Raw genomic sequence first — 57,288 nt, 5'->3', positions numbered from 1 at the left:
ATATGCACCAAAAACCATAGCGGGTCAAGATTTCCAAGGATATCCTACGTGGGACTGGCTTCGTTTTAATCAGGTAAATTGGTATTATGAGACGTCTAAGAAGTTAGAGAGAAAATGGCGAAAAAAAATTCCTTCACTCGCTTTCATCCATATTCCTCTTTGGGAACACAGGTTTATGTGGTATGCGAGCGTAGACCAAAGAACAGACTCTAATCATGAGATTGCCGTTAAAAAGCATAATATAGTAGGAGAAAGAAATGAAGAAGAGTGTATGGGACCAATCAACGGGGGACTGTTCTCAGCGATGCTGGAGAGAGGCGATGTCAAGGGCGTTTTTTGCGGTCATGATCATATAAACACTTACGTAGGTAATTATTACGGAATCTTGCTTGGGTATGCGGGCAGTACCGGGTTCGGTGCTTATGGTCTGCCGGGAGCTGAAAGGAACAGACTACGGGGCGCCAGAGTATTTAATCTAGATGAAAATACAGCTGAGGTTCTAGTAGAAACGCATATGGTATTCGCGAAGGACTATGGCATTGACTTGACAGCTAATGATCAGAGTATTGACCCTGTGCCTCTAGAAAATAACAAGAAAATTAAAGGGTAAAGCGGTTTTAAAGAGTTAAGTACATTTACTTGATTTTGGACAGAATTGTCCCATTAAACAACTTCTTCCAATTGATTGTTCAATAAAGGAGTAATTCTATAATTTATATTTATCAAGCTGAAAATTACTAGACAATCGGGCGCTTATCTAGAATGACGAAATTATTAATTTATCTTTGTCAAATCGTAATCTTGTAATACTACAAAAAAGGATAGATAAAGCTGATTAAGTTCTGTTTTATCTATCCTTCATTTTACCTTTTAAAAAATGACATTATTTATTACTTCTTTGTTATCAAAACATTTCATCATAACCTTGACTTTTAATGGAAATATCAGGTTTTTTTCGTTTGCATGGTCCCCTTCATTACATTTCTTTATTCTTACCTCTTTTAAAGTAAGACAAGACTACGATGATCAAAATCAATAATATTAAAATATTCCTTACATCCTCCGATGCCTGCAACACTTGGGTCACTGAATAGGCCTCGATAAGGAGGGCGGGCAGTTTTCCAATAGATGTAGCGATGAAGAAGATTATTACACTCGTCTTACTTATTGCTGCTGTAAGATTAATTACGCCGGAAGGTATAAAAGGAAGGAGTCTAAGCATTAGGATCATCCAAAATGCACGCCATCCTTGTGAGTTTTGTAGTTGTTTTAACCATCGGTTCTTCAAGAATTTCGGTTTGAAAGATTGAAGGCCTTTTCGATATAACCAAAAGCTAATTACTGCTCCTGCAATTTCTCCAATGTAAGATAGAATTAATCCCTTTTCAAAACCAAACACAGTGATATTGGCGGCAGTGATAAACACACTTGGAATAAACCCAAGTACACTAATTAAAATGTTTAATAATACACTTACGGCAATAGAAAATGGGCCACTTGATAATAATGCTGCAGAAATGATCTCTATATCAATCAAACAGAACTCCATTTATAACCGATACCCCAAACTGTTTTCAAATGTTGGTCTACTGGAAAATCGACATGGCGCAATTTCTCTCGAATATTTCGGATATGAGAATCGATGGTCCGATCTTCTGTATCCGTTTTGAATCCCCATATGGTCGATAGCAGATGATCTCTAGAGTACACTTTGTTAGGGTATTTTAGAAGTAACCCTAACATAGAGAACTCTTTTGGTGTTAACGGGATGGCCTTAAATTGATAATGCGCTTCATAAGCAGATTCATTTAAAGTTATTCCGTTAAATTTTACATATCCCGCTGGATGATTGCGTACCCGTCGCGTCACAGCTTCGATTCTAGCAAGTAAAACTTCTTCATTAAAAGGTTTAGTCACATAATCGTCGGCTCCCTTTTTTAATCCTTTTACCATTTCTTCTGCCGCATCACGAGCGGTGAGCATGATAATGGGAACATCAGAAAACGCTCGGATTTTTTCACACGTTTCCCATCCATCCATTTCAGGCATCATCACATCTAGAATGACCAAGTCAGCCTGATTTTCCCTTAAGAACAAAAGCGCTTCATGTCCAGAGTTCTTCTTCATGCATGTATAGCCGTGAGGTGAAAGATATAATTCTATAAGATCAAGCATTCTCTTTTCATCATCAACTAGAACTACTGTCTTCATTTTTTTTCTCCTTAAATATAATAATGAAGCACGTACCTTGCTCTATACTACTTTTAACTGAAATGGTTCCTCCTTGAACTTCCACTAATTGCTTAACAATAGAGAGCCCCAAACCAAATCCGCCAGTAGCTCTCGCGCGTGATTTCTCAACACGGTATAAACGATCAAAAACATGGGGGATGTCTGCTTTCGGAATTCCTACTCCTTGATCTATTATAGAGATGGAAATACTGCCAATTGATTCAATGGCTTTGATAGTAGTGACCGTATATTCATTCGAGTATTTTAGCGCATTGTCCAGTAGGTTAAGAAGAACTTGTTCAAAACGGGAAGGATCAATATCCATAAATAAATTATCCTTACACTCCAGGTTTAATTGTATATTTTTATTCGTAAAAGCAGGTAACACTTTTTCATAAACGGATTGCAGGAATGAAGAGAGAGGGACGGTTTCTTTTGAAATCGTAAATGTATTAACATCCATTCTTGCTATATTGAATAGTTCATCTAATAAACTGTTTAGTCGTTTTGATTCTTCATGGATGATCTCTAAGTATTGTGTTCTTTCTGGTATATCTAAATCTTTTCGCCGTGCAATATCAGCATAGCCCTTAATATACGTTAGTGGTGTGCGGAGTTCATGAGAGATACTTGCCAAAAATTCATTACGTTCCTTTTTTAAATAGTTTAACTCATTAGCTAAGCTTTGAATGGACTGTGCAAGTTCCCCTAATTCATCTTTTGAACGTACAGGTACAGATACAGAAAAATTCCCTTTGCTTAATTTGGTCGTTGCTTCTTTCATCGTAATAAGAGGTCTAGTCAACGCTTTTGATAGAAAATAAATGGTTATAAGCATAAAGAAAAGGAGCAATAAAGTAGCAAAGAGAAAATGTTTGTTCAATTGAGAGATTAAATCTTCAACATCTCCGGTATTTTTGAACATATAGACATAGCCTTCATTTACTTTATCGCTGTTAAATGGTGTAACGGTGGCTATATATCTTTCTTCCTTCCAACTTGATTGGATGATTAGACCTTTTCTTGGTACTTGGGAGAGTTCCTTTTTTAAGATTTTCTTCATTCCGCTATTGACCTTTTCAGACGATAATAGGATATCGCCTTTTGTATTCGTAATCACAACATCTGTATCGGTATGTGATTCCATCAGGCCGATGTGATGAAGAGTTGAATTGTCATAAGAGATTTCTAACACGTCACGATGACTATTGCCACGTGACTTTAGTGATTCTAATTCTTGATTGATACGAGAATGAACTACTTTATTGTGTAAATAAATCATGGAAACAGTTTCTATTAAGAAAATGCATACAAACATCCATAAACCTAATTTAAAAGAGATTTTCACGTGTATTCACCTTCTTATTTATTGAGAACAGTGTATCGTAAAAGTATGAAGAAAGTATGCAGATTTTTATATACCTTATCCCGTTACAAAGTTTAATAAAGTAGAAATTAACATTCGCTGAGACATAGTTACTTAAATAACGATGATCTGAAGTGTAAATTGTTGCAAGGGGGACCATAAGCTTTCCATACAGGAAAGGGTTGGAAAATAAAACTCCGAGGAAATCGGGAAATAATATTTTAGTCTATACAAAATGTTTTGCATAAAGGAAACATTTTATTGTGATTGAATAGAATGTAAAAAAAGGAGCTGATTTAAAATGTGTTGTACAAACCGTACGCAAAGAAAAATAATGGTTTATTCCGCTTTATTTAAAAAAATGGGTATTCTCAATGAAGAGGAATACAAAAATATCGCGAAAACTTTTCAAACGAAGTATTGAGCATTGGGTATTCATAAGTTTTTATTCCACGTTGAGCAGGTTGTAAAACCCCCACCTTTAAATTTCGAATAAGGCGGGGGACTGTCTGTAAAAATCCACATTTGTTCACACATTGATGTTAATTACATACTTATTGAAAAGGGTCCGCCAAAATTGGGAGCCTTTTTGCTGTAGATTGATTGTATGAAAACTATTATTCTTAAGAAATAGTTTGAAGGAGTTGCTTGTGTTGCATCATTAAAGTTGGAATTATTCTAATCGTGCAAACGTTATTTATTACCCTTATGGGGATATTAGGCTATTAATCATTTATTAAGAAAACTGCCGAGGAATCGGCAGTTTTTTTGTGAATCGGAAATCGGTGTTTTAAATTGATGAGGAAAAGGCAAGTTTTGTTGTGATCCGGTGGTTTTCTCTGCGATAATAGAATAAATGAATCGAAAAGGAGTTACAAAGGATGGCAGAGGACTTTAAGATTCCCAGCTTAAAAGTTGATGAGATCGATAAAAAAATCATTTCGATTTTACATGAAGATGCACGAATTTCATATACGGACTTAGCAAAGAAAGTGGAACTTTCTAGAGTAGCGGTTCAAATGAGAATTAATCATCTTGTTGAAAACGGTGTGATTGAAAGGTTTACTGCGGTCATTAATCCAGCTAAGGTCGGTATTCAGGTTTCTGCGTTTTTTAATGTTGAGGTCGAGCCTAAATATTTGGAATCGGTGGCCAATCAACTAGAGAATGAACCAGCAGTGACGAGTTTGTATCATATGACTGGTCCAAGCAAGCTTCATATGCATGGGATCTTTACTGATAATCAAGAGATGGAACGCTTTCTTAATGAAAAGTTGTATGCGGTCAAGGGGGTTGTGAGCGTTGATTGCCAAATTCTCATTAAACGTTATAAGAGCCGGATGGGAATGAAACTTTAATAAAAAAAAAATCCACCATTTGGTGGATTTTATTATTTATGTGAGAGGGATGATAAAACCGCCGTATGCAAAGGCAAGAATGATCACGAATGCTGGGTGAATTTTGAACTTGCCTAAAGCTAAGAAGGCCAATCCTGCGATGATAAAGGAATGGATGTAACCGATGGACCCGACAGCATCAGCGGCCATATTCCATGTGAGCAATAACATCATGATCGCAATCACGGGCTGCACAAGTAGGGACATGCCTTTTACGATGGGTGATTGCTTGTATTTTCGCAGGATTTTTAATAAATAGATCAAAGCCACTGCTGAAGGGATGATGGTGCCTGCCAATGCAGCTAAAAATCCTGGCCAGCCATATACATCATATCCTACATAGGCGGCTATTTTGGTGGCGATCGGTCCTGGGAGTGAATTTCCTAATGCAAGCATTTGTGAGAACTCGGTATTATCAAGCCAGCCGTAACGGGTGACAATTTGATCATACATAAGCGGAATCGAGGCTGGACCTCCGCCGTAACCAAGAATATTGGCTATGAAAAACGCTAGAAAAACAGCGACACCAATAGGGATGATAATAAGACCCATTACGCGGATTCCTCCTTCCTATCAACCTTTTTATTTTTCAATCTATCTTTTAATTTAAAATGAAACGCCCCATATAAAAGGAAAATCATAATGACAATACCCGGATGCAAGGATATGATCTGCAGAAGGAAAAAGGAAATCGCAAAAAAGGTGATTCCGAGTACTTTTCCTAAACCTTTTACCGCCTTTTCGCCAAACTCATAAGCCATTTGACCAAGCATGACGGCAACAACTGGCATTACAGCAGCGATCATATTGCTGATTATGGCTGAATTACTTAAAACATTAATGAACGCAATCAAGAAAACCATCGCAAAGCAAGAAGGTAATATATGAGCTGCCACACTAACGAGGGCTCCCGGCCAGCCTTTTAATTTATAACCAAGATACGCTGCCATTTTAGTGGCAATCGGTCCTGGGAGTGTATTGGCGATCGCCAAGGTGTCCCCGAATTCATCATCGTCGAGCCAATGATAACGGGAAACTGCTTCGTGACGGATGAGAGGAATTACAGATGGTCCCCCGCCGAATCCTAAAATCCCCGTTCGCATCATCCCAACAGTTAATTCCGTATATGGATTTTTCACAAAGATTCCTCCTGTTTTTGTATTGAAATTAAGAATTAATTTCCATGATTATGTATTTATAATAACAAAACTAGTTTCAAAATGTACATATAATTTTAATAATAATTACGAAATGAATGATTTTTTTGTATTTATTAAGATAATAGACAATATAAACGAAAAAATATCATCTTTTTGTCTAGAAAAGGCGAATTTAAATTACGTATGAAGAAGAAACAATTTATATACAATTACGGTTTGTTTTTTGAAAATTCAAATAAATAAAAAGAGGGGACTTACATGACTAAATCCATAATTGGAACGAAAAGTTTGGTGGTAAGCCCTCATTATCTAGCATCGATGGCAGGGAATAAAATTCTCGGGAGGGAGTGCTTTTGATGCGGCAGTCGGTTCTTAATGTAATAAACGGTATGTTGAGAACAGCATGTAGCTTTGAAACAAAGATTGGTCAAATTAATACAAGGAACCTTGATAAATGAACAAATTGAAAGAGCATGTTTTGAAAAAAAGTTTGATCAAAACATGCTCTTAATATATTCAATTGAATGATTCCTCATAAATCGTTTTAATAACATAACCAGCTATTAATTTTCTCTTCAAAATCGTGCTCCTTCCAAGCAACAATTGCGCTCATTTCTCCTAACTGTGATATTTGATGTTGGAATAACATATCTCCTAAAAAGTATCCCAGTCGACTATGTCCAAATTTTTCCCCTCCATTTATAGAAAACCACTCACGATAAATATCTTGGGGAGTACAAGTAGCAAGATCTTTTGCAAACCCCAGTTTAACATCTTGTTTATTCGATTCTGCAAATGACAACCACTCATAACCCCCATCGTTAAAAGAAAAATAAATAGAAGGGTGCAATTCAGGTACTGTTCTCCTAGAAAAATGTGTAGCTGCTCCTTCCTGATAAAGCCAAGTAAGAGGGCTGTTCCACTGAATTTTTGTCCAGTCAATTCCTTTGTCATTTGAAATAATGTTATGTGTAACGTGACCAAACTCGTGTGCAACAATGGTTTTTAAATGATTAGGTTCTGGTGATAATTTTTCTAAAGCAAAAGTTATATTAGGTATGATTTGACGATATGTATAGGCATTAGAACCGAAGCCCCCAACTATTAAATTTACTTCAATTGGAAAGGATACTTGATATATACTAAAATATTCTTCCTCTATTTCATTTATGATAGGTACAATGTTCTCGTGAGTTTGCTTTATGGTTGAAAAAATTTGAGGATATTTTGATATTGATTGTTTATGCCTTTCTTCATTGTCTTTGCAATGATATAAAAAGTATTCTTTAAATACATCGGGATATTCATTGTAATAGTGCCTTAAAAATCTTAAAGAAGGTAGATAGTTATTTACAAAAAACGGTATGGTATCTATGATTTTCAAGTGAATTCCCCCAAAATTTAAATATCTATCACTAATAACAAGTCTATAGATTTTAATAAAGCTTTTCCCTGTCTTTTTCTTCAAAACAAAGTGGATATCCTCTTTTTCGCTAAACTGTCCCTTTAGCTCTATAAGAAAAAAGCAATCCTCGCTAAATGAAGTAAACCACCTGTTAGTTGAATTAGAAAATGTTATCCAATCAAGAGGTCTTTTTGGACTCAAATCTTATTTTCGTTCATAACAGGAATGCTTCCCTTTTTTCAAAATGCTAAAAAGTGATTAATCTATTTAAAATGCCGGAGAAGGATGTAATCTTCTACGGCATTTTTATTAACTCCCCCGATATACGTGATAACCCCATGGGGAAACGAGTAAGGGCACATGATAGTGAGAGGCGGGGGAGGAAAGTCCAAAACGGACGGGAACTTGGTCCAAAAAGGGTCTTAAATTATTGAAATTTGTTTTTTGATTTAGGTTCCACACATAATCACCTGTCAATGTAATGTGTTCCCAACCAAGTGGGGATATATGTTGTAAATATTCCTCTGGAATGTCCACGCCTTTTGCACGCAAAGCATCTACCGCACGTGATATATATACCGTATTCCATAATACAATAGCTAAAATAAGAAGTTGCAAACCGTCGACTTTTTGTTATGTTTGGATTTTAAAAGACTAGTTTCTTTTCTGCGTCACATACGGATAAATCGGATCTCTTAATTCGAAGTCATACGTTTCTCCATTCACAATTCCTACCACCCTCTCACTGTCATATAAATCTAGTAAGAAACCGGCCATTTGTTCAGCTGTATGGAACTTAGGAACAAAACCATCATATTCAAAATTATCAACATTATAGGAGCGTTTCGCAAATTCGGTCTCTGTTGCAGCAGGAGCCAAGACTTTTGCTTGCATGGCTGCTCCTTTTCCTTTCAATTCTTGTGCTAGACCTTCTGTAAAGGCACTTACATAGAACTTTGTCGCGCAGTAGGTCACAGCATCGGCAACAATCCGGTATCCTCCTCCTGAAGAAATATTAATGATTTGCGTTCCATCAACATCTCCATAGTCACGTACATAAAGAGAGGACAGAACGGTTAAGGCTTCAATATTCAAGTGAAGCATCGTCTCAATTTTATTTAAATTTTGTTCCCCAACGGAAGCAAAGTTTCCAAAACCAGCATTGTTGATCCAAGTCTCGATCTGATAATCCTGAAGACTTTCGTAGAATTCATAAACATTTGCAGTAACAGATAAGTCAACAATTCGAATGACAACATCCAGGTCTGCGTTAATGTCAGCCACTTTTGATTTTAGCTTTTCCAATTCCTCCGTTCTGCGAGCTGCTATGATTAAGTTTTTCCCACGAGCCGCAAAAGCAAGGGCCGTTTCATACCCAATTCCTGAACTGGCACCCGTAATAACTGTATATTTCATATAAATCCCTCCTGAATTTTATCCAATTGATTTTATTGTGAGCGAACTATGAGTTGATTATAATGATTAGAGTAAACTCTAAGTCAAGAAAAAATTAATGTGGAGGTTTCTTATGCACAGCATTGGTGAAGTGGCTAAAATTTTAGGGATAAGTACACATACATTGCGGTATTACGAAAAAGAAAAAATTATAATTCCTGTTCGTGATGCCAGCGGAGACAGGCGATATAACGATACACATATTAAATGGCTGCAATTTGTTATCAAGTTAAGAGAAACACAAATGCCTATCGCGAAAATAAAGAAGTATGCTTCATTAGTTTTAGAAGGAGAACATACCACACTAGAGCGATTAAGCCTTTTAGAAGAACATAAAGACTCTATTAAGAAACAAATCAGAACGTTAAAAGCTGTAGATGAGATGCTTGAATATAAAATTGTGGCTTACAAGGATTTCATCAGTAAACGAGATTAGATGCAGTCTCTATAGGGTGTTATACCAGCAAAACGCGGAAAACATATGCTAAGCAAATTTGTCTAAAAATCTATACCAAAAACGGTGGTTTCGGGAGCTGGATAGTTTTGTTTCGGAAGTAATCGCCAATATGAAAGACGATTTCGTAGTTTCCCATTTTTGTATTTTCTGCGGTTAGGAGCGGGGCATGATGCACAGGTATTTGGAACAATGTGCCCAACTTGCTTGCTGTTTGTTCCGAGTCAGGGGGGAATCAGCCACTCACCTAAGGAGTTTACTAGTGTTCCAGATTTGGAAAGGGGAATCGATGTTTTAAGCGAAATACTATATAGATTAGCCTATTAAAGGGAGCTGAGGAAAATGGCATTTTCAGAATTACATACGCCGATGAGGACAATCATGACTCCAGGTCCAGTCGAGGTGGATCCGCGTGTGCTAAGAGCGATGAGCACACCTATATTAGGGCAATTTGACCCCGCATTTACTACAATCATGAATGAAGTGATGGAAATGCTTCGGTTGGTTTTTCAAACGAAAAATAAGTGGGCTTTTCCAATTGATGGTACATCAAGATCCGGCAATGAAGCGATCCTTTGCAGCATCATTGAACCAGGAGATAAAGTTCTGGTTCCTATTTTCGGAAGATTTGGTCATTTGTTTGTTGAAATTTGTGAACGATATGGAGCGGAAGTCCATACGATCGAATGTTCATGGGGAGAAGTGTTTGATCCGCAAGTGGTCATTAAGGAAATCAAGAAAGTGTCCCCAAAAATAACCACGATTGTTCATGGAGAAACTTCTACGGGGTGTATGCAGCCGTTGAAGGAAATCGGGGTGGCCTGCCGTGAATTGGATGTCTTGCTTGTGGTCGATGCGGTTGCTTCCATCGGCGGAACAGACGTAAAGGTAGATGAATGGTGTATTGATGGATTAATAGGCGGGACGCAAAAATGCTTGTCTGTTCCTTCAGGGATGGCGCCGATTACATATAATGAAAGAATTGAAAAAATCATTCAGTCTCGTAAAAAAGTGGAATGTGGGATTGCGACAGAAGAGGACCGCCAAAAGGTCTTGAGCCACCGTCCCATCACCAGCAATTATTTCGATTTAAGTATGCTGCAGGATTATTGGGGCCCGCGCCGCTTGAATCACCATACAGAGGCAACTTCAATGATTTATGCGTTACGTGAAGGGTTGCGCCTTGTACTTGAAGAAGGATTGGAAAAACGCTTCGCTCGTCATAAACTCCATGAATCCGCCCTCGTTGCAGGGGTCAAGGCAATGGGATTAACGTTATTTGGGGATAAGAAAAACAAACTTCCATGTGTAACTTGTATCAGAATTCCAGAAGGTATCGACGGGGAAGCGGTACGAGGTATGCTGTTGAATGAATTCAGTATCGAGATCGCCTCCTCGTTTGGTCCGCTTCACGGAAAGATCTGGAGAATCGGCACCATGGGATTTAGCTGTCGGAAAGAAAATATTCTCTTTGTGCTAGCTTCCTTAGAAGCCGTTCTTTTACGCCAGGGTTTCGAAGTGAATCGAGGAGAAGCTTTACAGGCTGCACTTGATGTATATGTAGGGAAGACAGAGAAAGTGGGTGTAGGTAGGAGTTCTATTTGATTTTTTTATTATGAAGGAGTGATGTTAATGTCAACATACGACCTTATTATCCGCAATGGTTACGTAGTTTTACCTGATGAAGTTAAGAAAGCTGATATTGCGGTACATAATGGGGTGATTGTTAAGGTTGGGAATCAGTTAGATAGTAAAGCTAATGTAGAGTATGAGGCGAAAGGTTAGTACATTTCTCCCTGAATGAGACACACAAAGTTTTGGAAACGAATTTTTTCGCGAAGAATAAGCAAAGTGTATATATGGGGCATGGCTTTCCTTGTCAAATAACCGCCACCTTTAATAAGGGAAAGCGGGTTTATGAGACTGGTGAAATAAGTAAGAAAGAGCGGGGGAAATGGTTAAAAGTGATGGACTCCGGAATTGTAGTTAATAACTAGTCGGAAAACTTTTGAAATCCGTACAACTGTAGCGATAGTCATTTTAAGTATTATTTTTTGAATACAGTTATTCTATTACCCTCCTATATATGTCTTGTTAAAGGCCTATCTATCAAGGAGAAATAGCAAACCGGACAGGTCGACTGACTTGTCCGGTTTTAATAATGCTTTATTCATCTTGTTGAACAAAATAATGATTCTTCCGATATACCATCGCTTCCATGGTTGCGATTAGTTCCTTTTCATTTAGGACTTCGATTTTGTACCATGCGAGTTTGTGATTTTTCTTTATTTCTTTTGCATTTGCAGTTAAAGTCTCACCACGTTTGCCAGCGGATATAAAGTTAACATTGGTTGTGACGCCCACTGCTATTTTGCCGTATGAATTGCTCGCAGCTGCGAATACGTAATCCGCAAGTGAAAAGATAATTGCCCCGTGAACCGTTCCGTGTGAATTGAGCATGCGGTCGTCAGGGATTAATTCAGCTTCCGCTGTGCCAGGCCCAAGTTTTGTCAGTTTCATACCGAGAAAAGATGCAAATGGTTCGTCTTTAAGCACTTGCTTAATTTGATCATAATGTAATTCATGAATATCCTGATCATCTAATTGAATTGTCATGGAAATCCTCCTTTCTTCTAATGGTCTTTCGCTGAGCTTATCCCAAATCCGGTGTTAGATTTGAAAAGTACTTCCGGAAATTTATTTTCCTCTTCTTTTGCTTTAGACAACACTGTCCCTAAATATGCACCAATAAAACCAAGTGGCACGGTGAAAATGGTCGGGTTGCTCATTGTGAAGAGAGGATTCCCTGTGAAAATACCAATTCCAGGTTCCGGATTCCATACATTCGGGCTGAGCATAACTAATATAAGAGAACTGAGTAACCCGAATAACATGCCGGTGATCGCTCCAGTTGCATTAAATCGTTTCCAATAAATTGTACAAAGGATAATCGGCAAGTTGGCACTTGCAGCGATTCCTAATGCAAGTACAGAAAGGAAAGCGACGTTCAACGATTGTGCAAACAAGGCAAGCACGATTGATATAACAGCTACACTAACTGATGCAACACGGGCTACAAGAATTTGCTGCTTTTCAGTTATTTTTCCGTCTTTAATAATTTCACCATAAATGTCATGTGCGAAAGCGGACGCAGACGTTAAAACAAGACCGGATACAACCGCTAAAATAGTGGCAAATGCGACGGCTGAAACGAAAGCGAACAAAAATTCACCGCCCACGGTTAATGCGAGGAGTGGCGCTGCCATGTTTCCAGCAGAGTTTGCTTCAACGATGCGGTCAAATCCTACGAAAGAAGCAGCTCCGAATCCTAGGAAAATAGTCATGATAAAAAATAAGCCTATAAACCATGTGGAATATACTACCGATTTTCTTGCAGTAGCCGCGTCCTTTACTGTAAAGAAGCGGACGAGCAGATGGGGAAGGCCAGCTGCGCCCAGGACAAGTGACATATTAAATGAAATCATGTCAAGTCCATCAGTGTATTTATTGCCTGGATTTAAAAAATTGTTTCCAAGAGGTGTTGCTGTTTGAACATGGTGGAACATTTCAGAGATGTTAAAATTAAAGCGGGAAAAAACAATAAAGGTCAACACAGCGGAACCGCACAGTAAAAGAACCGCTTTGGTGATTTGCACCCAGCTTGTCGCTCTCATCCCGCCGAAAATTACGTAAATTGTCATCAATACACCGACGAGAAGAACGGATAGCCCGTAATCGATGCCGAGCAACAGTTTAATTAATCCACCAGCACCAACTAGTTGTGCAATCATGTAAAAGATTGAAATGACAAGTGTGTTCGCGGCAGCTATCCCACGTACTTTTTTTGATTTGAAACGCGCTGAAATCATGTCTGCCAGCGTATATTTTCCCAAGTTACGCAGTGGTTCTGAAACAAGATACAATAAGACGAGAAATGCAACAAGGTTCCCGATGCTCATATAAAAGCCATCGAAACCGATTAGTGCGATAGCTCCTGTAATTCCTAGGAAAGAAGCAGCTGACATAAAGTCACCGGCCACGGCTAATCCATTTTGCCAGGCAGTCAATCCGCCACCTGCTGTATAAAAATCACTTGCGTTTTTCGTCTTTTTAGAAGAATAATATGTTATTGTAAGCGTTAACAAAATGATGCCTAAAAAAAGCGTAAGAGATAAAGTGCTCATTCGCCAAGCTCCTCCCGATATTTAGTTAAAATATTCTTTGCCATCTTGTCGTACTTCGCTGATTTCTTAATATAGACAATTCCTCCGATCCATACGACAGCAAATTGGAGAAGTGCGTACACCCATGCCCATGTAATATTGAGAAAAGCTTCGCCCTTTAATACATCTGTATAGGCAGCTAAAACAGGCAGGACAAAATAAAATGTAAGAAAGAATAGAGTGACTGGTACAATGAATGCTTTTTTCTTTTGAAGTAAATCTTTGAAATCTTCTGTTTCAATTAATTTACGATACTGAATCTCTCTGTCATTGCCTTTGATTAAATGATCTGTTTTTACTGGCGATTCCATAATAATATCCCCCTTGAAATTATAATACGATTTTTAAACGAGTTTATCTAAATTTGATATATATCAATGTAAAAGTATCATAGTCAGAAAGTTATGTAAATTTAAAATTAAATTTTTTGTTAATTTTGCTAATTTTGTTAATTTCAAAGAAAACATTATTGACAACGTATAAATGGCGTATTAATCTTAAAAATGAAACATAACAATAATTAATATTCCGTTTTTATATCGTTATGAAAAAGGGGTCGGATGAAGAACGAGCAAATAAGGGGGACTGAAACAATGTACAATCCAGAAGTTGAAACAGCTACGCGTGCTGAAATGGAAAGATTACAAGTGACACGCCTTAAAAAAACGATAAGCCATGTATATGAAAATGTACCTTATTACAGAGAGAAATTTGAAGAACTGGGTCTTAACCCAGAAGATATTCAACAGTTAAGCGATATTACAAAGCTTCCATTTACAAAAAAACAGGTTCTGCGCGATCAATATCCTTTCGGTTTATTCGCGGTTCCTATGGAAGATGTAACACGTATACATGGATCATCCGGAACAAGCGGGAAGCCGACAATTGTCGGATATACGAAAAATGATTTGGAGAACTGGGCAACTATCGTCGCGCGAGGAATTGTCGCTGCGGGAGGGCGGAAATCGGATATTTTTCATAATGCATACGGATATGGTCTGTTTACAGGCGGACTGGGTCTTCACTATGGTGCAGAGCAGTTAGGCGTTGCAACGGTTCCTATTTCAGGTGGAAACACAGATCGTCAAATTACCATTATTAATGATTTTAAACCGCGAGGCATTTGTGGTACTCCCTCTTATATTTTGAATATTGCTGAAAAGATGGAAGAGATGGGGATCGACCCAGCTGATAATGGGCTTGAGTATGGAATTTTCGGAGCTGAGCCATGGTCAGAGGAAATGAGAGCTACTCTTGAAAAGAAACTGAACTTGAAAGCGGTCGATATTTACGGTCTAAGTGAGATCATGGGACCGGGTGTTGCTATTGAATGTCATGAAGCACAGGATGGACTTCATATCGCAGAAGATCATTTCCTTGTTGAAGTAATCAACCCGGATACGCTTGAACCCGTAGAGGACGGAGAAGATGGAGAACTTGTTTTTACTAGTTTAACAAAGGAAGCGCTACCAATTATTCGATATCGTACAGGTGATATTGCTTCCATTACTCATGAGCAGTGTAGATGCGGACGTACGACAACAAGAATGTCCCGTGTTAAAGGCAGGACGGACGATATGATCATAGTAAGAGGCGTGAATGTATTCCCATCTGAAATTGAGCGTGTGCTGTTCCAAATGGAGGGGATTGTTCCTCATTATCAGATTCATCTTATTAAGAAAGGTAACATGGATAGTGTTGAACTGCATATTGAAATTGAAAGCGGTTTCTATAAAGGTATAGATGGAGACTTAACACATGAAAATGTACAAAAATTAAAGAAGGCGATTCAGCACCATATGAAATCCACATGTCTTGTAACAATGGATATTGTTGTTAACATCCCAAAAAGCATTCCGCGTTCAGAGGGAAAAGCCATTCGTGTTGTTGACAAGCGGAAAGATGCTGTGATTAATGCATAACTTGATGGAAAGGAAGAAATCAGATGAACCAGCAAAGTAATGTAGTCGATGTCACGATTATTGGCGGCGGACCAGTTGGGCTTTTTACAGCATTTTATGGTGGCATGAGACAAATGTCTGTCAAGATCATAGAAAGTTTGCCACAGCTAGGAGGTCAGTTATCTGCATTATATCCAGAAAAGTATATTTATGATGTTGCAGGATTTCCAAAAGTGCGGGCACAGGAATTAGTTAATAATTTAAAAGAACAAATGAAAGCGTTTAAACAAGAGGTCTGCTTAGAGCAAGCGGTTGAAACAATTGAAAAGCAGGAAGATGGTATTTTTAAGTTAACAACAAATAAAGAAGTTCATTTTTCAAGAACAATCATTATTACAGCGGGTAATGGTGCATTTCAACCGAGGAAACTAAAAATTAGTACAGAAGAAAAATTTGAGGGGAAAAACCTTCACTATTTTGTGGATAACCTAAATTCGTTTACGGAAAAGGATGTTGTTGTGTTTGGTGGTGGTGATTCAGCAGTTGATTGGGCCTTAATGCTGGAGCCTATCGCTAATAACGTAACCATTGCGCACCGACGTGAAAAATTCCGTGCACATGAGCATAGCGTTGAAAATTTAACGAACTCTACCGTTAATGTTATGACTCCTTATGTCCCTGTTGAATTGCGTGGTTCTGAAGAGATTGAATATGTGGTACTTGAGAATGTGAATAACGGTCAAGAATCTATACAAAAGGTAGATGCAGTCGTGGTTAACTATGGATTTATCTCATCCCTTGGACCGATAAAAGACTGGGGGCTTGAAATTGAAAAAAATTCGATTGTCGTTAATTCAAGAATGGAAACGAATATCCCGGGCATTTATGCCGCGGGTGATATTTGTACATACGATGGAAAAGTAAAGCTAATAGCTAGTGGTTTTGGTGAAGCTCCTACTGCAATCAGCAATGCGAAAGTATACATTGATCCATCTTCAAAAGTTCAGCCACTTCATAGTACAAGTTTAATGGAAGAGAAGAAAGAACCAATTACGAAATAAGAATAAGGGGGAAGGCATCATGGCTAAATATACAATTGTGGATCAAGATACATGCATTGCATGCGGTGCATGTGGTGCAGCAGCACCAGAAATTTTTGATTACAATGATGAAGGAATTGCATTTGTTCTTCTGGATGAAAATGAAGGAACTGCAGAAGTTGCGGAAGATTTATATGATGATCTGGATGATGCAATGGAAGGCTGCCCAACAGATTCTATCAAAGTGGAGTCGTCGCCATGTAAGGTTTTGGTTGAATAAAAGAATGGTTCAATCCCACCAATTTCCTATTATTTAGAAAAAATGACGCATTAGTCTTGCTTTTAATATAACAATAAAATATAATAACGTTATATTAACGTTATATATTGGATAAGAGGTGTTTAGATGAACGTTCTTTTAAATGATATGGCAGAACATGAAAAGTTAGATCAATTTATTGCCAGAATCAAAGCAGGAGAAAAGATAGAAGCGGATGATTGGATGCCGGAAGATTACAGGGGCACACTCATTAAATTAATTTCAATGCATGGAATCAGTGAAATCATGGGGGCACTTCCAGAAAAAGAATGGGTACCTAAAGCCCCTACCTTGAATAGAAAACTTGGAATCATGGCAAAAGTGCAGGATGAAATGGGACATGGACAATTATTGCTTCGCGTAGCCGAGGATTTGTTAAAGCCGTACAACAAAAAAAGGGATGACTTGATGCAAGATTTGTTTACAGGAGATTTAAAGTTTCATAATGTCTTCCATATGGAATCTAAATCTTGGGGAGATGCAGGGTTGATCGGCTGGTTGGTGGATGGAGCAGCTATTATTTCCCAAACGAACATGCTTGGTGCTTCATACGGTCCTTATGCTCGTGCTTTGCACAGGATTTGCGCGGAAGAAGTTTTTCATGCCCAGCATGGTGAAGCAATAATCATGGCTTTAGCAGAAGGCACGGAAGAACAAAGAAAAATGGTTCAAGACTCCATCGATTATTGGTGGGAATCGCTGTTACTTTTCTTTGGACCTCCTAGTAAGAATGAAGTTGGCTCTTCCAAACAAGATGTAACGATTAAGTACAGAATCAGAACAAGCACGAATGAAGAGCTTCGCCAAGCCTTTTTTTCTAAATATGTGAAGCGGATCCTTTCACTTGGCTATACCATTCCTGATGAAACACTTCGATTTGATAAAGATACTGAAACGTGGATTTATCAACAACCCGATTGGGGGAAATTGAAGATAATAGCAAGGAATGAAGGTCCCCGTTCACAGCAGCGCTTAAATCTTAGAAGGATTTCTTATGAAAATAATAAATGGGTGCGCGAAGCGTTAGCCCCAAAGGTCATCTAAGGGAGGGGGAAGAACGATATGGAAACTAGACAAAAAACGTACTTTGAAGAATTTGAAGTATTTAGCCGTAAAACTCAGACTTCACCAGTCCAATATCATTTTAGCCTGCTGGCCCCTAATGAGGATATCGCGATCATGATGGCACAAGAAAATTTCATGAGACGTGAAGCGGTTGATGATATCTGGGTTGTAAAAAGACAGAATATACGGAAAATGACGGTTGAAGAAAAGAAAACACTTCAACGTATAGATAATAAAGATTACAGGACAACAAAAGGTTATGGGTACCTAAAGAAAAAATGGCGGAAGTACGAGCAGGAAATGCTCGATGAAAAAGAGATAATGTCTTGGGCAGGAGGCGTGAAAAATGGAGAATAATTCATCATTGGAAAACACCGCAATTAAGGAATTGTTGCTTCAATTGGCGGACGATGACTTTATCCATTCATATCGTGGATCAGAGTGGCTAGGACTCGCTCCACATATCGAGGAAGATGTAGCATCTTCCTCGATAGCCCAAGATACGATGGGTCATGCAGCTATATTCTACAAATTATTGGAAGAACTTGGTGAAGGGGATGCAGATCAGCTAGCCCACGATCGTCCCGCGAAAGAACGTCGTAATGCGATAATTTTGGAAGTGGTCAATGGTCCTGGAAACTATATGGAAGACCCGGATTATGATTGGGCTTTTGCGGTAGTACGAAATTATTTATATACCCAAGCTAAAGCGATTAAGATTCAATCCCTTCATTCAAGTTCATATGAGCCGCTGGCTGAAGTAGCCCAAAAGGTACAGATGGAACTTTATTATCATTTGATGCACTGGAAAACATGGTTCATCCAATTGCTGGGTTCAGGTCACGAAGAAGCAGTTTCACGAATGAAAGCAGCTATTGAGAAAACGTTACAGGATTTTCAAGGAGTATTTTCACTTGGTCATTATCGAGTTGAAATGGTGAAGCAGGGTTTGATAGAAGATGAAGCGGTTTTATTGAATAAGTGGATTCAGGAAGTCACACCTGTTTTTGAAAGTGTAGGGGTGGTGTGCTCTATTGAAGTCGGAATGGTCAAAGGCGATGGACGCACTGGTCAGCATACAGAAGATTTAGAAAAAGCGCTAGAAACGTTAAGCGAAGTATACGCAAGCGATAAAACAGCATCTTGGTGAAATATTAGAAAAAGGGGAGGGGTACTATGTCGACCGTATTGTTAAACACAGAAGAAATATATAAACTCCTGGAAGACGTTAAAGATCCCGAAATCGATACAGTCAGTATTCTGGATTTAGGGATGGTTGAGAATGTGACGGTTTCGGGACCGGACGTTTCAGTGAAAATGCTTCCAACTTTTCTAGGATGTCCCGCACTGTCCATCATTCAGAAAAATGTGGAGACAGCCATTAAACAGCTGACTGCCGTTGGAAATGTAAGTGTGGAATTTCTACGTTCCCCTTCCTGGACATCTGACCGGATTACGGAAAAGGGGAAAGCGGGATTAAAGGTTTTTGGGATCTCCCCTCCTCCTCGACAAATGAAAAAAGATGGATCATGGCATGTAGATTGCCCGTATTGTGAATCTACCTATGTCACGATGGAAAACATATTCGGCCCAACAGCTTGCCGTAGCATTTTATATTGCAAAGCATGTAAAAATCCGTTCGAAGCGATGAAACCTATGATAAAAACTATCTAAATATGGAGGTATTCAAATGGTAAAGTTAATAGCCCTATACAAACAGCCTGAAAATAAGGAAGCGTTTGATGAGCACTATTTCAATGTACACGGTCCAATCACGGAAAAAATCCCTGGTCTTCAAAAAATGGAAGTCACTAAAATAGTCGGAACTCCAATGGGCAAAGACTCTGAATATCACATTCTATGTGAAATGTATTATGAAGACCATGAAGCACTTCAACAAGGAATGCGTTCTCCTGAAGGAAAAGCATCAGGAAAAGACTTAATGGGCTTTGCAGGGAAACTTGTAACGATGATGATTGGTGAAGAAGTAAAATGAATGCGCTTCAATTTATTGAAACGTCAATTGAGGACGGAATTGGCTATATCTTTTTAAATCGCCCGAAGCAATTGAATGCATTGAATCGACAAATGGTCAGCGAAATTGTTTCTTCTATGGAAGCATTTGACCGCGATTCCCAAGTGAAGGTGATTTTGCTGACGGGCAATGGAAAAGCATTCTCTGCTGGAGCAGACATTGATGAGATGGTGAATGACAATCCAATCAGTATGGAGTTAACTAATCAATTTGCTGATTGGGACCGAATGGGTCTAGTTAAAAAGCCCGTGATTGGTGCGGTAAAAAGTTTTGTATTCGGCGGCGGTTTTGAACTTGCTTTATCCTGTGACTTTTTGATCGCCGCTAGTGACACACAGTTTTCCTTTCCTGAAGTTACTCTTGGAGTCATGCCTGGTGCAGGCGGAACACAAAGACTAACGAAATTGGTAGGCAAAACGAAGGCACTTGAATGGATATTGACTGCCGAAAGGATCAATGCAAAAACAGCATTACAATACGGCTTTATTAATAAAATTGTTGCACCAGAATTGTTGATGGAGGAAACGGTTGATTTTGCTAGAAAGATAGCCAAACAACCCCCGCTAGCAGTTAGGATGATTAAAGAATCCGTAAATAAAGCCGTTGATTATTCCTTATATGAGGGAATGCAATATGAACGGAAGAACTTCTATATTCTTTTTGCATCAGAGGACCAAAAAGAAGGAATGAAAGCATTTGTTGAAAAAAGAAAGCCTAATTTTACAGGCGAATAAGGAGTGCTCTATGTACGAAACAATCACATATAGGGTTGAAAACGGAGTGGCATGGCTTACTTTAAACCGTCCTGATAAACTAAATGCCTTTACGTCCCAAATGAATAGGGAGATACAAAAAGCGATCAAAACATCGGCGAGCTCTGATGAAGTACGTGCCATTATCATTACTGGTGAAGGCAGAGCCTTTTGTTCAGGACAAGATTTATCTGAAGTGGATGAAGGTGTAAATTTAGGGCAAATGCTCCGGGAAGATTACAGCCCGATGATGCAGCAACTAGCAAGCTGTGAAAAACCAATTATTGCAGCCGTAAATGGAGTGGCTGCAGGGGCTGGCTTCAGTCTGGCACTGGCATGTGATTTCCGTCTTGTTTCCGAGAAAGCCAGTTTTTTAAATGCTTTTGTCAACATTGGTTTGATTCCTGATTCAGGAAATCTATATTACCTTTCGCGAATTGTTGGTCATGCAAAAGCATTGGAATTATCCGTATTTGGAGAAAAGGTACCTGCAGCTGAGGCGAAAAACATGGGTCTAGCTACAAAAGTAATCAGTGTGGAAGAATGGAACGAGCAAGTGAAAGCCTTTGCAGAAAACATCGCAAGCAAACCTACGAAAGCAATTGGATTAATCAAAAGATACTTAGAGGCATCTTATCACCTTTCATTAGAAGAGTATTTAAAAGAAGAAGCAGAAGGTCAGCGAATTGCTGGCTTAACGATAGATTATTCTGAAGGTGTAACAGCCTTTGCAGAGAAAAGAAAAGCTCAATTTATTGGGAAATAATAAAAAGGGGAGTGGGATTACATGGTTAAAGTTCAAGAAACAGTATTTGAAAAAGCAGAAACGAAGCGTGATTATTACCACCTAATTATTAACGGCGAAAGAGTGGAAAGTTCTAACGGAGCTACTATTGATGCCATTAATCCTGCGACTGGTGAAATCATTGCCAAGGTTGCAAAGGCTACTAAGGAAGATGCAGAAAAGGCAGTACAAGCTGCACGTGAAGCATTTGATAATGGCAAATGGAAAAAAACACCGATCAATAAGCGGTCTCGTGTATTAAACAAAATTGCGGCTATTATGCGTTCACGCTTCAATGAATTAGTAGAATTAGAGGTTTTGAACAGTGGAAAATCCATTTCTGCAGCGCAAGGTCAAGTTATGCAGGCGATAGAAGACTTCGAGTTTTATGCGGGAGCGTTAGTTGGACATCGTGGATCAGTCAATAATGTTCCAGGACAATTCCATAACTATACGGAAAAAGAACCTGTGGGAGTATGTGCGCAAATCATTCCTTGGAACTATCCAATGATGATGGCAGCTTGGAAAATTGCACCGGCCATTGCAGTGGGCTGTTCTGTCATTGTTAAGCCAGCATCTTTAACTCCACTTACTGCCATTGTATTAGGTGAAATTTGTATGGAAGCAGGCGTTCCTTCTGGGGTAGTCAATATCATTCCTGGTCCTGGATCTGATGTAGGGAATTATCTTGTTGAACATCCGAAAGTGAATAAAGTAGCTTTCACAGGATCTACGCCAATCGGAAGAGACCTTATGGGCAAAGCCTCGCAGACATTAAAAAGGGTAACATTGGAGCTTGGCGGAAAATCTCCTAATATTGTCTTTGAAGACGCGGACATTGAAGCAGCTATTGATGGATCCCTATATGGTATTTTCTACAATACAGGTCAATCTTGTGAGGCGAGATCACGTTTATACGTACATGAAGATATTTACGATGAGTTTGTCACTAGATTCGTAGAAAAAACGAAAAAACTGAAATTAGGCAATCCATTAGATAAAGAAACGCATGTAGGTGCAGTCATTGATCAGGGACAATTGGATGTTATCGAAAAATATGTTCAATCTGCTATTGCTGATGGAGCAGAAATCCTAGCGGGTGGAAAACAAGCTGTTATTGAAGGCTTTGAAAGTGGTTATTGGTATGAGCCGACAGTCATTGCGAATGTTAATCATGACATGGATGTCGTTAAAGAAGAAATATTTGGTCCAGTTGTCGTTATCATGAAGTTCAAAGATGAAAAAGAAGCCATTAGACTAGCGAATGATACGGAATTTGGTTTGGGCTCTGCCCTTTGGACAAAGGATGGCGGCCGCGCAACTCGTGTGGCAAATCAAATCGAAGCAGGGATTGTCATGGTCAACTGTCCATTCTCAGCTTTTCCAGGAACACCTTTCGGCGGCTATAAACAATCAGGATTCGGCCGAGAACTTTGTATTGAGACATTGGATCTTTATACAGAAACAAAAAGTATCATTTCCTATCATGGAAGCCGTCCATTAAATCCTTTTGGTATTAAATAAAAACATTGAATAGGAAGCTGGCTGAATAATCTGTCAGAAAAGTAATTCAGGTATAGTTGAATGCTGATCTGATTCATTGCAGCCAGCTTTATCTATTTTAAAGGAGAATGATCGAATGATTAGAAATATAGTGGTTGTAGGTTCTGGAGTTATGGGCAGAGGTATAGCCTATGTAGGGGCAACGGGAGGCTTTGACGTAATATTGGTAGATGTGAATCCAAATGCATTGGAAAGTGCAAAGAAAGAGATTGAAACGATTTTCGAAAAAGGTGTGCGCTACAAGAAAATTACCCAAGAAGAAGCGGCTGCAGCAAAAAACAGATTTTTATATTCTTCCAATTTAGAAGAAGCGGCTGCAAAAGCTGATCTAATTATAGAGGCAGTTCCAGAACAGACAGAAATTAAGAAATCCGTTTTTGAAACAATCGAAGAACATGCACAAGAAAACTGCTATTTTGCTACTAATACTTCCACTATGAGCCCGACTGAAATTGGTTCTTATGGAAAGCGTCCTGAAAAAACGATAGCGATGCATTTTTTCAATCCTGTACAAAAAATGCCATTAGTAGAAATTGTTCGTGGACTTGAAACCAGTGATGAAACGGCAGCGGTAATAAAAGAGGTTGCTGAGAAAATGGGGAAAGAGACAGTAGTCATTAACGAATTCCCTGGTTTTGTAACAAGCAGAATTAGCTGCCTGGTTGGAAATGAAGCGTTCTATATGCTTCAAGAAGGATTAGGTACACCTGAAGAAATCGATAAGGCAATAAAACTTGGACTGAATTATCCAATGGGACCATTTGAACTTGGGGATTTAGTGGGACTGGATGCCCGTTTAAATAATTTAAGATATTTACATAGTAAACTTGGTGAGAAATATCGTCCGGCACCGCTCCTTGAACAGTATGTAAAAGCAGGCCGGCTCGGTCGCAAGTCTGGTAAAGGTGTATACGACTATACTAAAAATGAAGAGGCGGTGGAAAAATGAGAGAAGTTGTGATTATAGATGCTGTTAGAACGCCTATTGGTAGATATAAAGGGGCCTTAAAAAGCGTACGTCCGGATGATCTTGGTGCAATTGTAATAAAGGCGCTAACAGAGCGGAATCCTGGTCTGCCGCCGGAACAAATTGAAGATGTCATTTTCGGAAATGCAAATCAGGCAGGAGAGGACAACCGTGATGTGGCGAGAATGTCTGCACTTTTAGCAGGTCTTCCAGTGAACGTAGCAGGAACAACCATTAATCGTTTGTGTGGCTCCGGACTTGATGCTGTTATGTATGCTGCACGCTCGATAGCAGTCGGGGAAGGGGATATTTACGTCGCAGGTGGGACTGAGAGCATGACTAGGGCGCCGTATGTCATGGCCAAACCTGAGAGTGATTTCCCGCGTGGGTCGATGGAGCTTCAAGATACAACGATCGGCTGGCGTTTTACGAATAAAAAGCTTGAGGAAATGTATGGTGCAGATTCCATGCCGCAAACAGCAGAAAATGTAGCCCAACGCTTTAAGGTTTCAAGGAAGGAACAAGATCAATTCGCGTTTCAAAGTCAGCAAAGAGCGAAAAAGGCAGTGGAAAATGAGCGTTTTGTTAATGAAATTGTACCTGTTCGATATACGGATCGGAAAGGGAATGAGGTCATCATCGATAAAGATGAACATCCGCGTCCAGACACGACAATTGAAAAGCTAGAAAAACTCAATCCAATTTTTAAAGATGGTACTGTAACGGCTGGTAATGCTTCAGGTGTAAATGATGGAGCTTCAGCATTACTATTAATGAGTGCAGAAAAAGCTAGGGAACTTGGGTTAAAACCTCTGGCGAAATATGTTGTAGGTGCAGTAGCGGGCTTAGAGCCGTCGGTTATGGGCCTTGGTCCTATTTATGCAACAAAAAAAGCGTTGGATAGAGCAAATTTATCTATTGAAGACATCGGGCTAGTTGAATTAAACGAAGCCTTCGCTTCTCAATCTGTTGAATGTATTCGCCAATTAAAATTGGATCAGGAAAAAGTGAATGTAAACGGAGGAGCGATAGCGTTTGGTCATCCACTTGGAGCGAGCGGCGCACGTATATTAACAACACTGGTACACGAGATGAAAAAGCGAAAGGTCCGATTCGGGCTTGCTACGATGTGTGTCGGTGTAGGCCAGGGGATATCCGCTATTATAGAAAATATTGAGAATGATTAATAGAAAGCCCTTATTAGCTAGTCTACATAAGGGATAATTTTAAAATAAAGGGGAGAGAACGTATGTCTAATGTTATTTATAAAGTGGAAAATCATATCGGCTATATTACAGTGAATCGTCCAGACGTATTGAATTGTTTTGACTATGTGACCCTTATTGAGTTGCAGGAAGTCATAAATAAGGTATATGCAGACGGGGATATCCGCGTCGTTATTTTCACAGGTGCAGGAGAAAAAGCATTCAGTGCAGGAGCGGATCTAAAAGAAAGAAAGACTTTAAATGAAGCAGAAGTACGAAGAAACGTTAAAGCAATTCGCGATGTATTTAATAGTATCGCAGGTCTTCCTCAGCCAACTATAGCTGCCGTAAATGGATATGCATTGGGGGGAGGGTTTGAATGGTTGCTGTCGTGTGACTTTGCCATTGCATCCGAAGGTGTATCGTTGGGACTTACTGAAACAAGTTGGGCAATTATCCCTGGAGCAGGTGGTACACAGCGTTTGCCGAGATTAATTGGTGAAATGAAAGCGAAGGAATTAATTTTCACTGCTAAAAAATTGACAGCAGAAGAGGCTTATGAATTAGGGATTCTTTTGAAAGTGGTGCCGCGTAACCTCCTGATATCTGTTTGTGAAGAATTTGCAGCAGATATTATGAAGAACGGGCCGGTCGCAGTCAAACAAGCAAAGTATGCTATCACTCAAGGGATGAATACAGACTTACAAACAGGGATGGCCATCGAGGGAAAAGCATATGAATTAACGATTCCAACTGAAGACAGATTGGAAGCTCTCCAAGCATTTAGCGAACGGAGAAAAACACAATTTACAGGTAAATGATATTGCGGTTTCATTTTAAAAAGATATAATAATAATTATGTGTTCCGTGTGAAATCGGTAATAATGCTTAATGGATGAGGTGAGAAATATAGGTACAAATACACAATCCATGATTTTTACGATATACGGAGACTATATCCGTAATTATGGAAGTAAAATCTGGATAGGTAGTTTAATACGTTTATTAAAAGAATTCGGTCATAATGAGCAGGGTGTACGTGTAGCCGTTTCGCGAATGGTAAAGCAAGGTTGGATTCAGTCCGAAAAGCAAGGAAATAAAAGTTATTACTTTTTGACTGATCGCGGCGTGAAGCGAATGGAAGAAGCGGCAAATCGTATTTATAAGATGAAACCAAATGAATGGGACGGTAAATGGCGTATTTTAATGTATACGATACCTGAAGATAAACGGCAATTACGCGATGATCTTCGTAAGGAATTATTATGGAGCGGATTTGGCAGTTTTTCTAACGGTTGCTGGATTTCACCTAATAATTTGGAGAAAGAAATAAATCTTTTAATCGAGAAATATGACATCGGTGAATATGTGGATTTTTTCATTTCAGAATATAAGGGTCCACAGGAAAATCAGTCGCTTGTCGAGAAAAGCTGGCCATTAGCTGAGATTGAAAGTAAATATGAAGATTTCATTGAGAAATACAGTAAACAATTCATCGTTCATCAAAGCATCATTAGCAGAGGAGAAATGTCAGATGCGGATTGCTTTGTAGAACGAACAAATTTAGTTCATGAGTATCGTAAGTTTTTATTTATCGATCCGGGTCTTCCTAAAGAACTTTTGCCTTCAAAGTGGAACGGTAATCATGCAGCATTATTATTTAGTCAGTACTATCAAGTCTTGGCTGAACCAGCAAGCCGTTTCTTTGAAAGCGTATTTCAGGAAAACAATGATTTATGTAGGAAAGATGAAACCTATGATGCAAAGGATCATCCTCTTATTATTAAGTGAAAAAGAGCTGCAGAAAGTCACTAATGACAACTTACTGCAGCTCTTTTTTGTAATATAGTCTTTAAAGTAAATGGAGAAATCTCAGAGAATGTGGCAGCGCATACAATTAATCAAGAATTTCTTTAAAATCCTTTCCTTTTTGTACATATGTATCAATGGAAAGTTGAATTAATTCTAGATCTTTATCATTCAATTTGCGAACCACTTTCCCTGGAGAACCGATAACAAGCGAACGTGGAGGTATACTTTTACCAGCGGCAATCAATGTATTTGCCCCAATAATACATTCTTCGCCAATTTCGACATTATCCAAAATTGTAGATCCCATACCGATAATAGAACGTCTACCCACTTTACAGCCATGTAAAATAACGTTATGACCGACTGTTACTTCGTCTTCAATAACAACAGGACAACCTTCAAATAAATGAATGGTGGAGTTATCTTGAATACTGCACTTTTCTCCTATGGTAATTGAATCTTCATCGCCACGCAGTACAGAGTTAAACCAAATAGTAGATTCTTTCCCAATCGTAATATCACCAATTAAATGAGCACTAGGCGCTACAAAAACAGTTTCGTCAAATGAAGGCTTTTTATTGTTGTATGGAATAATCATATTATCGCTCCTTGTGAAAAGTCAGAATTGTTTTTCTATTAAATATAGTATAACATTAAATAGATAGGGAGGGTTAAAAGTGAAACATATTTGTGAGTTTTTTTCTATAAAATATCCAATAATACAAGGCGGTATGGGGAATATTAGCAACGCAAGTCTTGCGGCTGCTGTTTCTAATGCTGGGGGTCTAGGCACAATAGGGTGCGGTACAATGAATCCTGAACAGGTAGAAACTATTATTCTTGAAACAAAAGAAAAAACTAATAACACTTTTGCGTTGAACATCCCGATAAATGTTAGTCCATATACAGATGAGTTAATCAATCTTGTTTTTAAGCATGATATACCTATAGTATCTTTATCAGCAGGAAATCCTGCTCCTTTCATACCACTTTTACATAAAAAGAATATAAAAGTGATTGCTATTGTTGCGTCGGTCAAACATGCTCAAAAAGCGCAAGCCGCAGGGGCAGATGTATTAGTTGCGGAGGGGTTTGAAGCTGCCGGAATTAACTCTAATCTAGAATTAACAACATTTACACTTATCCCGCAAATTAGCAAGAATGTTACGGTACCGGTTTTTGCTGCAGGAGGAATTGGCAATGGACAGGGGTTAGCTGCTGCATTAATGCTTGGAGCTTCAGGCGTCCAGTTAGGAACCAGATTGATTGCTACAAAGGAAGCACCGTTTCATCCATCATATAAACAGAAACTACTCAAAGCAATTGATAATGACACGTGCATATTGGGACGATCCGTTGGTCAGGTTAGAAGAGTATTGAAGGACCCATACACAGTGAAAGTTTTAGATTTGGAGAAAAAAGGTCTGTCACCTGTGGATTATCGTGAAATGACATCAGAGGAACATCATATTAATGGTGCAATACACGGAGATGTTAAAAATGGTTTTATGAACAGCGGACAGGTGGCAGGATTGATTGATGATATTCCCACGGTTAAGGAATTACTTGATGGGATGATGAATGATGCGAAAAAACAAATGGAGGACAAGTTGAATAGTCTTTCCATGACCTTTACTCAAATGTAAAGCCATAGAAATCTAGCGGATGGATACCATCATTGCTAGTGGTTGATGTCTCGAGTAACTAGAAGTAAAGGGGAGAAGATTCCTATAAACGACGTATTGATATCACAGGGGAAAATCAAGGCGGAATTGCACTGATTGTCAACTGGTTCATTATGAAGACATGGAAACAAAAAGTAAATCAATAACAAAAAAGGCGCCGTAAGCAGGCGCCTTTTTATTATTATTTATTATCAGAATCCACCGAATCCCCAACTGCAGCCAATGATGATTAACAGGATAAATAACACAATCAGTAATGCAAATCCGTTATCGAAACCGCCACCATCGTCACAACATTCATTTCTGTGTCCACCCATTTAATTGTTCCTCCTCATACATATTATGAATTACATACCTAGTAAAACATCTTTACTGGGAATACTTCATACTATGTATTCTAGGCCGAAGTGTTTGCTTATTCATTGAAAATAGGCGTTGGCGTATGAAAGGAATAAGCCCGAATATTTTTTTGATGGCGTTTGAAATGTTATAATATACCATGTAGATTTTAAGAGAAGGGAGCTGAACTTAGTCATGAAAGTTGCCATTATAACGGATGTACATGGTAATGCTTCAGCGTTAAAAGCCGTTCTTAGGGTTATTGATGAAAGGGATGAGATTGATCATATCTATTGTTTAGGAGATATGGTTGGGATAGGTCCTGATACAAATGAAGTCCTGGATCTTTTATTTTCAAGAAATGATTTATCAATGATAACCGGAAATCATGATGAAGCAGTCCTGGCCATCATTAAAGGGGAACCGCATCCAGATGGTCACATTCATGTCAAAGAGCATCATGAATGGATAGCGGAAAGAATGAATCAAACTTTTATATCCAAACTGGAAAAATTGCCTCGCACCATACAACATATGATTAACAATTACTCCTTTTTCTTCACTCATTATCATATGGACCCGAAGAAACTAGATGAACACATAAGTCAAAATCCATTTAGTAAAATCGTTGAACCGAATCTAAATAACTTAGAAAGACTATTTAAGAATCAGTTTCACCATTTAATTGGATTTGGACATCATCATCCCATACATCATTTTAGAAATGACCAAACTATATACTTAAACCCAGGTTCACTCGGATGTAATAGTGAACCAGTTGCACCTTATGCCATTGTTTCGATTGAAGACAGCGGTATTCAGGTGAATCTTGAAAAAGTCACATATGATAACTCATTGTTTTTATTATCGTATAAGAACTTACAAGTTCCTGAACACGAATTCATTATACGTGCTTTCCATGGGAATCAGAGAGTTTAGGACGTTAATAAATTATAAAAAATGGGAGGATATTCAGCATAAAGGTACATGCATGGGGATACGATAATAGGCAAAACATGATTCTTTTGGAGGTAAGGCTATGAAAGAAAAAGTACGAGATATAAATCTTCAGGGACAAGAAGAGATAGAACAACACAGTCTTGTCTGTAATAATGAACTGTTTAATAAGGACCTTCTAGCCATTGTAGATGATACAATGCAAGAGGAAGGATGACGGGGCGGAACACGCTGAAGGAATTTAGTTTGCAACGTTTATTTAGCTTTAAAATGGCGAAGACCAACTGCATTTCGAAATCAAATAATCTCTCGGATTTTTTCATGCACTATCTCCATAATTGTACAGCAGAAAATGAGAAAGTGAATCATTTGAAACCATTCTGAATTTATCCCATACTATATATAAGCTTTAAATCCGAGAGGAGGGATAGCATGGGACATCAGCATGGTCACTCTCATGATCATGGACATCACCATCATCATTCTGAAAATAAAAAAGCTTTGTTGGCATCTTTTTTACTGATTTCCACATTTATGGTCGTCGAAGTAATAGGAGGATTTATGACAAATAGTCTGGCTTTATTGTCAGATGCAGGTCATATGCTAAGTGATGCGGCTGCACTAGGCCTAAGCTATACAGCGATAAGATTGGGTGAAAAAAAAGCAACACAGACTAAATCTTATGGATATAAGCGATTTGAAATCATTGCTGCATGTTTGAATGGTTTGACCTTGATTGTTATATCAGTATTTATTTTCATCGAGGCGATTAGAAGGTTTGTGAATCCTCCTGAGGTGCAAAGTCTAGGAATGTTAATGATTTCAATCATTGGCTTACTGGTGAATATCATTGCAGCATGGATTTTAATGAGCGGAGATAAAGACGATAACTTGAATGTACGGAGTGCCTTTTTACATGTAATTGGCGATATGCTTGGTTCAGTGGGTGCAATTGCGGCAGCACTCTTGATTTATTTCTTCGATTGGGGAATCGCAGACCCGATTGCAAGTGTTGTTGTAGCGATTTTAATTATTATCAGCGGCTTTAGAGTAGTGAGGGATTCTTTCCATATCTTGATGGAGGGGACACCCGATCAAGTAGATATGGAAGAAGTGAAAACTTCATTGAAAGAATTGCCGAATGTGTCCGATGTCCATGATCTCCATATCTGGACGATTACATCTGGGTTTTTGACGATGAGCTGTCATGCTGTTATTGATGAAAACGGCAATCACGATACAGTTTTAGCAGAAGCGCAAAAGCTTCTTCATGATCAATTTGGTATTGAACACAGTACAATTCAAGTGGAAAGACAGGAAGTGGGCTGTCCAAATCCCCACGAGACATGTAATTGAAAAGAGGTTGGCTCAAGTGTCAGAGCCAACCTCTTTAAGGTGTTAGTAAAAGGGAAATCCTCAGAAAGCACAAGCAACAATTTTATTTCTCAGTGTTAGACTAGAGAGAACGTTTAAAAAAAAGGAAGAGGAGCAGAGGTAATAGAAATACTATGTAGAAAAAGCATCCGCGAATTTTACTGCGAACATAATCCTGACACATTAAAAGGGTATGATGGAGAAAAAATGCCTTGCTGACTTGAATGGTTGGCGAATGCAAAATGATTCCACTATAATTCAGGAAGGAGGAATCCCTTAATGAAGAAAATTCTTGTCGTTGAAGATGAAATTGCCATTTCTATGGTATTGAAAGCATATTTAGAGCGTGAGGGTTTTGATGTAGTCCAAGTATATGATGGGCTAAAGGCTGTTCCTATTTTTGAAGAAACGAACCCAGACCTTGTGCTACTTGATGTAATGCTACCTGGTAAGGAAGGTTGGGACATCTTGAAGGAAATTCGGGAGAACGATATGTGCCCGGTTATTATGTTGACTGCGCTGAACGATGTTGATTACCGATTATCTGGATTTAAGTCAGGCGCAGATGATTATATCTCTAAACCTTTTGTTGCCGATGAAGTCGTGGCCAGGGTACATGCCGTTTTAAGAAGATCCTCGACGATTGTTGGTGAAGAAAATCATATACATCAGTTTGGTAGTTTATCCATTGATGATCAATCCTATATGGTGAAATTAAAAGGGGAAGAGATAAACTTGACGCCTCGTGATTTGTCGCTGCTCATTTTTTTCGCTAAGCATCCGAATCAGATTTTTACTAGAGAGCAGCTACTCGATCAAGTATGGGGCATGGATTATGATGGAAGTGACCGCGCCGTGGACCTGGCGATCAAACGAATAAGAAAGGCAATCGATTCATGGCCTTCTTGTGAAGGGGAAATTAAAACATTGCGTGGATTGGGGTATCAATTTAGTGTCTATGAAAACTAGAAAAAGAACCACTTTGCAGCGCTATTGGACGAAGAGATACGTATTGACCCTGATTTCGGGATTGGTATTATTATCTATTTTTTCATTGTGGTGGATGGAAAAAACCGCATTAGAATATAGGTTAAGCCTCCTTAAGTACTTAGCTGATGAAACATCTGACCGTGCGATAAAGGCAAATGGCCAGATTGTCGTTGGGCCTATCCTTTCGGAAATCGTTGAGGAAAGGGAAAAAATCCTTCACTTGAACCAGCAGCCAATTATCTATATCGTCGATCCCGATGGCAGTATCATTTATACGATGCCTCAATTATATATCGATGCAGATGAAAATAAGCTTCCTAACGTTATTATGAAAAATGCTGAATTAATTCAGAAGGTCAAAATTTCGGACAACAAAGTATATGTCGTCAAATCGCCTATTACCTTTAATGATGAGACTAAGGGGTGGGTAGTCATTGCCCAGGAAGAAGGGGCATTAAAAGAAATCAACCAGGACCATGGCTTGTTGGCAATCATGATTGGAGGCCTCCTCGTGCTGGGCACAGGAGTCATTTATCTACTTTCGAGACAGATTTCGAGGCCAATCCAAGACGTCGCTAACGCTGCTGTTCAGGTTCGTGAGGGCAACTATGACATCCATTTCAAAGAGGAAGAGGAAATAAGGGAAGAAGAAATTTATGAACTAATAGAGTCATTTAAGGAAATGACCAATCGTTTAAAGGTCATGGAAAAATTAAGGGCGGAATTGCTTGCCGGTGTCACCCATGATTTGAAAACGCCGGTTACTTCCATTAGCGGACTAATCCAAGCAGTTAAGGATGATGTTGTTACCGGAGAGCAAAGTAAGGAATTCTTGGATATTTCCTTAAAGGAAACACAACGCTTGCAAGGAATGATAGAGGACTTGCTTAATTATAATGCTATTTCGGCAGGCGCCTTTAAAATTCGAGTGCAAAAAGAAAATATTAATACATTCATCCAGGAAATCGCCTATCGTTGGCAAGTCACCCAGGATGATCAAGAGTTTAATCTGGACATAAAGGTTCCTGAAGAACCTATTTTTGGCCAAATTGATTCCTTGCGGATGCAGCAAATTGTCATTAACCTTTTAAATAATGCCAGGCATTCACTTGATGGCATAGGGAAACTAGAGATTAATCTTTATGAGAAGGAAGACAATAGGATATGTATTGATGTGCAGGACAGTGGCCGAGGAATTCCTGTACATGAACAACAGTATGTATTCGAACCGTTTTATCGAGGTGAAGACAAAAAGCTGAAGATACGTGGTTTAGGATTAGGACTGCCATTCAGCAAGATGCTTGCCAAAGCGCAAAAGGGAGATCTTGTGCTGAAAGAAAGTAATGAACAAGGGACTACGTTTACAATTATTGTAGAGAAAGCAAATCAGATATAAAAAAAGGGTTGTCCGCTTTAATGGACAACCCTCTAATTAAGCACCGATGTGGGATGGTTGATAATCCAGTTGGCTGATTGCGCGCCATAATTGAACATGACGTACATTTCTAGGAAGGAAGCGTCCCATTTCTTCTTCGTTATAACCGGCATGTAAATTCTTATGGTCAAAAATAATTGGTCGGCGAAGTAAATCCGGGTTATCTTGAATAAGCTTACAAAGATCATTTAATGGTGTATTATTTATATCGATATTTAAGCTACTGAATTTTTTAGAACGGGTTGAGATGATTTCATCTGTACCGCCTTCTGTTTTACGTAAAACCTCTTTAATTTCTTCTATAGAAAGCGGTTGTGAATATAAATTACGTTCATTGTAGGGAATTTCGTTTTTCTTAAGCCAAGCTTTTGCTTTACGACAGGCTAAACTGCTTGGAGTAGTATAAATTGTTACCATTTAAAATCGACTCCTTCAAAGTGTTAAAGTTTATGGAATGAATTATTTTTGTATTTGTTATACTCTTACTTTAACGTTTCTTTGTGTCAGCAATATGTCAAGAAAATAAACTTAAAAGTTATTTTAATTCCTGTACATGAACAACAGTATGTGTTCGAACCATTTTATCGAGGTGAAAACAAAAAGCTGAAGATACGTGGTTTAGAGTCGCCATTCAGCAAGATGCTTGCCAAAGCGCAAAAGGGAGATCTTGTGCTGAAAGAAAGTAATGAACAAGGGACGACGTTTACAATTATTGTAGAGAAATCAAATTAGATATAGAAAAAAGGGTTGTCCGCTTTAATGGACAACCCTCTTATTATGCAACTGAATGTAGGATGGTTGATTAAGCCAATTGGCTGATTGCACGCCATAATTGAATATGACGTACTTTTCTAGGAAGGAAGCGCCCCATTTCTTCTTCGTTATAACCGGCATGCAAGTTCTTATGGTCGAAAATGATTGGTCGGCGAAGTAAATCCGGGTTATCTTGAATAAGCTTACAAAGATCATTAAGTGGTGTATTATTTATATCGATATTTAAGCTATTGAATTTTTTAGAACGGGTTGAGATGATTTCATCTGTACCGCCTTCTGTTTTACGTAAAATCTCTTTAATTTCTTCTATAGAAAGAGGTTGTGAATATAAATTACGTTCATTGTAGGAAATTTCGTTTTTCTTAAGCCAAGCTTTTGCTTTACGACAGGCTAAACTGCTTGGAGTAGTATAAATTGTTACCATTTAAAATCGACTCCTTCAAAGTGTTAAAAGTTTATGGAATGAAATTATTTTTGTTTTTGTGATACTCTTACTTTAACGTTTCTTTGTGTCAGCAATATGTCAAGAAAAATAAACTTAAAAGTTATTTTGAAAAGAAAGGGAGAAAATGAAATGCAATCTGCCTTTAATAAAGAAAACAATGATAGTACGCTGCCATATAATTTTGATTCTTTAGTGCGGCAACAGCAGCAAATTTTCAATGTTACACCGGTTAATTTGTTTAATTCAGCGGATGAATCTCCATTTAATTGCATAGTGAATGATTGGATCATTAACGACTGCATTGATTTTATAGGCAATAAAACCATAATGGCATTACATAAGGATGAAGATAATAAGTCGAAAGCAGAGAAGACAGCTACGAGCAACACACCAAAAATTGTTAAAGCCGGGCAATATGTGATGGAATCGTTCGATTCAATGCAAGTAACGAACACAGTCCAAGATACGCTCGTTTTTTCTAAGGATGTGTGGATAGTATCATGACAGCAGATTTTTGGTCACCAGTCAGACTATCGATCCAGGTAGCGGGACTCGCAGGTATCATTGTTTTTATTTTAGGAATTTTCCTTGCACGAATAATGGCTAAAAAGCAATTCAGAGGAAAAATCCTATTGGAAACCGCATTTTTATTACCACTTGTTTTGCCTCCTTCTGTCGTCGGCTTTTTATTGATTGTGATTTTTGGGAAAAACGGAAAGCTGGGTGAATTCATTGAAAGGGTTTTTAATCAGCCCTTAATGTTCACATGGTGGGCAGCGGTTATTGCATCTACCGTTGTCGCTTTTCCACTTATGTACCAATCCGCTAAAACAGGTTTTGAAGGTATAGATGAAGAAATCGAGAATGCAGCAAGAGTTGATGGGGCAGGCGAGTGGAAGTTGTTTCTGCTAGTATCCCTTCCATTGGCTGTTAAATCAATCGTCACAGGTGCCATATTGAGTTCTGCACGGGCTTTGGGTGAATTCGGGGCGACGCTTATGTTTGCCGGAAATATTCCCGGACAGACACAGACAATTCCTACCGCTATTTATATCGCCATGGACTCCGGGAATATGACATTAGCCTGGCTATGGGTCGGTGTAATCATTGCTATTTCATTCATCATGCTCTTTGTCGTGACGTTCATTAAATGAATGATTTTTTTCATATAGGCTAATAAAAAAATGAGGTGCGGCTTCTACATCTTTTGTATGCGTGAAGCCGTTTTTTTCGTACAGTTTTCTTGCAGGCAGGTTCATTTTACCGGTAGAAACGGATAGTTTTTCCCAAGATGATTCAGCAGTGTTTCTTCTGCTTCTATCTGATAGGCTTTTTTCTGAAGCATAAAAAGCTGTTGTCCATAATTAGAGTCTAGGACTTGAATTTTTTTTATCAAATAATCACAGCCTTTAGTTACATTATAATAGATGATGACGAGGAAGATTATTGTTTCTAATCAGTCTATGTTATAATCGACAAACAATATGAACTAATGAAATGAGGAAGAAATTTGTTAACATTTGAAGAAAAATTGAGCATTATTGAAACTTTTCCTGAATTACAGAGGAAAGATGTTTCACTGGGCCGTGTGAATTTCCACTATCTAGAAAGTGTCCAAGAGAAAAAGATCGTCGTTCAGCACCTGCATCCAAATGGAAATGGATTCGTATACGCAGGGCATATGAGAAAGAAAGAAACTGACCGTAAAGGATTTATCAATATACGTGACTATACTGAAGAGGAATTAAAAGATTTGATTCAAAAAAGCATAGCTTATCTATCCGAACCTCCGATTGAAATCGAAGAAGAAGAAGTAAACGAGTTCGCTAGGTTGGAAGGAACATGGATTGGACTTGAAAAGCAGGAGCTTTCGCTTGTAAGAGAAGATCAACTCTGGAACGTATACTCTGGATCGAATTTGGAGGAGTGTTTCGAGAGCCCGATTGAGGCAGAGCGCTATTTACTGGACGAAGGTTTCCGCCAAAGCAAGAAGAGAAAAATGTAGAATTTTAGGATAATTTGTCGTTGGAATTACAGCGATAATCTTGTTTTTTTTTGATTTTCCATGATATAATATAAGTAATTATTTTTGTTCGGAATAAGTTTGATAGATGGATTTACCGTTATAGGATTCCTCTTGAAACATTATCCAGAACCAAAAATAGTAATAAAATGGATTTTTCCAAACACAGGAGGAACTATCATGGTACAAGGTAAAGTAAAATGGTTTAACGCAGAAAAAGGTTTCGGTTTCATCGAAGTTGAAGGCCAAGACGATGTATTCGTACATTTCTCAGCTATCCAAGGCGAAGGCTTCAAAACTCTTGAAGAAGGCCAAGAAGTTTCTTTCGAAATCGAGCAAGGCGCTCGTGGACCACAAGCAGCTAACGTTCAAAAATAATTGAACGCTTATAAAAAAAGACTCCGATTCTGGAGTCTTTTTATTTTTCCTCTGAAAAGAAAAAATTTTTAATCCCCTTTTCTGTTGGCTATTTCCTTAAGTAATTTATCCAATTTTTCTTCGATCCGTTTAGAGCGATTAAAATGCTGGGACAGGTTAATTACTAAAAATATTAAGATTACTGCAAACAATAGCATAAAAAGTATGGGGAGTAACTGAGCGATAGTATCAGCCATAGGATTTCTCCTTTTTTCTTCATTATATACCATTATTATCCTTAGTATGATGCAGGGATTAAATGATGTTCATAATCAGGATTCTGTTTTTTACTAATTAACGAATGAAAGGGATATGCATAATCGCATATCCCTTTCATTCAGTTCCTAAATAAAGAGGCGAACTTTTGAAGTCTTGGCAAGTCTGATTCTTGATACATTTGTTCGATTTTTAAAGTCACCAATAACTGGCTCTTTGCAAATAGCATGTCCCGAAAATGATCGACCGCTCCGCAAAAATGATTGTAATTGGTTTCTCCTGTCCCGAAGACGCCTGTCTTTAGATGAGAAATCGGTAATTGCTCTAGTTCCGCATAAAAGGCAGCTGTTTTGGCAGGAAGCTCTCCATTACCCCATGTATAGGTACCGATGATCAATGCATCGTATTCTGGCAATATACCGGTATCAAATTCGCTAGTTCGAAAAAGTTCTGCTTCTGGCAAAAGGGAAGCAAGGGCTTCAGCTAGAGCTTTTGTATTGCCGCCGGCCGAATGATAGACAATTGCAATTTTATAGCTCATCGAACCCATTGCTAGCATTTACTTGACTGTATGTTCTTGATTTTTGTTCAAAGAAATCAGTTTTGGTGAGGCCAATAGATTCGTCGTCGAATGTTTTAATCCATGGCATCGGGTTCTCACTATACTCTTGGTACAAGTTTTCAAGTCCTAGCATACGCAGTCGTTTGTTGGCGATGTACTCGATGTACTCGTTGAATTCTTCCAAGTCGAGATCTGCTTTGGTTTGGATATCCTCAAGCATATACTCAGACCATTCTTTTTCAAGTTCAACTGCTCTTTCAATCGTTGTATAGATGAACTTCGTGTTTTCTTCATTATTTAACTCCGGGTATTCATACATCAAGATTTGTACGAGCATTCCGATGAAATCGAAGTGAACCATTTCATCGCGATGTATATAGGAAATCATTGTAGCCGAACCAGTCATTAGGTTTTGACGCCCTAAGTTGTAATAGAAGGCGAATGCCAGGTAGAAATAAATACCTTCGAGGTTCGTGGAATGGATGAGAGCTTCAAATAAGTGTTGAGGACTAGGATCGTCCACAAACGTTTGATAGGCGTCCACAATCGGTTGATTCCGCTTTATCACTTCAGGGTGTTCTTTAATGCGGTCGAAAAGTTGTTTTTGCTTGCCTACCGGAATCAAGGAAGCAAGGATATAGGAATAAGATTCATTATGAATAGATTCCTGCTGGGCCATGTTGGCCAGGATCGCTTTTGCTGCCGGGTCTTTGATGTAACGAAGGATTTCCACTAAAGTCGGCGTTTGAAGGCTGTCCATTCCTGCAATCATTGTAAGGATATCAAGGAAAGCATCCTGGATATCTTCATCTAATTCGCCCCACTGCTTTTTATCCTGAATCATGTTCACGCTCGAAGGCTTCCAAAAGTTATTGATGAGTTGTGTATACGTATCATAGAATTTTTCATACTGAATATCGTTCCAAAGGAGAAAGCCTGAAGCTTCCCCTTTGAATACGCCCGTTGCTTTAGTTGGATGCGTAGGTTCGAGCATCCGGATTTTTTTGATATGATTGGTCATTCGTAAAACTCCTTTAAAAATAGATTACTGATTTGATCGTTAACTTGAGCAACTTTCGCAGGCATTATCATATTCAGATGAAGTGGAACGAACATAATATGTTGATTTCAATCCGCTTTCCCATGCTGTTAAATGGATATCCAATAGAACTTTAGCCTTGATTGTGTTGTGGACATACAGGTTAAAGCTGATAGCTTGGTCAATATGACGCTGACGGGCTGCATTTTGTCTGATGCTTTCCAGTTGGTCCAAGTTAAATCGTGTTTTTTTATAATATTCATACGTATTAGGCGTCAATCCGGGTGCTGTCACTTTGAATTTGAAGTTTTTCTTTTCTTCATAAAATTCAATTTCATATAAGGGATCGATTCCATCAGTGGAGTTACCGATTTTAGCCGTTGATGAATTAGGTGCAATGGCCATTAAATATCCATTACGGGTACCGTGTAGCTGCACATTTTCTTTTAAATCCATCCATTTTTCATCGGTATAGTCACGAAGTTCGAAATATTGGCCTGTATGCCAATCAGATCCTTCAAAATATGGGTACGTTCCTTTTTCCTTAGCCAATTCATTAGACGCTTTGATTGTTAAGTAAGCAATTTTTTCGTATAAAGTATCAGCATATTGAACGGCCTCATCTGATTCCCAATATATATTCTGGGTGGCAAGTAAATGATGCCATCCAAATGTTCCTAAGCCAATTGCCCGGTAACGCTTGTTTGAGATGGATGCTTGCTTGACCGGAAGACTGTTCACATCAATGACGTTATCGAGCATGCGGATCTGAATCGGAATCAATCTTTCTAATACATCGCTACTTACCGCGCGAGGCAGGTTAATGGAAGAAAGGTTACATACAACGAAATCGCCGCTTTTACGAACTACAACTACATCGCCATCTTCAGTTTCGTATTCATCCGTGATCGTTGAAGGGCTTAAGTTTTGAGCAATCTCTGTGCAAAGGTTGGAACAATAAATCATTCCTTTATGTTTATTAGGATTCTTACGGTTCACTTCATCACGGTAGAACATATACGGTACGCCTTCTTCTAGCTGAGAAATCATAATGCTCTTCATAATGTCCATCGCGTTGATTTTTTCAAAGCTATAGCTAGGAAGTGTGCCATTTTCCGCAGCCTCCACAGCGAGAGCGTAATGATTTCTGAAGCTTCCTTCGCCTTTTTTCTCGTCATAAAAATCTTCGAGTGAGAATCCAAGGGTTTGCTTTACGGTATGTGGGTCGAAAAGATACCATTCTTTCCGATCGCGTACGGCTTCCATGAACAGATCAGGAATACATACACCTGTAAAAATATCATGAGCTTTCAACCGGTCATCACCGTTTTGTGTCTTTAAGTCAAGGAAACTCATGATATCTTTATGCCAGGCATCCAAATAAATCGCGATTGCCCCTTTACGCTGGCCCAATTGATCGACGCTGACAGCAGTCTGGTTAAACAAACGGATCCAAGGGGTCGTGCCTGAACTGTTTCCAGAAAAACCACGGATATCAGAGCCAAGTGAGCGGATTTTACCGACATAAAGTCCTACACCACCGCCGAATTTAGATACTTTAGCGGCATCGTAGTTGGATAGATAAATGCCATCAATAGAATCTTCAATCGCGTCAATAAAGCATGAACTTAACTGACCGTGAGTTTTTCCTGCGTTTGATAGGGTAGGTGTCGCGACGGTCATATACAGATTGGACATCGCCCAGTATGCCTCTTTGACAAGTTGCAGGCGGTGTTCTGTTTTTTCCATTCTCATAATTTCCATAGCGATGATCATGAAGCGCTCCTGAGGCAGTTCGTAGACCTTGTCTTTTTTCGGACGGGCTAGGTAGCGGTCGTTTAATAAGTAGATACCGATATAAGAAAATAGTTTATCTTTTTCCGGATCGATCACTAAGCCTAATTCTTCAATTTCTTCTTTGGAGTAAGAGTCGAGTAGTTCGGGTTTATAAATTGGGTAGCGTTCCCCCTCTTGCTGTTGAGAGAGTCCTGCGATTAATTCATAGAACGGTCCGTAGCTCACGCCCTCATAACCGCGATTCGCTTGTGCATCCCTGTACATCGTATTCAAAAGTTCTGCCGCAGCAACAAACGTCCAATCTGGAGCATCTATGTCTACACTTTCGAGAGCAAGCTGGATCAGTTTTTTTGAAGTTTGTTCTTCTGTTGAGTCACTTTTACGATCTAGCCATTTTGTAAAACGCTTTTTGAACTTTTCCATATCTAGCCGGCCTTCGAATTCCTTGGATAACATCTCAAGCTGGATAGAACTTGTTTCTGTGTCATTTTTCACTATAGTAGAGTTATATGTTTGAGTCATGAATAATCCTCCTTGTAAACTTCCATTAAATAAAAAAATCCGCCCAATAAATTGAGCGGATCAAACGATAGAATAAAAGAGCCATGAAAAAATAGCCGTTATACTATCGTTTCATCATCTCAATCCCCGAAGAATAAGAAACGTGAAAAATCCAGGCAGGTCTCCTGACTCATGATCATCCTACTTTGAGTTCTTCCCGTATAAAGAGCTATACAGTGGTTTTCTCATTTCGTCACATTTACAGTTGCGGGGACAGTTCCGGGTTTACACCGGATTCCCTTTTCAGCCATCACTGGCACCTTGGATTACAAATAATTCTATATATAGTTATGTGTGTTGTTTTTAATATCAATATCTAGTATTTCTGCTTATATTATCGTAATCCATATGAGACGATAATTCAACTAATATATTTGATAAAAACCAATCCTTATCTATTGACAAAGTGAGGGGAGAGGGAAAAAGAGTGAAAGAATTAATAGGAAAATGGGAAATTCAAACGCTGAATGTAAGAGATTTTATGTTAAAATAAAGTGTATAGTAAAGGTGGCTCTCCCTTATTGTAATGATGGGGGTTCCCAGAAAAATATTTATTAAAAAGGAGAAATAATCTTGGAAAAAGTATTAGTTTTTGGACATAAAAACCCAGATACAGACACAATTTGTTCAGCTATCGCTTATGCGGATCTGAAAAAACAACTAGGTATCAATGCTGAACCTGTTCGTCTTGGTGAAGTGAATGGTGAAACTCAATATGCATTAGACCAATTCAAATTCGAAGCTCCTCGTCTTGTAGAAAAAGTGGCAGGCGAAGCGGATGGTGTGATTTTAGTCGATCACAACGAACGCCAGCAAAGTGCAGAAGACATTGACCAAGTCCGTGTTTTAGAAGTTATCGACCACCACCGTATCGCTAACTTTGAAACAAGTGATCCTTTATATTACCGCGCAGAACCAGTTGGTTGCACGGCAACTATTTTAAATAAAATCTATAAAGAAAACGGTATTGAAGTGCCTAAAGCAATCGCAGGTCTAATGCTATCTGCCATCATTTCCGATTCTTTATTGTTCAAATCTCCAACCTGCACAGAGCAAGATGTTGCAGCAGCAATGGAATTAGCGGAGATTGCCGGAGTAAATGCTGAAACATATGGCTTAGAAATGTTAAAAGCAGGCGCTGACCTGAGCGACAAAACAATTGCCCAGCTAATTACTCTTGATGCAAAAGAATTCTCTATGGGAACTGCGAAAGTGGTGATTGCTCAAGTCAATGCTGTGGATCCGAACGAAGTTCTTGCAAAACAAGCTGAATTAGAAGCAGCTATTGAAGCTGTTATTGCTACGAAAGAATTAGATTTATTCTTATTCGTTGTAACGGATATTTTAACAAATGATTCTGTTGCCTTGGCTCTTGGGAAATCAACGGAAGCAGTTGAAAAAGCGTATAACGTTACATTGAGCAACAACATTGCCGTCTTAGAAGGCGTTGTATCACGTAAAAAACAAATCGTGCCGGTTTTAACGGACATATTCAGTAAATAAAGATGTGAAAAGGGTGCTCTGAATACTTCGAGCACCCTTTTTATGTAATATTGTGAGGGTCAACAAATTTCAATCATGTCTATAAAAAAGGACTCAAACAAGCCATTTAAATGACGTTTGAGTCTTTTTTTTAATTCAAGGCTTCCTTCTCTTTTTCATAGGCGATAATAATTAGTTCTTTATTTGCGTCTTGGCCTAGCTTGCTTTCAAAGCTTCTTAGTTCATTCAGTAAATCTTGTGACAGGTTTGCTGCCGTATAATCCTGCTCGGATATCATACTTTTTGCTCCTTCCATCTAGATATATTTCATGTTATCTATTTTGTCGGTTTAAAAAGTTTCTATTCAGCAAAATTTAAACTTAAGATATTTTACTATCATAAGTGGCGAGCTTTTCAAGCAATTGGGAACTTTCATGATCGAGACCAAGCACCTGAACAGATTTACCATTTAGCCGATATTTATGGACAACCTTATCAACTGCGCCGACTGCAGAAGCATCCCATATTTTTGAATGGGAAAAATCAATGGTGATAGAATCAGCCTTTTCATTTACATCGAACTTGGAAACAAAGTCCTGAACCGAGGCGAAAAATAATTGTCCGGTAGTACGATAAATAATTTTCTTAGCCTGAATGTCCTCTGTTTTTTCAACCGACACTTTAGAAATTTTAGCCGAGAAGAAAATCATGCTCAAGAGAACGCCGGCAAATACGCCTTTTGATAAATCATGCGTATAAAGAACAATGATGACAGTTACAATCATCACAGCTGCATCCGTCTTAGGAGCTAGTCTGAGCCTCTTCAAGGAAGACCAGTCGAATGTTCCTATTGAAACCATAATCATGACTGCAACAAGGGCTGCCATTGGAATTTTAATAAGGACGTCATTCAGTATCACGATTAAAACCATCAAAAAAGCCCCGGCAACAAATGTTGAAAGCCGACCTCTGCCGCCAGACTTAATGTTAATTCCAGATTGACCAATCATTGCGCATCCTGCCATACCGCCGAAACACCCGGCGATAATATTTGCAATGCCCTGGCCTTTGGCTTCCCTATTTTTGTTGCTATCTGTATCGGTCATCTCATCGACAATTTGAGCCGTCAATAATGATTCAAGCAACCCGACAAATGCAAGTGCTATGGAATAAGGAAAAATGATAGCCAATGTTTCAAATGTAAAAGGAATATCTGGAAGCATGAACATTGGAAGTGCCTCGGTCAATTGCCCCATATCCCCAACAGTACGCACAGTGGCCCCTGTTGTAACTGCTACAATAGTCATGAATATGATAGCGACCAGTGGTGAAGGAATGATTTTGGTGATGCGTGGAAAAAGATAGATGATTGCAAGTGAAACTGCCGTCATGACATACATAATCCACGTTTCACCCACGAAATGAGTAAGTTGGGCAGTGAAAATCAAAATGGCTAGAGAATTCACAAAACCAGTCATAACAGGCTTTGGGATAAACTTCATTAACTTTCCAATTTTGAAGACCCCTAGTAAAACTTGCAGTATACCAGTTAAAATTGTTGCTGCAAGTAAATAGTTCAAGCCATGATCTTTTACAAGATCAACCATGACTAGCGCCATTGCCCCAGTAGCGGCTGAAATCATACCTGGTCTTCCGCCGACAAAAGAGATGACGATGGCGATACAGAAAGAGGCATATAACCCTACCATTGGGTCGACCCCGGCAATAATGGAAAAGGCAATTGCTTCAGGAATCAGTGCCAGTGCCACGACAATACCGGAAAGAACATCTCCGCGAACGTTGCCGAACCACTCCTGTTTTAATATAGATGTATTCAAAGAAACACTCCTTTTTTCATTATATATGTGTTTTAATTTGCTTTATTAACGCAATAAATTATAGCATGGCTTATTCATTCTATCTATGGATAATAGAAACCACTAAATATGGGCTATTCATTGATTAGCTTTTTACTTTTGAGACAAAAAGTCTGGATGTCTCACAGAAGGGGAAGAAATACTTTAAGTGAAATGTATTGATAAGGGGTATAGCTGTCACATGCTTGATAGGGAATCTAGGGCATTTTTTCGACTTTGGTGAGGTATGAATCATTGGGTTTAAATGTTTGAATTTCCAAAGACTTCTGTTTACCTTTTGCGATATGTTACTATTAATATACTGATTTTTCTGTATTTACTGTGGGTTATTCTTCAACAATGGATAAGAACAGGGGATGCTCCTATGAATAAAAGTGAGAAGAGAACGAAATTAGTAGAAAAAATTGAAACGCATTTAAGATTGACTGCAAGAAATTTAGTGAAATTCGATACAATTCAAGAAACATTAGATTTTACGGTAGAATCATTTCAACTGGAGTTTTCATGGGATTTCGTGGCAATCGTTTTAAGAGAAGATGATATCTTATATCCAAAAGTATGGAAAGGAGGTTCGCCGCATTTTGCAGATTCCTTTCCAATTCATCTAAGTGAATGCTCTCCGGAGATTCTCGAAGAAGGATGGGATATTAGGAAAGAAGAAAGCAGCCTCAATTGCAAATTTTATAAGTTAATGAAAAATGAAAGAATTTCAACCTGGTTTACTGTACCTTTAAAAGATGATGGAATCAGCTATGGGTTCTGTATTATTGGTTTTCATAATTTCGTTCCTTTAATTTCTGAAGTTGAGCAAATTTTTGTTGAATTTGGAAAAGATGTCGCAGTTGCTATGCAGCTTGCAAAGGAGAAGGAATTTGAGAAACGAAAGTTAAGCAGCATAAGATGGGTCAATGAAAATGTGACCCCGGGTTCATCGATGGAAGAGTTAGTGCAAAAGGTGCTAGAGCTATCATGCCAAGGTACGATGGCAGAGGACGCCTCCATCTATTTGTTCGATGAATCGGAAAACTGTTTTTATTTGCAAAGCCCTTTGATAGGCTCTCCTAAACTGGAAGAAAATATTAGGGTTATAGGAGAGAATGAATTAAGTACATACTTTCCATTTTTTGAAAAATCGGGTGGCTTTCAGTTGTCGGTTCCGTTGGTGGTAAATCTTAAAACTGTGGGAATGATTCATTTAGCCAATAAGGCAATGGGCGCATTCACAGTGGGGGACCTTGAGCTTCTAAAATTTTTATCAAACCATGTGGCCGCATTATTTGAAAACGCTAGATTATATTTAAATGAAATTCATTTAAAGCAGCGGTTACAAAAGATTATGGGCTATCAACAGGAACTGGTCAAAGAGACATTGTACGGGGAAGATTTTGATGTCATCACGGATACCCTCAGCGGGTTGTTGTCCTGTTCAATCATTCTTTTTGATAGATTCTTCAGGTACATCTCTATTCATCTAGAAAACGAGGATGAATATTCACTTCCCGATATATATAGTCTTATTGAGAAAGAGAAAGCGAAAATCGGTAAGGGAAAACGGGGAATATGGCTCGGAGATTATAAAAAGGACTCTACTGCTATTGGTTTTTGGCCTGTAATAGGAAGTGGGGAATTATTAGGCTATTTAGCGATCATCACAAATAAGAATGCTGTGGATGAGGTTACGAATTTAACAATTGGACATGCGCTAAATGTATATGCCATTCAGTTCATCAAACAAAAACTGATCATAGAAACTAAAGAGCAGGTGAAGGACAGTTATATAACTAAACTGTTTGAAGAGAAGATAGAGGATAAGGCTAAAATAGTGGAATACGCGACGCTAATGAACATAGATTTATATCGGCCACACCGGATTGCTGCATTAAAACTGGAAGAGGAATCTTTACTTTCCCATTCGAACCTGATCGAGAGAGAAGCAGAAAAAGCCTCGGAATGGGATCATATGAAAGAACAGCTGTATCTTAAATACAAAGAAATCATCGTGACTAAAAGAGATGATATGATGATTCTCATGATTCCAGTAGAAAGAGAAAAAGACCTGGCTTCCTCTTATTGGGGAGAGTTATATCAATATCTTAGAGAGCAACCGATTTTCAAAAAGCTTTCCTTGACGATTTATATGGGAGTGGGAGGGGCGACAGATAAGCTGGAGGATTATTATTATGCCTACAAACAGGCCATGCATGCTTATAATGTTAGCCGAAATGGCTTCCCGAAAAATGGTCTAGCTATATTTGATGAATTGGGTTCGTATTCTCTTTTAAATAACCTGAAAGACCCTGCACTTGCCGATTTATTTCTGAAAAAGTATTTAGCTCCGTTGATGGAATATGCAAAGGGAAGTGGAGCAGATCTTATGAATACGCTAAGAGCCTATTTATTTAATAACGGAAATCTGAAAAATACCATGGATGTACTTTTCATACACCGCAGTACTCTGCGCTACAGGTTGGAAAGAATTCGTGACATTCTAGACATGGATCTAGAAGACGCAGAAACGCGATTAAATCTGATGATTGCTTATAAACTTCATGATTTATATCAATCCAGCCAGTTATAGACTGACAAAATGTGTCCTCCTCAACATAATCAATGATAAAAGGCCTTGAAGGGGGCTTTTTTTTGTGAAAAATTTTATCTGAGATTCATTAGTAATAGAAGAGTTTATAAGATTCAAGTAGCCTTTTGTGTACTTGCACAAGCTTTCTCTCTTCATCTTACATGATATATGGTGGGATCAAGCAAGCTTTAGAAGAAAGAAGGAAAGAAAGCCAGTGCAGAGGAAAAAGCTACGTGTGAGCGCTTCTGTATCGAAATGATAGGGTGAATAGAATTTAGGTCTATGATCCAAGAAAGAGCAAGCAAGTCTACTCAAAAGTAAGACCAGAAACTATTCTTTATAAATAATGCTTGATTTACATTCGGGACATGTTACTTCTTTATAATGCTTGAAGCTGATCTTTCTAAGATCCCTTCTGGTTAACATAGTGAATACATTATATCTTGCGCCGCATGCACAAGTATATTTGTCTTTAACTATGTGTCTCTCATCTGTATTAGCTGAATAAATAGTAGGAAAAAACATATAAAACCCTCTTTTATCTAATTTTAGGCAAATTAAAAAGGGGGCAAGAAATAAATAATTAATTAATCTAATCAAGATATATCTTGGCAACCCGGCTGCCATGACAACTAAATTGTTGGTTTAGGCCCGTGGCTTTGCGTCTTTTACTTTCATAAAATTTGCCTAAAATAATCTTAACATAAAAATTAACTCGTTTTGGAAGTCCAGAAAAAATACTTATCTATTAAATGGGAAGAACTAATGAGGGAAAGAACAAGTGATAAGCGAACTTTCCTTTGGTGTGGTTCTTCTCGAAGGGGTTTTATTCCAAGATGTAACTGCCAATTAGGAAAAGATAGATATATATTAATTTTATCAGGTAATGGTTCTCTAAATAAGAGTTAGTATTTCCTAGTACAAGGTATTAGTCAGGCTGAATTATGATCATTGGATAAATGGGAAAGCGGTCGCTCAAATATAAAATGAGGGTTATTCAAACTGAGGATATGATACACAGTTGGTTTACACTCTGGATCTCGATTGGTACAAAATGTACGAATTAAAGGGATCCGTTTAGTACGCTATGTACCTATAACTGGTTAATATATGGAGATATAATGACAATTATTAGATAATAAAATAAAAATTCAGTCAATTAGGAGGGCACCTATGGATTTCAACTTAACAGATGATCAGCAAGCGATTGTTTCGATGGCAAGGGATGTAGTGAATGCTGAAATCATTCCACTAGCAAGAGAGTTCGACGAAAGAGAGGCTTTCCCGGTAGAAATCATGGACAAGTTGAGGGAATGTGGACTATTCAATCTATCTATTCCTGAGGAATACGGAGGTCCTGGAATTGATAAATTATCACATGCCTTAATCGTGGAAGAAATAGCAAGAGGCTGTGCTGGCATAGCAACTTCATTGGAAGCTAATTCACTTTCATCTTATCCAATTTTAGTTGGTGGGGATGAATCACTTAAGCAAAAATATTTGAAACGTTTAACCGAAGAAGGGCAATATGCTTCTTTTGCCTTAACAGAACCGGGCGCGGGCAGTGATGTATCTGGCATGTCATCAACTATTGTAAGAAAAGATGGCGGTTACATATTAAATGGGGAAAAGTGTTTTATCACCAACGCAAGTTATGCTCATTTCTATGTAGTACTCGCCAAACAGACGCTTGAAAATGGGGAAAATTCTTTTACGGCTTTAGTTGTCGAAAGAGATTCTGAAGGTATTACGGTTGGTGAAAAGGAAAAGAAAATGGGGCTTAGAGCTTCTAACACAGCTTCGGTTATCTTCGATGATGTCTTTGTACCCCTTGAAAATCGAATTGGAGAAGAAGGAAAAGGTTTTAAGATTTTTATGAAAGCACTTTCTTTTGCGAGGCCGATGGTTGGAGCACAGGCGGTAGGAATTGCACAGGGAGCATATGAAAGCGCTTTAAATTATGCGAAGGAAAGAAAACAATTTAAAAAGCCAATCGCTAATTTCCAATCCATCCAATTCATGCTGGCTGATATGGCGATGACCATTGAAGCATCAAGGTTATTGGTTCATAAGTCTGTCTTTCTCTTGGAACAGGGTACGCCTTCAGCGAAGCATGCTTCTTTCGCTAAATGTTTCGCTGCTGATACCGCAATGAAAGTAGCCGAAGATGCGGTGCAAATTCACGGAGGTTACGGATTCATTCGGGAATATCCAGTTGAGAAGTATTTCCGTGATGCTAAAATCATGCAAATTTACGAAGGTACAAATCAAATACAACGTGTCGTCATTGCAAAAGAGATATTGAGTTAACTAAAAAGGAGGAAATGAAAATGGCAGAGACAATTATCGGGGTCGTAGGATCAGGAACAATGGGGGGAGGAATCGCTCATCAAGCAGCGTTATCCGGTTTCAAAGTAATTTTATGTGATGTAGAAGATCGATTTTTAGATAATGCGATTAATAGAATGGAAACGTTCATGGATAAAAGCGTAGCAAGAGGCAAGATGAAGGAAGAGCAAAAGCCTGAGGTGCTGGGAAGAATCACAACAACGACTAATTTGGAAGATTTAAAGGAAGCCAACTTTGTTATCGAAGCAATCATCGAGAACTTGGAAGCGAAGAAAGCGATATTTTCCCAGTTAGATAACGTTCTTGGCGAAGAAGCGATAATTGCTACCAATACTTCATCGATGTCGATCACAGTCATTGCAGGAGCGACCAAGCGGCCTGAGAAGGTAGCGGGTATGCATTTCTTTAACCCGGCGCAAATCATGAAATTAGTGGAAGTGGTCCGTGGTTATAATACAAGCGATGATACCGTATCAAAATTAATGGAGCTTTCAAGGGCATTTGGCAAAGAACCAATCGAAGTCAAAAAAGACTCGCCTGGATTTATCGTGAACAGAATCATGATTCCGCAATTCATTGAAGCCATCAGATTGGCTGAAGAAGGGGTAGCTTCTTATGAAGATATTGATAAAGCCGTTAAATTGGGATTGAATTATCCAATGGGTCCTTTTGAATTGCAGGACTTTGCAGGTGTCGATATTGGTTTGCACGTCATGGATTATTTTTATGATGAATTTAAAGACGGTCGTTTTGCAGCTCCTCAACTTATCCGCCAAATCGTAAATGCAGGACGTACAGGTAAAAAGGCAGGTGCAGGATTTTATGACCACGACAAAAAATGAGGGGGCAATAAAAGTGGAATTAGAAGTGTTGAAATATGAAATTGAGCAAGGGGTAGCAACTGTTTATTTGAATAGACCCCCTCACAATCCATTAAACTGGCAGTCTTTTAAAGAACTTTCTATGCTTATGGATCAATTGGACCGTGACAGCAGGGTAAGAGCAGTGATCATTACGGGCAGTGGCGATCGATCATTTGCAGCCGGCGCAGACATAAAAGAGATGATGAACCTGACGGAAATGGAGATTCTGCAGAATAATGAAATTTCCCGAGGAGCTTTTGAAAAAATGGAACGGCTGTCAAAACCTATAATTGCAGCTGTAAATGGTCTTGCTTTAGGCGGCGGTGCGGAGCTTGCCCTTGCTTGTGATTTGATTATTTGTTCTGAACGCACGAAATTCGGATTTCCGGAAATTAATCTGGGGATTATTCCAGGAGGCGGAGGAACTCAGCGTTTTCAGCGTTTAGTTGGCCAAAAAGCGGCTAAGGAAATTCTGTATTTTGGAGAAATGTTCTCAGGTGAAAGAGCCTATGAACTTGGTGTTGTTAATAAAGTCGTTCCTGCAGATCAACTGTTGACTGAAGCGAAAGAATGGGCAGTAAAATTGGCAGGTAAATCTTCGATGGCAATGAAGATGATGAAAAAGGCAGTTAATGCAGGCGCCAATACAGACTTAGATACGGCACTGGATATTGAAATGGCTTGTTTTGGTAACACGTTTGCCTCTTCTGACCGTAAGGAAGGCATGCAGGCCTTCGTAGAAAAAAGAAAAGCTATTTTTAAATAACAAAATGGGGGCGCCAGCGTCCCCTTATAAAAGGGAGGATACAAAACATGGCGGGAAACGATATTGTTTTAATAGAGGGAGCAAGAACGGCATTTACTGAATTCGGGGGATCTTTCAAAGATGTTTCAGCTATTGACCTCGGTGTAATAGCTTCTAAGGAAGCAATGACCCGTTCAGGGATAAAACCAGAAGAAGTAGATCAAGTAGTGATGGGGAATGTTATTCAATCAAGCGGCGACGCTGTGTTCCTAGGTAGGCATATTGGATTGAAATCTGGTATCCCGCAGTCAGCACCAGGGCTTACCGTCAATCGTTTATGCGGTTCTGGATTGCAGGCCATTGTATCGGCAGCCCAATCCATCAGACTTGGTGAATCACAAGTTGCCCTTGCTGGTGGAGCGGAAAATATGAGCCAAATCCCTCATGTTATTCGTGGAGCACGTTTTGGAATTCCTCTTGGGCAAGCACCAATGGCCGATTTTCTATGGGAATCCCTATATGATCCATATGGAGATTGCACGATGTCCATCACGGCAGAAAATATTGCCGCAGAGTATGGTATCACCCGAGAAAGCTGCGATGAGTTCGCAGTAAGAAGTAATGAGCGGGCACTAGCCGCCATTGAAAAAGGTTACTTTGGCAAAGAAATTACCCCGGTAGCTATTAAAACAAGAAAAGGCGAAGTGAATATTGATCGGGACGAACATCCTCGTGCTTCAACGTATGAGAAAATCTCCAAGTTAAAAGCACGGTTTAAAGATAATGGGGTCGTTACAGCAGCCAATGCAAGTGGTATCAATGATGGAGCGGCAGCGGTCATTCTAACATCTTCAGATTATGCTGAAAAAAATAACATTAAACCGTTAGCCCGTCTCGTTTCCTATGGAATCTCCGGCGTTGATCCAAAATTAATGGGATTAGGTCCAGTTACGGCTATTCAGCAAGCGCTTTCAAGGGCAGGGATGGATATTAAGGATCTCGATCTTGTTGAAATAAATGAAGCATTTGCTGCTCAATATCTTGGGTGCCAAAAACTGCTTGATTTTGATCCTGAAATTGGAAATGTCAACGGAGGCGCAGTGGCTTTAGGCCATCCGTTAGGCGCAAGTGGTGCACGTATTTCACTTTCCTTAATTTATGAATTGCAAAGACGCGGGAAAAAGTATGGCGTATCTTCGCTTTGTATCGGTGGAGGTCAAGGGATTGCTGCAATTTGGGAAGCAATTTAATGAATCGTTTTAGTTAGTAAAGGAGGTAAGGTATTTGATAGCCAATCATACTGGGACGAATTCTTATACAGTATCACAGGTCTTTAAACATGCGGTTTTAACAACACCGGAAAAAGAAGCAATATTTGATGGGGAAAATCGTCTTACCTATGGTGAAATTGATGTAGAGGCTGATTTATTAGCCTCTGGATTAGTTCAGCTAGGTATTGAAAAAGGCGATCGGGTCGCGGTCTGTTTACCAAATTGGAATGAATTTATGGTTATTTTTATGGCGCTATCTAAAGTAGGTGCGATACTTATTCCTTTAAATATAGATTTCCGCAAAAATGAAATCATTTATATTTTAGAAAATTCGGGTGCTAAAGCTGTTTTTTTCTCAAACACTTTTGGTAAAGTCGATCAATTCCCACAATTGATGGAAGCCCAAAAAAGCATTTCCACATTAATACATCTCATCTCCGTCCGTTTTCAACATGATTCCATTAACAATTATGATCGTTTAATTCAATTAGGAAGAAATCACAAAATATTAAAGACACCTAAAGTGGAAAATGATGATATCTGTGTGATCCTCTATACTTCTGGGACGACAGGCAATCCAAAGGGAGTCATGCTCGCCAACGAGAACGTGGTGAGTATATCAAGAACAGCAGCTTATAAAATGGATTGTAGTCCTAACGATGTATTTTTAATCCCTGTTCCTTTATTTCATATCATGGGCTTGATGTTCATGTTGCGCTCCATTTCCTGTCAGGGAAGACTCGTTTTAATGGAAAAATTCAAAGCGGAAAAGGCATTGGAATTAATTCAGCATGAAAAGGTGACCATTCATCCGGGAGTGCCGACCATGTTTATCCTAGAATTGAATCACCCTAACTTTTCTACATATGATCTATCGAGCTTACGAACCGGGGAAATGGCTGCAGCACCTTGTCCGATTGAAATTCTTCGTCGGATTAAGAATGAGATGAAATGCAATATCCTAGTGGCCTATGGTATGACGGAAACATCTGCAAGTTTATCGATGACGAATTTCGAGGATGATGACCATCTAAGGGCTGAAACGGTAGGCAGAGCGATGCCGGGCGCAGAAGTGAAAATTGTGGATGATAGCCGGGAAGCAGTTCCGCCAGGTGTAGTCGGAGAACTTGCCTGCAAAAGTGCAGGCCTGATGAAGGGGTATTTCCAGATGGAAGAAGAAACAAAAAAGGCTACGGATGAACATGGGTGGTTTTATTCTGGAGATCTGGCCACGATGGATGAAGCAGGATATATCCGGATTGTCGGCCGTAAAAAGGAATTGATCATCCGCGGGGGGTACAATATCTATCCTCGTGAGGTAGAGGATGTCTATTATCAACACCCGAGCGTAATGGAAGCAGCTATCATTGGCTTACCGGATACGGTACTCGGAGAAATCACTTGTGCTGTAATCCGTTTGAGGCCAGGTAAGCAAGCTTCCGAGCAGGAACTTAAAAAATTTGCCGAACAAAGACTCGTGTCATATAAAGTTCCAAACAAATTTGTCTTTATGGATGAACTCCCTATGACATCATCAGGGAAAATATTGAAACGAGAACTAACAAAGCGAATAGAATCAGAGCTCAAAGGAGAATTGCGGTAATAAGGAAGGGGGAGGAAAAATGAGGGAGAATGAGCACAAGTTTATGATTGAATTCGGGGAGACAGATGGAGCGGGTATTGTTTATTTTCCTAATTATTTGAAGTGGTTTGATAATGCAACACATCACTTTTTTCGGTCCATGAATTTGCCCTTAGCGCAATTAAAAGAAAAGAATATTATTTTGCCTTTGATTGATGTGCGCTGTACGTTCGAAAAGCCGCTTCATGAGGATCAATGGATAGTCATTAAGACCACAGTTGGGAAAATGAGTACAAAAACCATTCAATTCATACATGAAATATTTTTGAATGGCGAGAGGGTCAGTTATGGGTATGAACTTCGTGGATGGGTTTTAAAAGGAGAAAATGGGATAGCGGCTCAGCCGATTCCAGAGGAAATAAGGGAACTAATGACGTGTGATGATGTAGTAAATAAGAAAGAAGTGTTAAGTAGATAAAAGTTGGAAGAGGTCGATCATGGGTATGAATTCTATTCAAAAGCAAGGTGTCATTTCAAAGCAAGGTTGGATTATGATTATCCTTTTGTTTTTCTTGACTGTCATTAGTAACGTGGACAAAGCCATCATTGGATTTGCTTCCGTCCAAATTATGGATGAGCTAAACATCACACCCACGCAATGGGGATTAGTGGGCAGTGTGTTCTTTTGGTTATATTCTTTATCAGCTATTTTAATGGGGGCTTTATCCGATAAAATTGGGACCAAACGGGTCATTACCATCATTGCCATCATATGGGCTGTGGTTCAGTTTTCTACTTTTTTTGTTTATAGTTTTCCATTATTATTGGCAACAAGACTTATTTTAGGTGCTGGAGAAGGGCCTGCCTATTCGTTGGCCATGACTTCTGCTTCTAAATGGCTACCTAAACAAAAGCTTAGTTTTGGATTGACGCTTGTTTCGATAGGAGGACCTTTAGGTGTAGCCATTTCTGCTCCTATCTTGATGTATATTATGCAGAGCTTTGGATGGCGAAGCGGTTTTATAGCAACAGCTGTTGTAGGTGTAATTTGGGTTCTCATTTGGTTGAAATTCAGCAAAGAACAACCAGAAGAAAAGGCTTCAACTATATCCACACCGATAGAAATGGACATGGAGGAAAGAGAAAAGGAAACAAAATTCACAACTTCCCTATTTTCGAAAAACTTCCTTTTAATTGCACTTTGTGGATTTGCAACATACTGGTCTTATACATTTGGCCTTAATTGGTTGCCTAATTATTTGGCTAATGTCCGGCAAATCAGTGAGACCCAATTAAGCTTTGCCGTTACAGTTCCATGGATCTTAATTACTCTTTCACAATTATTCTTCTCTTTCTTGTCTGATCGGTTATACAGTAAGACGAATAGTATCATCCGTTCCAGAGTTTTTGTACTCGGTCCTGTCATGATATTAGGATCTGTATGCTATATCCTGGGGACCATGGTTTCTTCTGATATCCTGGCAGTTGGGTTGCTTTCATTAGGGTTAACCTTTGGTTGTATAACTCTTATTCTTGGACCGACGTTGTTAGTAAACCTTATCTCCAAAAGGCATCAGGGTAAAATCCAAGGATGGTTTATGGCGATTGCCTCATTAGGTGGGATTGTGGGTCCTTATATTACAGGACTTTTTGTGGAAAATTCTGTGTCAGCGACGACTGGATTTCAATATTCCTTTTTCACCTGTGCAGGGCTCTTATTCGTTTTTGGAGTCACGGCCTGTATCGGAATACGTCAAAAAAAGAGTCCGGTTTCTGAGGTATCTACCAATACGGCTATATAAGGGGTTTTGTATGAACATTGTGTAAATATACATTTTACAGAAAATATAAAGAATCCATTTTGAAAAAGTTTGATCAAAATGGATTCTTTTTGTTTAAATAGGACTTTCACTTTTATAAAAACGTTGATTAAAATTCGATTTTTCTTCTTAAAGGATATTTAAAAACTTTCAATTTTAAAGCTTCTTAAGTGTTAAATAAAACCTCATATGAAGGAAAGATTGTATTTTGTATCCCATGATCAAGCATTCATAAATAATGCAAGCAGATTTACAGTATGATATTTATGATAAAAAATTGCATCAAATGTAATATAAATTTGTTTTCAAAAGCAAAAACGGATGGTATGGTAATTGTGGTAATAATAACCATATCACATTATCCTAATCAGAAATAAATTATACTATTTGGAGAGTGAATTATGTTAGACTTCGATGCGCTGTGGGATTACAATCAACCTGAAGAAACCGAGCAGAAATTTATCAGTTTGCTAATGCAAGCAGAGGGCTCCGGAAACATTGGATACTTAGCTGAACTTTTGACTCAAATTGCACGTTCTCAGGGATTGCAGGCAAAATGCAGAATAGCGCATGAGACGCTGGATCGCGCAGAGAGATTATTGAAAGAGGATTTAGTTGTGGCGCGAATTAGATATTTTCTGGAACGAGGCAGAGTTTTTAATTCCTCATCTCGATCAATGGACGCTATTCCGCTATTTCTCAATGCATGGGAATTAGGAATCCAGTCCAGTGAGGATTATTACGCTGTTGATGCAGCGCATATGTTGGGAATTGCTGAATCGACTCCGGAGAAACGTATGGAATGGAATTTGAAGGCGCTAGACTATGCCGAAAAGAGTCCTAAAGCCAGCCGTTGGTTAGGTTCGTTATATAATAATATCGGTTGGGCACAAGTTGAGAATGGAAAACTTGAGGAAGCACTTGAATTGTTCAAGCGAGCGTTGGAATTCCGCAAGTTGCAAGGCACCCCAA

General features: G+C 38.8%; 61 protein-coding genes, 3 pseudogenes and 2 riboswitches (2 of these 66 only partly in view). Of the genes and pseudogenes, 43 read left to right on the top strand and 21 right to left on the bottom strand.

From position 1 onward, the window contains the following. Positions 1–610 carry the 3' portion of a metallophosphoesterase family protein gene (locus JFU50_RS04655; RefSeq protein ID WP_201221882.1) on the top strand. 596 nt of this gene lie to the left of the window's left edge, so 610 of the gene's 1,206 nt are visible here — the last part of the coding sequence; its start codon lies beyond the left edge, outside the window; its stop codon occupies positions 608–610. A 366-nt stretch (positions 611–976) separates the two neighbouring features. Here the strand turns inward: JFU50_RS04655 and JFU50_RS04650 are convergent, their stop codons facing one another. Genes JFU50_RS04650 through JFU50_RS04640 form a run of 3 tightly spaced genes read right to left on the bottom strand, consistent with a single transcriptional unit; the run spans position 977 to position 3,580 of the window. Continuing rightward, positions 977–1,537: a TVP38/TMEM64 family protein gene (locus JFU50_RS04650; RefSeq protein ID WP_201221880.1), complete on the bottom strand. Its 561-nt coding sequence runs from the start codon at positions 1,535–1,537 to the stop codon at positions 977–979. Beyond that, a complete protein-coding gene (locus tag JFU50_RS04645; RefSeq protein ID WP_098176539.1) occupies positions 1,534–2,211 on the bottom strand; it encodes a response regulator transcription factor in 678 nt (225 codons plus the stop codon). The genes JFU50_RS04650 and JFU50_RS04645 overlap by 4 nt, the downstream gene beginning before the upstream one ends. Beyond that, positions 2,189–3,580, bottom strand: coding sequence for a HAMP domain-containing sensor histidine kinase (locus tag JFU50_RS04640; RefSeq protein WP_313888942.1), 1,392 nt, complete (start codon positions 3,578–3,580; stop codon positions 2,189–2,191). Before JFU50_RS04640 ends, JFU50_RS04645 begins: the two co-directional genes overlap by 23 nt. Positions 3,581–4,479: 899 nt before the next feature. On the opposite strand from JFU50_RS04640, the gene JFU50_RS04635 reads away from it, so the two are divergent. Next, a complete protein-coding gene (locus JFU50_RS04635; protein ID WP_053344757.1) occupies positions 4,480–4,956 on the top strand; it encodes an Lrp/AsnC family transcriptional regulator in 477 nt (158 codons plus the stop codon). Between the two features lie 36 nt (positions 4,957–4,992). Here the strand turns inward: JFU50_RS04635 and JFU50_RS04630 are convergent, their stop codons facing one another. Both JFU50_RS04630 and JFU50_RS04625 read right to left on the bottom strand, forming a co-directional pair. After that, complete coding sequence (locus JFU50_RS04630) at positions 4,993–5,547, bottom strand: chromate transporter (RefSeq protein ID WP_201182262.1); 555 nt, start codon at positions 5,545–5,547, stop codon at positions 4,993–4,995. Then, positions 5,547–6,134, bottom strand: coding sequence for a chromate transporter (locus JFU50_RS04625; RefSeq protein WP_201182260.1), 588 nt, complete (start codon positions 6,132–6,134; stop codon positions 5,547–5,549). Before JFU50_RS04625 ends, JFU50_RS04630 begins: the two co-directional genes overlap by 1 nt. Positions 6,135–6,413: 279 nt before the next feature. Here JFU50_RS04625 and JFU50_RS30605 point away from each other — a divergent pair. After that, positions 6,414–6,522, top strand: a pseudogene (locus JFU50_RS30605) (hypothetical protein); the annotation flags it as partial. 177 nt (positions 6,523–6,699) lie between these two features. On the opposite strand, the gene JFU50_RS04620 reads toward JFU50_RS30605, so the two are convergent. The 3 genes and pseudogenes from JFU50_RS04620 to JFU50_RS04610 form a co-directional block, all read right to left on the bottom strand. Beyond that, positions 6,700–7,761 carry a hypothetical protein gene (locus JFU50_RS04620; RefSeq protein ID WP_242486106.1) on the bottom strand — a complete coding sequence of 354 codons (1,062 nt, stop codon included), beginning with the start codon at positions 7,759–7,761 and terminating at the stop codon, positions 6,700–6,702. 108 nt (positions 7,762–7,869) lie between these two features. Continuing rightward, positions 7,870–8,190 (bottom strand): annotated as a pseudogene (locus JFU50_RS04615) (Tn3 family transposase); the annotation flags it as partial. A 24-nt stretch (positions 8,191–8,214) separates the two neighbouring features. Beyond that, positions 8,215–8,976: an SDR family NAD(P)-dependent oxidoreductase gene (locus JFU50_RS04610; protein WP_201182258.1), complete on the bottom strand. Its 762-nt coding sequence runs from the start codon at positions 8,974–8,976 to the stop codon at positions 8,215–8,217. Between the two features lie 112 nt (positions 8,977–9,088). Here JFU50_RS04610 and JFU50_RS04605 point away from each other — a divergent pair, with 112 nt between their 5' ends. From JFU50_RS04605 to JFU50_RS04590, 4 genes and pseudogenes are all read left to right on the top strand, one after another. Further along, positions 9,089–9,451, top strand: a complete 363-nt coding sequence (locus JFU50_RS04605; protein WP_201182256.1) for a MerR family transcriptional regulator — start codon at positions 9,089–9,091, stop codon at positions 9,449–9,451. A 177-nt stretch (positions 9,452–9,628) separates the two neighbouring features. Then, positions 9,629–9,796, top strand: a pseudogene (locus tag JFU50_RS04600) (M20/M25/M40 family metallo-hydrolase); the annotation flags it as partial. Positions 9,797–9,811: 15 nt separating this feature from the next. Beyond that, on the top strand, positions 9,812–11,074 hold the full coding sequence (locus JFU50_RS04595; RefSeq protein ID WP_201221878.1) for a pyridoxal-phosphate-dependent aminotransferase family protein: 1,263 nt from the start codon (positions 9,812–9,814) through the stop codon (positions 11,072–11,074). Positions 11,075–11,101: 27 nt separating this feature from the next. Further along, positions 11,102–11,254, top strand: a complete 153-nt coding sequence (locus tag JFU50_RS04590) for a hypothetical protein (protein ID WP_201221876.1) — start codon at positions 11,102–11,104, stop codon at positions 11,252–11,254. 381 nt (positions 11,255–11,635) lie between these two features. On the opposite strand, the gene JFU50_RS04585 is transcribed toward JFU50_RS04590, so the two are convergent. From JFU50_RS04585 to JFU50_RS04575, 3 genes are read right to left on the bottom strand one after another with little or no spacing between them, the layout of a single operon-like run. Beyond that, entirely contained in the window at positions 11,636–12,085 is a 450-nt protein-coding gene (locus tag JFU50_RS04585) for a PaaI family thioesterase (RefSeq protein ID WP_201182250.1), read from the bottom strand. A 17-nt stretch (positions 12,086–12,102) separates the two neighbouring features. Continuing rightward, positions 12,103–13,653 carry a solute symporter family protein gene (locus JFU50_RS04580; protein WP_201182248.1) on the bottom strand — a complete coding sequence of 517 codons (1,551 nt, stop codon included), beginning with the start codon at positions 13,651–13,653 and terminating at the stop codon, positions 12,103–12,105. Next, positions 13,650–14,003, bottom strand: a complete 354-nt coding sequence (locus tag JFU50_RS04575; protein ID WP_056531113.1) for a DUF485 domain-containing protein — start codon at positions 14,001–14,003, stop codon at positions 13,650–13,652. Before JFU50_RS04575 ends, JFU50_RS04580 begins: the two co-directional genes overlap by 4 nt. Before the next feature lie 282 nt (positions 14,004–14,285). Here JFU50_RS04575 and paaK point away from each other — a divergent pair, with 282 nt between their 5' ends. The 15 genes from paaK (at position 14,286) to paaX (ending at position 27,114) form a co-directional block, all read left to right on the top strand. Next, complete coding sequence (gene paaK, locus JFU50_RS04570; RefSeq protein WP_201182246.1) at positions 14,286–15,614, top strand: phenylacetate--CoA ligase PaaK; 1,329 nt, start codon at positions 14,286–14,288, stop codon at positions 15,612–15,614. A 23-nt stretch (positions 15,615–15,637) separates the two neighbouring features. After that, positions 15,638–16,654: an NAD(P)/FAD-dependent oxidoreductase gene (locus JFU50_RS04565; RefSeq protein ID WP_201182244.1), complete on the top strand. Its 1,017-nt coding sequence runs from the start codon at positions 15,638–15,640 to the stop codon at positions 16,652–16,654. Positions 16,655–16,673: 19 nt separating this feature from the next. Further along, complete coding sequence (locus tag JFU50_RS04560) at positions 16,674–16,913, top strand: ferredoxin (protein ID WP_053344767.1); 240 nt, start codon at positions 16,674–16,676, stop codon at positions 16,911–16,913. Positions 16,914–17,039: 126 nt separating this feature from the next. Beyond that, positions 17,040–17,996 carry a 1,2-phenylacetyl-CoA epoxidase subunit PaaA gene (paaA, locus tag JFU50_RS04555; protein WP_053344768.1) on the top strand — a complete coding sequence of 319 codons (957 nt, stop codon included), beginning with the start codon at positions 17,040–17,042 and terminating at the stop codon, positions 17,994–17,996. A gap of 18 nt (positions 17,997–18,014) precedes the next feature. Continuing rightward, entirely contained in the window at positions 18,015–18,374 is a 360-nt protein-coding gene (gene paaB / locus JFU50_RS04550; RefSeq protein ID WP_201182242.1) for a 1,2-phenylacetyl-CoA epoxidase subunit PaaB, read from the top strand. Then, a complete protein-coding gene (gene paaC, locus JFU50_RS04545; RefSeq protein WP_201182240.1) occupies positions 18,364–19,167 on the top strand; it encodes a 1,2-phenylacetyl-CoA epoxidase subunit PaaC in 804 nt (267 codons plus the stop codon). Before paaB ends, paaC begins: the two co-directional genes overlap by 11 nt. A 26-nt stretch (positions 19,168–19,193) precedes the next feature. Beyond that, positions 19,194–19,691 carry a 1,2-phenylacetyl-CoA epoxidase subunit PaaD gene (gene paaD / locus JFU50_RS04540; protein ID WP_201182238.1) on the top strand — a complete coding sequence of 166 codons (498 nt, stop codon included), beginning with the start codon at positions 19,194–19,196 and terminating at the stop codon, positions 19,689–19,691. 16 nt (positions 19,692–19,707) lie between these two features. After that, the gene (locus JFU50_RS04535; protein WP_053344772.1) at positions 19,708–20,013 is read left to right on the top strand and encodes an EthD family reductase; all 306 of its coding nucleotides are present in this window, start codon (positions 19,708–19,710) and stop codon (positions 20,011–20,013) included. Beyond that, a complete protein-coding gene (locus tag JFU50_RS04530) occupies positions 20,010–20,786 on the top strand; it encodes an enoyl-CoA hydratase/isomerase family protein (protein ID WP_098176530.1) in 777 nt (258 codons plus the stop codon). The genes JFU50_RS04535 and JFU50_RS04530 overlap by 4 nt, the downstream gene beginning before the upstream one ends. A gap of 10 nt (positions 20,787–20,796) precedes the next feature. Next, entirely contained in the window at positions 20,797–21,570 is a 774-nt protein-coding gene (locus JFU50_RS04525) for an enoyl-CoA hydratase-related protein (RefSeq protein WP_056531129.1), read from the top strand. A 21-nt stretch (positions 21,571–21,591) separates the two neighbouring features. Continuing rightward, positions 21,592–23,112: an aldehyde dehydrogenase family protein gene (locus JFU50_RS04520; RefSeq protein ID WP_201182236.1), complete on the top strand. Its 1,521-nt coding sequence runs from the start codon at positions 21,592–21,594 to the stop codon at positions 23,110–23,112. Between the two features lie 115 nt (positions 23,113–23,227). Further along, positions 23,228–24,100 carry a 3-hydroxyacyl-CoA dehydrogenase gene (locus JFU50_RS04515; protein WP_201182234.1) on the top strand — a complete coding sequence of 291 codons (873 nt, stop codon included), beginning with the start codon at positions 23,228–23,230 and terminating at the stop codon, positions 24,098–24,100. After that, complete coding sequence (locus tag JFU50_RS04510) at positions 24,097–25,305, top strand: acetyl-CoA C-acyltransferase (RefSeq protein ID WP_201221874.1); 1,209 nt, start codon at positions 24,097–24,099, stop codon at positions 25,303–25,305. Before JFU50_RS04515 ends, JFU50_RS04510 begins: the two co-directional genes overlap by 4 nt. A gap of 62 nt (positions 25,306–25,367) precedes the next feature. After that, complete coding sequence (locus JFU50_RS04505; RefSeq protein WP_201182230.1) at positions 25,368–26,144, top strand: enoyl-CoA hydratase-related protein; 777 nt, start codon at positions 25,368–25,370, stop codon at positions 26,142–26,144. 70 nt (positions 26,145–26,214) lie between these two features. After that, positions 26,215–27,114, top strand: coding sequence for a phenylacetic acid degradation operon negative regulatory protein PaaX (gene paaX / locus JFU50_RS04500; RefSeq protein WP_242485320.1), 900 nt, complete (start codon positions 26,215–26,217; stop codon positions 27,112–27,114). Positions 27,115–27,220: 106 nt separating this feature from the next. Here paaX and JFU50_RS04495 read toward each other — a convergent pair whose 3' ends face one another. Then, on the bottom strand, positions 27,221–27,733 hold the full coding sequence (locus JFU50_RS04495; RefSeq protein ID WP_201182228.1) for a gamma carbonic anhydrase family protein: 513 nt from the start codon (positions 27,731–27,733) through the stop codon (positions 27,221–27,223). Positions 27,734–27,812: 79 nt separating this feature from the next. Here JFU50_RS04495 and JFU50_RS04490 point away from each other — a divergent pair, with 79 nt between their 5' ends. Beyond that, a complete protein-coding gene (locus tag JFU50_RS04490) occupies positions 27,813–28,781 on the top strand; it encodes an NAD(P)H-dependent flavin oxidoreductase (protein ID WP_201182226.1) in 969 nt (322 codons plus the stop codon). 230 nt (positions 28,782–29,011) lie between these two features. Here the strand turns inward: JFU50_RS04490 and JFU50_RS04485 are convergent, their stop codons facing one another. Continuing rightward, complete coding sequence (locus tag JFU50_RS04485) at positions 29,012–29,137, bottom strand: YjcZ family sporulation protein (RefSeq protein ID WP_201182224.1); 126 nt, start codon at positions 29,135–29,137, stop codon at positions 29,012–29,014. Between the two features lie 217 nt (positions 29,138–29,354). Here JFU50_RS04485 and JFU50_RS04480 point away from each other — a divergent pair, with 217 nt between their 5' ends. From JFU50_RS04480 to JFU50_RS04465, 5 genes are all read left to right on the top strand, one after another. Next, a complete protein-coding gene (locus JFU50_RS04480) occupies positions 29,355–30,098 on the top strand; it encodes a metallophosphoesterase family protein (RefSeq protein WP_201221872.1) in 744 nt (247 codons plus the stop codon). Between the two features lie 100 nt (positions 30,099–30,198). Next, entirely contained in the window at positions 30,199–30,333 is a 135-nt protein-coding gene (locus tag JFU50_RS31350) for a hypothetical protein (RefSeq protein ID WP_274606912.1), read from the top strand. A 215-nt stretch (positions 30,334–30,548) separates the two neighbouring features. Next, complete coding sequence (locus tag JFU50_RS04475) at positions 30,549–31,472, top strand: cation diffusion facilitator family transporter (RefSeq protein ID WP_201221870.1); 924 nt, start codon at positions 30,549–30,551, stop codon at positions 31,470–31,472. Positions 31,473–31,769: 297 nt separating this feature from the next. Next, positions 31,770–32,459, top strand: a complete 690-nt coding sequence (locus JFU50_RS04470) for a response regulator transcription factor (protein WP_201182220.1) — start codon at positions 31,770–31,772, stop codon at positions 32,457–32,459. After that, complete coding sequence (locus tag JFU50_RS04465) at positions 32,449–33,876, top strand: HAMP domain-containing sensor histidine kinase (protein WP_207198776.1); 1,428 nt, start codon at positions 32,449–32,451, stop codon at positions 33,874–33,876. Before JFU50_RS04470 ends, JFU50_RS04465 begins: the two co-directional genes overlap by 11 nt. A 36-nt stretch (positions 33,877–33,912) precedes the next feature. On the opposite strand, the gene spx (JFU50_RS04460) is transcribed toward JFU50_RS04465, so the two are convergent. Continuing rightward, positions 33,913–34,332 (bottom strand): transcriptional regulator Spx, encoded by a 420-nt coding sequence (gene spx, locus JFU50_RS04460; RefSeq protein WP_201182216.1) that lies wholly within the window; start codon positions 34,330–34,332, stop codon positions 33,913–33,915. A gap of 54 nt (positions 34,333–34,386) precedes the next feature. Between spx (JFU50_RS04460) and JFU50_RS30400 the strand changes: the two genes are divergently transcribed. Continuing rightward, positions 34,387–34,647: an ATP-binding protein gene (locus tag JFU50_RS30400; protein WP_207198775.1), complete on the top strand. Its 261-nt coding sequence runs from the start codon at positions 34,387–34,389 to the stop codon at positions 34,645–34,647. 70 nt (positions 34,648–34,717) lie between these two features. Here the strand turns inward: JFU50_RS30400 and spx (JFU50_RS04450) are convergent, their stop codons facing one another. Beyond that, positions 34,718–35,113: a transcriptional regulator Spx gene (gene spx, locus JFU50_RS04450; RefSeq protein WP_201182212.1), complete on the bottom strand. Its 396-nt coding sequence runs from the start codon at positions 35,111–35,113 to the stop codon at positions 34,718–34,720. A gap of 150 nt (positions 35,114–35,263) precedes the next feature. Between spx (JFU50_RS04450) and JFU50_RS04445 the strand changes: the two genes are divergently transcribed. The 4 genes from JFU50_RS04445 to JFU50_RS04430 all read left to right on the top strand — a co-directional run bounded on the left by JFU50_RS04445 (position 35,264) and on the right by JFU50_RS04430 (position 37,535). Further along, positions 35,264–35,638, top strand: coding sequence for a hypothetical protein (locus JFU50_RS04445; RefSeq protein WP_201221866.1), 375 nt, complete (start codon positions 35,264–35,266; stop codon positions 35,636–35,638). Continuing rightward, positions 35,635–36,288, top strand: coding sequence for a molybdate ABC transporter permease subunit (gene modB / locus JFU50_RS04440; protein WP_201221864.1), 654 nt, complete (start codon positions 35,635–35,637; stop codon positions 36,286–36,288). Before JFU50_RS04445 ends, modB begins: the two co-directional genes overlap by 4 nt. A gap of 356 nt (positions 36,289–36,644) precedes the next feature. After that, entirely contained in the window at positions 36,645–37,139 is a 495-nt protein-coding gene (locus tag JFU50_RS04435) for a hypothetical protein (RefSeq protein ID WP_201182198.1), read from the top strand. A gap of 198 nt (positions 37,140–37,337) precedes the next feature. Continuing rightward, a complete protein-coding gene (locus tag JFU50_RS04430; RefSeq protein ID WP_028393295.1) occupies positions 37,338–37,535 on the top strand; it encodes a cold-shock protein in 198 nt (65 codons plus the stop codon). 68 nt (positions 37,536–37,603) lie between these two features. Here JFU50_RS04430 and JFU50_RS04425 read toward each other — a convergent pair whose 3' ends face one another. From JFU50_RS04425 to JFU50_RS04410, 4 genes are all read right to left on the bottom strand, one after another. Continuing rightward, the gene (locus JFU50_RS04425; protein ID WP_201182196.1) at positions 37,604–37,771 is read right to left on the bottom strand and encodes a hypothetical protein; all 168 of its coding nucleotides are present in this window, start codon (positions 37,769–37,771) and stop codon (positions 37,604–37,606) included. A 140-nt stretch (positions 37,772–37,911) separates the two neighbouring features. Beyond that, positions 37,912–38,331, bottom strand: coding sequence for a flavodoxin domain-containing protein (locus JFU50_RS04420; RefSeq protein WP_201221862.1), 420 nt, complete (start codon positions 38,329–38,331; stop codon positions 37,912–37,914). Next, positions 38,321–39,373: a ribonucleotide-diphosphate reductase subunit beta gene (locus tag JFU50_RS04415; RefSeq protein ID WP_056531167.1), complete on the bottom strand. Its 1,053-nt coding sequence runs from the start codon at positions 39,371–39,373 to the stop codon at positions 38,321–38,323. Before JFU50_RS04415 ends, JFU50_RS04420 begins: the two co-directional genes overlap by 11 nt. A gap of 39 nt (positions 39,374–39,412) precedes the next feature. Then, positions 39,413–41,710 (bottom strand): ribonucleoside-diphosphate reductase subunit alpha, encoded by a 2,298-nt coding sequence (locus JFU50_RS04410; RefSeq protein ID WP_201221860.1) that lies wholly within the window; start codon positions 41,708–41,710, stop codon positions 39,413–39,415. 137 nt (positions 41,711–41,847) lie between these two features. Continuing rightward, positions 41,848–42,028, bottom strand: a riboswitch (cobalamin riboswitch). Between the two features lie 294 nt (positions 42,029–42,322). Between JFU50_RS04410 and JFU50_RS04405 the strand changes: the two genes are divergently transcribed. Beyond that, positions 42,323–43,252 (top strand): manganese-dependent inorganic pyrophosphatase, encoded by a 930-nt coding sequence (locus tag JFU50_RS04405; protein ID WP_201221858.1) that lies wholly within the window; start codon positions 42,323–42,325, stop codon positions 43,250–43,252. Between the two features lie 130 nt (positions 43,253–43,382). Here the strand turns inward: JFU50_RS04405 and JFU50_RS04400 are convergent, their stop codons facing one another. Together JFU50_RS04400 and JFU50_RS04395 are read right to left on the bottom strand one after the other, a co-directional pair. Next, the gene (locus JFU50_RS04400; RefSeq protein WP_201182188.1) at positions 43,383–43,529 is read right to left on the bottom strand and encodes a hypothetical protein; all 147 of its coding nucleotides are present in this window, start codon (positions 43,527–43,529) and stop codon (positions 43,383–43,385) included. 82 nt (positions 43,530–43,611) lie between these two features. Continuing rightward, positions 43,612–45,069 carry a SulP family inorganic anion transporter gene (locus JFU50_RS04395; protein WP_201221856.1) on the bottom strand — a complete coding sequence of 486 codons (1,458 nt, stop codon included), beginning with the start codon at positions 45,067–45,069 and terminating at the stop codon, positions 43,612–43,614. 403 nt (positions 45,070–45,472) lie between these two features. Here JFU50_RS04395 and JFU50_RS04390 point away from each other — a divergent pair, with 403 nt between their 5' ends. From JFU50_RS04390 to JFU50_RS04350, 9 genes are all read left to right on the top strand, one after another. Next, positions 45,473–47,686 carry a helix-turn-helix domain-containing protein gene (locus JFU50_RS04390; protein ID WP_201221854.1) on the top strand — a complete coding sequence of 738 codons (2,214 nt, stop codon included), beginning with the start codon at positions 45,473–45,475 and terminating at the stop codon, positions 47,684–47,686. 607 nt (positions 47,687–48,293) lie between these two features. Beyond that, positions 48,294–48,384, bottom strand: a riboswitch (cyclic di-GMP riboswitch). A 475-nt stretch (positions 48,385–48,859) separates the two neighbouring features. After that, positions 48,860–49,996, top strand: coding sequence for an acyl-CoA dehydrogenase family protein (locus tag JFU50_RS04385; RefSeq protein WP_053344797.1), 1,137 nt, complete (start codon positions 48,860–48,862; stop codon positions 49,994–49,996). 20 nt (positions 49,997–50,016) lie between these two features. Continuing rightward, positions 50,017–50,877 carry a 3-hydroxyacyl-CoA dehydrogenase family protein gene (locus JFU50_RS04380; RefSeq protein WP_201221852.1) on the top strand — a complete coding sequence of 287 codons (861 nt, stop codon included), beginning with the start codon at positions 50,017–50,019 and terminating at the stop codon, positions 50,875–50,877. A gap of 13 nt (positions 50,878–50,890) precedes the next feature. Then, the gene (locus JFU50_RS04375) at positions 50,891–51,664 is read left to right on the top strand and encodes an enoyl-CoA hydratase/isomerase family protein (RefSeq protein WP_379159096.1); all 774 of its coding nucleotides are present in this window, start codon (positions 50,891–50,893) and stop codon (positions 51,662–51,664) included. 47 nt (positions 51,665–51,711) lie between these two features. After that, complete coding sequence (locus tag JFU50_RS04370; protein WP_201182176.1) at positions 51,712–52,893, top strand: acetyl-CoA C-acetyltransferase; 1,182 nt, start codon at positions 51,712–51,714, stop codon at positions 52,891–52,893. Positions 52,894–52,927: 34 nt separating this feature from the next. After that, entirely contained in the window at positions 52,928–54,517 is a 1,590-nt protein-coding gene (locus JFU50_RS04365) for a class I adenylate-forming enzyme family protein (RefSeq protein ID WP_207196264.1), read from the top strand. A 19-nt stretch (positions 54,518–54,536) separates the two neighbouring features. Further along, a complete protein-coding gene (locus JFU50_RS04360; protein WP_056531189.1) occupies positions 54,537–54,974 on the top strand; it encodes an acyl-CoA thioesterase in 438 nt (145 codons plus the stop codon). A 19-nt stretch (positions 54,975–54,993) separates the two neighbouring features. Beyond that, positions 54,994–56,298, top strand: coding sequence for an MFS transporter (locus JFU50_RS04355; RefSeq protein ID WP_201221848.1), 1,305 nt, complete (start codon positions 54,994–54,996; stop codon positions 56,296–56,298). 419 nt (positions 56,299–56,717) lie between these two features. Further along, a protein-coding gene (locus JFU50_RS04350) for a tetratricopeptide repeat protein (RefSeq protein WP_201221847.1) crosses the window boundary here: on the top strand, positions 56,718–57,288 show its 5' portion. Its footprint extends 293 nt past the window's final position; 571 of the gene's 864 nt are visible here — the first part of the coding sequence; it begins with the start codon at positions 56,718–56,720; its stop codon lies off the right edge, out of view.

This window comes from Peribacillus sp. TH14, assembly GCF_016651145.1.
Taxonomy (GTDB): Bacteria; Bacillota; Bacilli; order Bacillales; family DSM-1321; genus Peribacillus; species Peribacillus butanolivorans.
This window is presented reverse-complemented; position numbering and strand designations above follow the sequence as displayed.

Bases quoted from the DNA above. Each gene is read 5' to 3' on its own strand.
- JFU50_RS04645 (WP_098176539.1), bottom strand. From the start codon at position 2,211: ATGAAGACAGTAGTTCTAGTTGATGATGAAAAGAGAATGCTTGATCTT.
- JFU50_RS04635 (WP_053344757.1), top strand. From the start codon at position 4,480: ATGGCAGAGGACTTTAAGATTCCCAGCTTAAAAGTTGATGAGATCGAT.
- JFU50_RS04630 (WP_201182262.1), bottom strand. From the start codon at position 5,547: ATGGGTCTTATTATCATCCCTATTGGTGTCGCTGTTTTTCTAGCGTTT.
- JFU50_RS04610 (WP_201182258.1), bottom strand. From the start codon at position 8,976: ATGAAATATACAGTTATTACGGGTGCCAGTTCAGGAATTGGGTATGAA.
- JFU50_RS04605 (WP_201182256.1), top strand. From the start codon at position 9,089: ATGCACAGCATTGGTGAAGTGGCTAAAATTTTAGGGATAAGTACACAT.
- JFU50_RS04595 (WP_201221878.1), top strand. From the start codon at position 9,812: ATGGCATTTTCAGAATTACATACGCCGATGAGGACAATCATGACTCCA.
- JFU50_RS04590 (WP_201221876.1), top strand. From the start codon at position 11,102: ATGTCAACATACGACCTTATTATCCGCAATGGTTACGTAGTTTTACCT.
- JFU50_RS04585 (WP_201182250.1), bottom strand. From the start codon at position 12,085: ATGACAATTCAATTAGATGATCAGGATATTCATGAATTACATTATGAT.
- JFU50_RS04580 (WP_201182248.1), bottom strand. From the start codon at position 13,653: ATGAGCACTTTATCTCTTACGCTTTTTTTAGGCATCATTTTGTTAACG.
- JFU50_RS04575 (WP_056531113.1), bottom strand. From the start codon at position 14,003: ATGGAATCGCCAGTAAAAACAGATCATTTAATCAAAGGCAATGACAGA.
- paaK (WP_201182246.1), top strand. From the start codon at position 14,286: ATGTACAATCCAGAAGTTGAAACAGCTACGCGTGCTGAAATGGAAAGA.
- JFU50_RS04565 (WP_201182244.1), top strand. From the start codon at position 15,638: ATGAACCAGCAAAGTAATGTAGTCGATGTCACGATTATTGGCGGCGGA.
- JFU50_RS04560 (WP_053344767.1), top strand. From the start codon at position 16,674: ATGGCTAAATATACAATTGTGGATCAAGATACATGCATTGCATGCGGT.
- paaA (WP_053344768.1), top strand. From the start codon at position 17,040: ATGAACGTTCTTTTAAATGATATGGCAGAACATGAAAAGTTAGATCAA.
- paaB (WP_201182242.1), top strand. From the start codon at position 18,015: ATGGAAACTAGACAAAAAACGTACTTTGAAGAATTTGAAGTATTTAGC.
- paaC (WP_201182240.1), top strand. From the start codon at position 18,364: ATGGAGAATAATTCATCATTGGAAAACACCGCAATTAAGGAATTGTTG.
- paaD (WP_201182238.1), top strand. From the start codon at position 19,194: ATGTCGACCGTATTGTTAAACACAGAAGAAATATATAAACTCCTGGAA.
- JFU50_RS04535 (WP_053344772.1), top strand. From the start codon at position 19,708: ATGGTAAAGTTAATAGCCCTATACAAACAGCCTGAAAATAAGGAAGCG.
- JFU50_RS04530 (WP_098176530.1), top strand. From the start codon at position 20,010: ATGAATGCGCTTCAATTTATTGAAACGTCAATTGAGGACGGAATTGGC.
- JFU50_RS04525 (WP_056531129.1), top strand. From the start codon at position 20,797: ATGTACGAAACAATCACATATAGGGTTGAAAACGGAGTGGCATGGCTT.
- JFU50_RS04520 (WP_201182236.1), top strand. From the start codon at position 21,592: ATGGTTAAAGTTCAAGAAACAGTATTTGAAAAAGCAGAAACGAAGCGT.
- JFU50_RS04515 (WP_201182234.1), top strand. From the start codon at position 23,228: ATGATTAGAAATATAGTGGTTGTAGGTTCTGGAGTTATGGGCAGAGGT.
- JFU50_RS04510 (WP_201221874.1), top strand. From the start codon at position 24,097: ATGAGAGAAGTTGTGATTATAGATGCTGTTAGAACGCCTATTGGTAGA.
- JFU50_RS04505 (WP_201182230.1), top strand. From the start codon at position 25,368: ATGTCTAATGTTATTTATAAAGTGGAAAATCATATCGGCTATATTACA.
- paaX (WP_242485320.1), top strand. From the start codon at position 26,215: ATGGATGAGGTGAGAAATATAGGTACAAATACACAATCCATGATTTTT.
- JFU50_RS04495 (WP_201182228.1), bottom strand. From the start codon at position 27,733: ATGATTATTCCATACAACAATAAAAAGCCTTCATTTGACGAAACTGTT.
- JFU50_RS04485 (WP_201182224.1), bottom strand. From the start codon at position 29,137: ATGGGTGGACACAGAAATGAATGTTGTGACGATGGTGGCGGTTTCGAT.
- JFU50_RS04480 (WP_201221872.1), top strand. From the start codon at position 29,355: ATGAAAGTTGCCATTATAACGGATGTACATGGTAATGCTTCAGCGTTA.
- JFU50_RS31350 (WP_274606912.1), top strand. From the start codon at position 30,199: ATGAAAGAAAAAGTACGAGATATAAATCTTCAGGGACAAGAAGAGATA.
- JFU50_RS04475 (WP_201221870.1), top strand. From the start codon at position 30,549: ATGGGACATCAGCATGGTCACTCTCATGATCATGGACATCACCATCAT.
- JFU50_RS04470 (WP_201182220.1), top strand. From the start codon at position 31,770: ATGAAGAAAATTCTTGTCGTTGAAGATGAAATTGCCATTTCTATGGTA.
- JFU50_RS04465 (WP_207198776.1), top strand. From the start codon at position 32,449: ATGAAAACTAGAAAAAGAACCACTTTGCAGCGCTATTGGACGAAGAGA.
- spx (WP_201182216.1), bottom strand. From the start codon at position 34,332: ATGGTAACAATTTATACTACTCCAAGCAGTTTAGCCTGTCGTAAAGCA.
- spx (WP_201182212.1), bottom strand. From the start codon at position 35,113: ATGGTAACAATTTATACTACTCCAAGCAGTTTAGCCTGTCGTAAAGCA.
- JFU50_RS04445 (WP_201221866.1), top strand. From the start codon at position 35,264: ATGCAATCTGCCTTTAATAAAGAAAACAATGATAGTACGCTGCCATAT.
- modB (WP_201221864.1), top strand. From the start codon at position 35,635: ATGACAGCAGATTTTTGGTCACCAGTCAGACTATCGATCCAGGTAGCG.
- JFU50_RS04430 (WP_028393295.1), top strand. From the start codon at position 37,338: ATGGTACAAGGTAAAGTAAAATGGTTTAACGCAGAAAAAGGTTTCGGT.
- JFU50_RS04425 (WP_201182196.1), bottom strand. From the start codon at position 37,771: ATGGCTGATACTATCGCTCAGTTACTCCCCATACTTTTTATGCTATTG.
- JFU50_RS04420 (WP_201221862.1), bottom strand. From the start codon at position 38,331: ATGAGCTATAAAATTGCAATTGTCTATCATTCGGCCGGCGGCAATACA.
- JFU50_RS04415 (WP_056531167.1), bottom strand. From the start codon at position 39,373: ATGACCAATCATATCAAAAAAATCCGGATGCTCGAACCTACGCATCCA.
- JFU50_RS04410 (WP_201221860.1), bottom strand. From the start codon at position 41,710: ATGACTCAAACATATAACTCTACTATAGTGAAAAATGACACAGAAACA.
- JFU50_RS04400 (WP_201182188.1), bottom strand. From the start codon at position 43,529: ATGATATCCGAGCAGGATTATACGGCAGCAAACCTGTCACAAGATTTA.
- JFU50_RS04390 (WP_201221854.1), top strand. From the start codon at position 45,473: ATGAATAAAAGTGAGAAGAGAACGAAATTAGTAGAAAAAATTGAAACG.
- JFU50_RS04385 (WP_053344797.1), top strand. From the start codon at position 48,860: ATGGATTTCAACTTAACAGATGATCAGCAAGCGATTGTTTCGATGGCA.
- JFU50_RS04380 (WP_201221852.1), top strand. From the start codon at position 50,017: ATGGCAGAGACAATTATCGGGGTCGTAGGATCAGGAACAATGGGGGGA.
- JFU50_RS04370 (WP_201182176.1), top strand. From the start codon at position 51,712: ATGGCGGGAAACGATATTGTTTTAATAGAGGGAGCAAGAACGGCATTT.
- JFU50_RS04360 (WP_056531189.1), top strand. From the start codon at position 54,537: ATGAGGGAGAATGAGCACAAGTTTATGATTGAATTCGGGGAGACAGAT.
- JFU50_RS04355 (WP_201221848.1), top strand. From the start codon at position 54,994: ATGGGTATGAATTCTATTCAAAAGCAAGGTGTCATTTCAAAGCAAGGT.